50 protein-coding genes and 1 tRNA gene (1 of these 51 running past the window's edge) are annotated in these 55,523 nt (G+C 70.2%); 25 read left to right on the top strand and 26 right to left on the bottom strand.

Features of this window, described 5'->3' with window-relative positions:
* The 7 genes from tolQ to tilS form a co-directional block, all read left to right on the top strand.
* Positions 1 to 487, top strand: the 3' portion of a protein-coding gene (gene tolQ, locus ACK4YQ_RS01095; protein ID WP_409607402.1) for a protein TolQ. Its footprint begins 221 nt before the window's first position; only the last 487 of its 708 coding nucleotides appear in the window; the start codon falls outside the window, past its left edge; its stop codon occupies positions 485 to 487.
* Between the two features lie 3 nt (positions 488 to 490).
* The gene (locus tag ACK4YQ_RS01100) at positions 491 to 982 is read left to right on the top strand and encodes an ExbD/TolR family protein (protein ID WP_409607404.1); all 492 of its coding nucleotides are present in this window, start codon (positions 491 to 493) and stop codon (positions 980 to 982) included.
* 18 nt (positions 983 to 1,000) lie between these two features.
* Positions 1,001 to 1,798 (top strand): energy transducer TonB, encoded by a 798-nt coding sequence (locus ACK4YQ_RS01105; protein ID WP_409607406.1) that lies wholly within the window; start codon positions 1,001 to 1,003, stop codon positions 1,796 to 1,798.
* Entirely contained in the window at positions 1,795 to 3,123 is a 1,329-nt protein-coding gene (gene tolB, locus ACK4YQ_RS01110; RefSeq protein ID WP_409609493.1) for a Tol-Pal system beta propeller repeat protein TolB, read from the top strand. The genes ACK4YQ_RS01105 and tolB overlap by 4 nt, the downstream gene beginning before the upstream one ends.
* A 129-nt stretch (positions 3,124 to 3,252) precedes the next feature.
* The gene (pal, locus tag ACK4YQ_RS01115) at positions 3,253 to 3,807 is read left to right on the top strand and encodes a peptidoglycan-associated lipoprotein Pal (protein ID WP_409607408.1); all 555 of its coding nucleotides are present in this window, start codon (positions 3,253 to 3,255) and stop codon (positions 3,805 to 3,807) included.
* A gap of 146 nt (positions 3,808 to 3,953) precedes the next feature.
* Positions 3,954 to 4,793, top strand: coding sequence for a tol-pal system protein YbgF (ybgF, locus tag ACK4YQ_RS01120; protein WP_409607410.1), 840 nt, complete (start codon positions 3,954 to 3,956; stop codon positions 4,791 to 4,793).
* Positions 4,784 to 6,067: a tRNA lysidine(34) synthetase TilS gene (tilS, locus tag ACK4YQ_RS01125; protein WP_409607412.1), complete on the top strand. Its 1,284-nt coding sequence runs from the start codon at positions 4,784 to 4,786 to the stop codon at positions 6,065 to 6,067. The genes ybgF and tilS overlap by 10 nt, the downstream gene beginning before the upstream one ends.
* A 4-nt stretch (positions 6,068 to 6,071) precedes the next feature.
* Here the strand turns inward: tilS and ACK4YQ_RS01130 are convergent, their stop codons facing one another.
* The 8 genes from ACK4YQ_RS01130 to ACK4YQ_RS01165 all read right to left on the bottom strand — a co-directional run bounded on the left by ACK4YQ_RS01130 (position 6,072) and on the right by ACK4YQ_RS01165 (position 12,522).
* Positions 6,072 to 6,944 (bottom strand): alpha/beta fold hydrolase, encoded by an 873-nt coding sequence (locus ACK4YQ_RS01130; RefSeq protein ID WP_409607414.1) that lies wholly within the window; start codon positions 6,942 to 6,944, stop codon positions 6,072 to 6,074.
* A 57-nt stretch (positions 6,945 to 7,001) separates the two neighbouring features.
* Positions 7,002 to 7,490 (bottom strand): hypothetical protein, encoded by a 489-nt coding sequence (locus ACK4YQ_RS01135; protein ID WP_409607416.1) that lies wholly within the window; start codon positions 7,488 to 7,490, stop codon positions 7,002 to 7,004.
* Between the two features lie 164 nt (positions 7,491 to 7,654).
* On the bottom strand, positions 7,655 to 9,073 hold the full coding sequence (locus ACK4YQ_RS01140; protein ID WP_409607418.1) for an NAD(P)(+) transhydrogenase (Re/Si-specific) subunit beta: 1,419 nt from the start codon (positions 9,071 to 9,073) through the stop codon (positions 7,655 to 7,657).
* Between the two features lie 21 nt (positions 9,074 to 9,094).
* Positions 9,095 to 9,412, bottom strand: a complete 318-nt coding sequence (locus ACK4YQ_RS01145) for a proton-translocating transhydrogenase family protein (protein ID WP_409607420.1) — start codon at positions 9,410 to 9,412, stop codon at positions 9,095 to 9,097.
* Positions 9,413 to 9,429: 17 nt separating this feature from the next.
* The gene (locus ACK4YQ_RS01150) at positions 9,430 to 10,563 is read right to left on the bottom strand and encodes a Re/Si-specific NAD(P)(+) transhydrogenase subunit alpha (protein WP_409607422.1); all 1,134 of its coding nucleotides are present in this window, start codon (positions 10,561 to 10,563) and stop codon (positions 9,430 to 9,432) included.
* A 150-nt stretch (positions 10,564 to 10,713) separates the two neighbouring features.
* Positions 10,714 to 10,953, bottom strand: coding sequence for an aa3-type cytochrome c oxidase subunit IV (locus tag ACK4YQ_RS01155; protein ID WP_409607424.1), 240 nt, complete (start codon positions 10,951 to 10,953; stop codon positions 10,714 to 10,716).
* A 56-nt stretch (positions 10,954 to 11,009) separates the two neighbouring features.
* The gene (locus tag ACK4YQ_RS01160) at positions 11,010 to 12,053 is read right to left on the bottom strand and encodes an alpha/beta fold hydrolase (RefSeq protein ID WP_409607426.1); all 1,044 of its coding nucleotides are present in this window, start codon (positions 12,051 to 12,053) and stop codon (positions 11,010 to 11,012) included.
* A gap of 1 nt (position 12,054) precedes the next feature.
* A complete protein-coding gene (locus ACK4YQ_RS01165) occupies positions 12,055 to 12,522 on the bottom strand; it encodes a PaaI family thioesterase (RefSeq protein ID WP_409607428.1) in 468 nt (155 codons plus the stop codon).
* A 101-nt stretch (positions 12,523 to 12,623) separates the two neighbouring features.
* Between ACK4YQ_RS01165 and ACK4YQ_RS01170 the strand changes: the two genes are divergently transcribed.
* The 3 genes from ACK4YQ_RS01170 (at position 12,624) to ACK4YQ_RS01180 (ending at position 16,773) form a co-directional block, all read left to right on the top strand.
* Positions 12,624 to 13,046 carry a hypothetical protein gene (locus ACK4YQ_RS01170; RefSeq protein WP_409607430.1) on the top strand — a complete coding sequence of 141 codons (423 nt, stop codon included), beginning with the start codon at positions 12,624 to 12,626 and terminating at the stop codon, positions 13,044 to 13,046.
* A 63-nt stretch (positions 13,047 to 13,109) separates the two neighbouring features.
* Positions 13,110 to 15,395, top strand: coding sequence for a TonB-dependent receptor (locus ACK4YQ_RS01175; RefSeq protein ID WP_409607432.1), 2,286 nt, complete (start codon positions 13,110 to 13,112; stop codon positions 15,393 to 15,395).
* A 4-nt stretch (positions 15,396 to 15,399) separates the two neighbouring features.
* On the top strand, positions 15,400 to 16,773 hold the full coding sequence (locus ACK4YQ_RS01180; RefSeq protein ID WP_409607434.1) for a PepSY-associated TM helix domain-containing protein: 1,374 nt from the start codon (positions 15,400 to 15,402) through the stop codon (positions 16,771 to 16,773).
* A gap of 123 nt (positions 16,774 to 16,896) precedes the next feature.
* Here ACK4YQ_RS01180 and ACK4YQ_RS01185 read toward each other — a convergent pair whose 3' ends face one another.
* From ACK4YQ_RS01185 to ACK4YQ_RS01200, 4 genes are all read right to left on the bottom strand, one after another.
* On the bottom strand, positions 16,897 to 18,687 hold the full coding sequence (locus ACK4YQ_RS01185; RefSeq protein ID WP_409607436.1) for a M3 family oligoendopeptidase: 1,791 nt from the start codon (positions 18,685 to 18,687) through the stop codon (positions 16,897 to 16,899).
* A 59-nt stretch (positions 18,688 to 18,746) separates the two neighbouring features.
* A complete protein-coding gene (locus ACK4YQ_RS01190) occupies positions 18,747 to 20,882 on the bottom strand; it encodes a PQQ-dependent dehydrogenase, methanol/ethanol family (protein WP_409607438.1) in 2,136 nt (711 codons plus the stop codon).
* Between the two features lie 56 nt (positions 20,883 to 20,938).
* On the bottom strand, positions 20,939 to 21,604 hold the full coding sequence (locus ACK4YQ_RS01195; RefSeq protein WP_409607440.1) for a metal-dependent hydrolase: 666 nt from the start codon (positions 21,602 to 21,604) through the stop codon (positions 20,939 to 20,941).
* Positions 21,605 to 21,786: 182 nt separating this feature from the next.
* Positions 21,787 to 22,356, bottom strand: coding sequence for an OmpA family protein (locus ACK4YQ_RS01200; protein ID WP_409607442.1), 570 nt, complete (start codon positions 22,354 to 22,356; stop codon positions 21,787 to 21,789).
* Between the two features lie 312 nt (positions 22,357 to 22,668).
* Between ACK4YQ_RS01200 and ACK4YQ_RS01205 the strand changes: the two genes are divergently transcribed.
* Positions 22,669 to 24,177, top strand: coding sequence for a sigma-54-dependent transcriptional regulator (locus ACK4YQ_RS01205; RefSeq protein WP_409607444.1), 1,509 nt, complete (start codon positions 22,669 to 22,671; stop codon positions 24,175 to 24,177).
* 16 nt (positions 24,178 to 24,193) lie between these two features.
* Here ACK4YQ_RS01205 and queG read toward each other — a convergent pair whose 3' ends face one another.
* The 4 genes from queG to ACK4YQ_RS01225 form a co-directional block, all read right to left on the bottom strand.
* Positions 24,194 to 25,327 (bottom strand): tRNA epoxyqueuosine(34) reductase QueG, encoded by a 1,134-nt coding sequence (gene queG / locus ACK4YQ_RS01210; RefSeq protein ID WP_409607446.1) that lies wholly within the window; start codon positions 25,325 to 25,327, stop codon positions 24,194 to 24,196.
* Complete coding sequence (locus ACK4YQ_RS01215) at positions 25,308 to 25,994, bottom strand: glutathione S-transferase family protein (protein ID WP_409607448.1); 687 nt, start codon at positions 25,992 to 25,994, stop codon at positions 25,308 to 25,310. The genes queG and ACK4YQ_RS01215 overlap by 20 nt, the downstream gene beginning before the upstream one ends.
* Before the next feature lie 67 nt (positions 25,995 to 26,061).
* Positions 26,062 to 27,006, bottom strand: coding sequence for a cation diffusion facilitator family transporter (locus ACK4YQ_RS01220; protein ID WP_409607450.1), 945 nt, complete (start codon positions 27,004 to 27,006; stop codon positions 26,062 to 26,064).
* Positions 27,007 to 27,054: 48 nt separating this feature from the next.
* A complete protein-coding gene (locus tag ACK4YQ_RS01225; protein ID WP_409607452.1) occupies positions 27,055 to 28,140 on the bottom strand; it encodes a citrate synthase/methylcitrate synthase in 1,086 nt (361 codons plus the stop codon).
* Between the two features lie 87 nt (positions 28,141 to 28,227).
* Here ACK4YQ_RS01225 and ACK4YQ_RS01230 point away from each other — a divergent pair, with 87 nt between their 5' ends.
* Both ACK4YQ_RS01230 and ACK4YQ_RS01235 read left to right on the top strand, forming a co-directional pair.
* The gene (locus ACK4YQ_RS01230; RefSeq protein ID WP_409607454.1) at positions 28,228 to 29,379 is read left to right on the top strand and encodes a citrate synthase; all 1,152 of its coding nucleotides are present in this window, start codon (positions 28,228 to 28,230) and stop codon (positions 29,377 to 29,379) included.
* A 148-nt stretch (positions 29,380 to 29,527) separates the two neighbouring features.
* On the top strand, positions 29,528 to 31,021 hold the full coding sequence (locus ACK4YQ_RS01235; protein ID WP_409607456.1) for a hypothetical protein: 1,494 nt from the start codon (positions 29,528 to 29,530) through the stop codon (positions 31,019 to 31,021).
* Between the two features lie 166 nt (positions 31,022 to 31,187).
* Here ACK4YQ_RS01235 and gltB read toward each other — a convergent pair whose 3' ends face one another.
* Both gltB and ACK4YQ_RS01245 read right to left on the bottom strand, forming a co-directional pair.
* Positions 31,188 to 35,765 (bottom strand): glutamate synthase large subunit, encoded by a 4,578-nt coding sequence (gene gltB, locus ACK4YQ_RS01240; RefSeq protein ID WP_409607458.1) that lies wholly within the window; start codon positions 35,763 to 35,765, stop codon positions 31,188 to 31,190.
* A 5-nt stretch (positions 35,766 to 35,770) separates the two neighbouring features.
* Complete coding sequence (locus ACK4YQ_RS01245; protein ID WP_409607460.1) at positions 35,771 to 37,207, bottom strand: NAD(P)-dependent oxidoreductase; 1,437 nt, start codon at positions 37,205 to 37,207, stop codon at positions 35,771 to 35,773.
* A 224-nt stretch (positions 37,208 to 37,431) separates the two neighbouring features.
* Between ACK4YQ_RS01245 and ACK4YQ_RS01250 the strand changes: the two genes are divergently transcribed.
* Positions 37,432 to 38,232: an undecaprenyl-diphosphate phosphatase gene (locus ACK4YQ_RS01250; RefSeq protein ID WP_409607463.1), complete on the top strand. Its 801-nt coding sequence runs from the start codon at positions 37,432 to 37,434 to the stop codon at positions 38,230 to 38,232.
* A gap of 13 nt (positions 38,233 to 38,245) precedes the next feature.
* Here the strand turns inward: ACK4YQ_RS01250 and ACK4YQ_RS01255 are convergent, their stop codons facing one another.
* Positions 38,246 to 38,671, bottom strand: a complete 426-nt coding sequence (locus tag ACK4YQ_RS01255) for a globin domain-containing protein (protein ID WP_409607465.1) — start codon at positions 38,669 to 38,671, stop codon at positions 38,246 to 38,248.
* Positions 38,672 to 38,753: 82 nt separating this feature from the next.
* Positions 38,754 to 39,728 (bottom strand): complex I NDUFA9 subunit family protein, encoded by a 975-nt coding sequence (locus ACK4YQ_RS01260; RefSeq protein ID WP_409607467.1) that lies wholly within the window; start codon positions 39,726 to 39,728, stop codon positions 38,754 to 38,756.
* Between the two features lie 137 nt (positions 39,729 to 39,865).
* Between ACK4YQ_RS01260 and ACK4YQ_RS01265 the strand changes: the two genes are divergently transcribed.
* From ACK4YQ_RS01265 to rpoN, 6 genes are all read left to right on the top strand, one after another.
* A tRNA-Leu gene (locus tag ACK4YQ_RS01265) sits at positions 39,866 to 39,951 on the top strand.
* Positions 39,952 to 40,049: 98 nt separating this feature from the next.
* A complete protein-coding gene (locus ACK4YQ_RS01270) occupies positions 40,050 to 40,667 on the top strand; it encodes a ribonuclease D (protein WP_409607469.1) in 618 nt (205 codons plus the stop codon).
* A gap of 7 nt (positions 40,668 to 40,674) precedes the next feature.
* The gene (gene lptC / locus ACK4YQ_RS01275; RefSeq protein WP_409607471.1) at positions 40,675 to 41,298 is read left to right on the top strand and encodes an LPS export ABC transporter periplasmic protein LptC; all 624 of its coding nucleotides are present in this window, start codon (positions 40,675 to 40,677) and stop codon (positions 41,296 to 41,298) included.
* Between the two features lie 128 nt (positions 41,299 to 41,426).
* Positions 41,427 to 41,882 carry an LptA/OstA family protein gene (locus tag ACK4YQ_RS01280; protein ID WP_409607473.1) on the top strand — a complete coding sequence of 152 codons (456 nt, stop codon included), beginning with the start codon at positions 41,427 to 41,429 and terminating at the stop codon, positions 41,880 to 41,882.
* 44 nt (positions 41,883 to 41,926) lie between these two features.
* On the top strand, positions 41,927 to 42,652 hold the full coding sequence (lptB, locus tag ACK4YQ_RS01285) for an LPS export ABC transporter ATP-binding protein (protein ID WP_409609495.1): 726 nt from the start codon (positions 41,927 to 41,929) through the stop codon (positions 42,650 to 42,652).
* A 112-nt stretch (positions 42,653 to 42,764) separates the two neighbouring features.
* Positions 42,765 to 44,258, top strand: a complete 1,494-nt coding sequence (gene rpoN / locus ACK4YQ_RS01290) for an RNA polymerase factor sigma-54 (RefSeq protein WP_409607475.1) — start codon at positions 42,765 to 42,767, stop codon at positions 44,256 to 44,258.
* Here the strand turns inward: rpoN and ACK4YQ_RS01295 are convergent.
* From ACK4YQ_RS01295 to ykgO, 4 genes are read right to left on the bottom strand one after another with little or no spacing between them, the layout of a single operon-like run.
* Complete coding sequence (locus ACK4YQ_RS01295) at positions 44,255 to 44,566, bottom strand: hypothetical protein (RefSeq protein ID WP_409607477.1); 312 nt, start codon at positions 44,564 to 44,566, stop codon at positions 44,255 to 44,257. The genes rpoN and ACK4YQ_RS01295 overlap by 4 nt on opposite strands.
* On the bottom strand, positions 44,563 to 44,829 hold the full coding sequence (locus ACK4YQ_RS01300) for a DUF2312 domain-containing protein (protein WP_409607480.1): 267 nt from the start codon (positions 44,827 to 44,829) through the stop codon (positions 44,563 to 44,565). The genes ACK4YQ_RS01295 and ACK4YQ_RS01300 overlap by 4 nt, the downstream gene beginning before the upstream one ends.
* Positions 44,830 to 44,871: 42 nt before the next feature.
* Positions 44,872 to 45,507, bottom strand: a complete 636-nt coding sequence (locus ACK4YQ_RS01305) for an HAD family hydrolase (protein ID WP_409607482.1) — start codon at positions 45,505 to 45,507, stop codon at positions 44,872 to 44,874.
* An 18-nt stretch (positions 45,508 to 45,525) separates the two neighbouring features.
* The gene (ykgO, locus tag ACK4YQ_RS01310) at positions 45,526 to 45,651 is read right to left on the bottom strand and encodes a type B 50S ribosomal protein L36 (RefSeq protein ID WP_012523667.1); all 126 of its coding nucleotides are present in this window, start codon (positions 45,649 to 45,651) and stop codon (positions 45,526 to 45,528) included.
* Positions 45,652 to 45,798: 147 nt separating this feature from the next.
* On the opposite strand from ykgO, the gene ACK4YQ_RS01315 reads away from it, so the two are divergent.
* Positions 45,799 to 47,031, top strand: a complete 1,233-nt coding sequence (locus tag ACK4YQ_RS01315) for a lytic murein transglycosylase (RefSeq protein WP_409607485.1) — start codon at positions 45,799 to 45,801, stop codon at positions 47,029 to 47,031.
* Positions 47,032 to 47,050: 19 nt separating this feature from the next.
* On the opposite strand, the gene ACK4YQ_RS01320 is transcribed toward ACK4YQ_RS01315, so the two are convergent.
* Entirely contained in the window at positions 47,051 to 48,358 is a 1,308-nt protein-coding gene (locus ACK4YQ_RS01320; protein WP_409607487.1) for an MFS transporter, read from the bottom strand.
* 110 nt (positions 48,359 to 48,468) lie between these two features.
* On the opposite strand from ACK4YQ_RS01320, the gene motA reads away from it, so the two are divergent.
* The 4 genes from motA (at position 48,469) to ACK4YQ_RS01340 (ending at position 52,243) form a co-directional block, all read left to right on the top strand.
* The gene (motA, locus tag ACK4YQ_RS01325) at positions 48,469 to 49,338 is read left to right on the top strand and encodes a flagellar motor stator protein MotA (protein WP_409607489.1); all 870 of its coding nucleotides are present in this window, start codon (positions 48,469 to 48,471) and stop codon (positions 49,336 to 49,338) included.
* A gap of 210 nt (positions 49,339 to 49,548) precedes the next feature.
* Positions 49,549 to 49,824 carry a hypothetical protein gene (locus ACK4YQ_RS01330; protein ID WP_409607491.1) on the top strand — a complete coding sequence of 92 codons (276 nt, stop codon included), beginning with the start codon at positions 49,549 to 49,551 and terminating at the stop codon, positions 49,822 to 49,824.
* 128 nt (positions 49,825 to 49,952) lie between these two features.
* Entirely contained in the window at positions 49,953 to 51,791 is a 1,839-nt protein-coding gene (mnmC, locus tag ACK4YQ_RS01335) for an FAD-dependent 5-carboxymethylaminomethyl-2-thiouridine(34) oxidoreductase MnmC (protein WP_409607493.1), read from the top strand.
* Positions 51,792 to 51,829: 38 nt separating this feature from the next.
* Positions 51,830 to 52,243, top strand: coding sequence for a DUF6491 family protein (locus ACK4YQ_RS01340; RefSeq protein ID WP_409607495.1), 414 nt, complete (start codon positions 51,830 to 51,832; stop codon positions 52,241 to 52,243).
* An 80-nt stretch (positions 52,244 to 52,323) separates the two neighbouring features.
* On the opposite strand, the gene ACK4YQ_RS01345 is transcribed toward ACK4YQ_RS01340, so the two are convergent.
* The gene (locus ACK4YQ_RS01345) at positions 52,324 to 55,473 is read right to left on the bottom strand and encodes a TonB-dependent receptor domain-containing protein (protein ID WP_409607497.1); all 3,150 of its coding nucleotides are present in this window, start codon (positions 55,471 to 55,473) and stop codon (positions 52,324 to 52,326) included.
* Between the last annotated feature and the right edge of the window lie 50 nt (positions 55,474 to 55,523).

The following is a 55,523-nucleotide window of genomic DNA, read 5'->3' on the forward strand; positions in this document are numbered from 1 at the left end:
CCAGGAGGCCGGCGAGCGGCCGACCCACGCCCTGCCACGGATGCTGCAGGCCGCCCTGAAGGAATGGCGCGACGCCCGCGCCAAGGGCCTGACCAGCGAAAGCCAGACGGTGTTCCTGACCCAGCGGATCGACCGGGTGCTCGACACCATGATCGCCCGCGAGTCCGGCCGCGCCGAGGAAGGTCTCGGCACGCTTGCGATCGTCGCCACGGCCTCGCCGTTCGTCGGGCTGTTCGGCACGGTCTGGGGCATCATGCACGCCTTCCAGGCCATCGCCCTGCAGAAGAACACCAACCTGGCCATCGTGGCGCCGTCCATCGCCGAGGCGCTGTTCGCCACCGCCATCGGCCTGATTGCGGCCATTCCGGCCTACATCGCCTACAACAAGTTCTCGACCGACGCCGGCAAGTACGCCGCGCGCCTGGAGGGCTTCGCCGACGACCTGTCCACCGCCATCCAGCGGCGGCTGGCCGACCGGGCGGGCTAGGCCATGGCGCTTTCCACCCATGACGCATTCGCGGCCGGCGGCGGCGGCCGGCGGGGACGACGGCGCCGGGGCCGCCGCGGCGCCCTGAGCGAAATCAACGTCACGCCGCTGGTCGACGTGATGCTGGTGCTGCTGATCATCTTCATGATCTCGGCCCCGCTGCTGACCGCCGGCGTTCCGCTGGAGCTGCCCAAGACCGAGGCCGCCGCGATCCAAGACCAGAACGAGCCTCTCACCGTCTCGGTGCGGGCCGACGGCGCCATCTTCATCCAGGACGCCGAGGTGGCGTTCGAGGAGCTGTCGCCGCGGCTGACCGCCATGGCCGGCCAAGGCCTGACCAAGCCGATCTACGTGCGCGCGGACGGCCGCGCGTCCTACGAGACGGTCGCCCGGGTGATGGCCTCGCTCTCCACCTCCGGCTTCTCCTCGATCAACCTGATCACCGACACCGGCGGGCCTTCCTCCGGCGGCGTCCAGCGCCCGGAGGCGCCTTAGCGCGTGACGGCCCGGCCCATGAGCGCGCGGATATTCTCCCCGGCGACGGCCGCCTCGGCGCTGCTGCACATCCTGGTGCTGGTCGCCATGCTGGTTTCCTGGCCCTGGGCCAAGGAGATCCGCATCGGCGCGGCCGTGCCGGTGAACATCGTGGCCAACGCGCCGGCCACAAACCTGCGCCCCGCCGTGGAGGCGCCGGAAGCCCAGACCGCCCAGACTGAAGTGCCTGCGCTCGACGCGCCGGAGGAGACGGTGACGCCCCAGCCGGAGCCGAGCCCGGCGCCGCCGACCGCCGCCGCCCCGCCGCCGCCCGCCCCGGCCCCCAAGGCCGCGCGGCCTGCGCCGACCGCCAAGTCCAAGCCCGCCGAGAAGCCCTCGGACATGGATTTCGACGCCCTGCTCGCCAGCATCAACAAGTCCGGAAAGACCTCGGGGGCCGAACGGGCGCGGGCCGAGAAGGGCCGCTCGCGCGCCGAGACCGCGCCCCAGGGCAGGCCGGACCTGGGATCGGGCCTCTCGGCCAGCGCCCTGGCGGGTCTCGCCGACGAGCTGCAGCGCCGCTGGAACCCCAACTGCGAGGTCGAGGGCGGCCAGGACGTTCAGATCCGAACGACCTTCACCCTGGGGCCCACGGGTCAGGTGATCGGCGAGGTGCGCTCGGAGATCCGCGCCGGCGGCGCCGGCGGCGTGGCCCAGGCGGCCGCTGAGCGCGCCACCCGCGCCGTCTACGCCGCCGCCCCGTTCCGCAACCTGCCCCGGGAGCTCTACGGACAGAGGATTGCGGTGAACTTCAACGCGCGCGAAGCGTGTTCCTGAGGCAAGAGGAGATGCGACCCATGCGCCTTACGACCTTTGTGGCCGCGCTCGCCGCGGTGTTCGCCGCGGCCTCCGGCCTCGCCGTCGCGCCGCCCGCCCGGGCGGAGATCGTGGTCGACGTCAACCGCGGCGACGTCCAGCCCCTGCCGATCGCCATTCCCATGTTCCAGGGCGAACAGGGGGCCGAGATCTCGAAGGTGATCGCCAACAACCTGGAGCGGTCCGGCCTGTTCCGGCCGATCGACCCGAACGCCTTTATCGAGCGCGACCTCAGCGTCAACGTCCAGCCGCGGTTCCCCGACTGGAAGGCGATCAACGCCCAGGCCCTGGTCAACGGTCAGGTCACGGTCGAGCCCGGCGGCCGGCTGCGGGTGGACTTTCGCCTGTGGGACGTCTTTTCCGAGCAGCAGCTCCTCGGGCTGCAGTTCACCTCCACTCCCGACAACTGGCGGCGGGTGGCGCACAAGATCTCGGACGCGGTCTATGAGCGGCTGACGGGCGAGAAGGGCTATTTTGACACCCGCATCGTCTTCGTCGCCGAGAGCGGCGGGCGGGTGAACCGCGTCAAACGTCTGGCCATCATGGACCAGGACGGCGCCAACCCGTCCTACTTGACCGACGGCTCCTACATCGTCATGACGCCGCGCTTCTCCTCGACCAGCCAGGAGATCACCTACATGGCGCTGCGGCCGGAGGGCTCGTCGGTCTACCTGTTCAACCTGGAGTCCGGCCGCCGCGAGAGCCTCGGCGACTTCAAGGGCATGGTCTATGCGCCCCGCTTCTCGCCGGACGGGGGCAAGGTGGTCTTCTCGGTCGAGCGCGGCGGCAACAGCGACATCTATGTGATGGACCTGCGCGACCACCGCACCACGCGGCTGACGGCCGACCCGTCCATCGACACCTCCGCGTCCTTCTCGCCCGACGGGCGGCAGATCGCCTTCAACTCCGACCGCGGCGGCAGCCCGCAGATCTATGTGATGAACGCCGACGGTTCGAACGTGCGGCGCGTCTCCTTCGGGTCGGGCCGCTACACGACGCCGGTCTGGAGCCCGCGGGGCGACTTCATCGCCTTCACCAAGCAGACCGGCGGCCAGTTCCACATCGGGGTGATGCGCGCCGACGGCACGTCCGAACGCATCCTGACCACCAGCTACCTGGACGAGGGTCCCACCTGGGCGCCCAACGGCAGAGTTTTGATGTTCTCCCGAGAAACGCCCGGTGGAGCTCCGCGTTTGTGGAGTGTTGACGTTACCGGCCGTATTGAACGCCCGGCCCCCTACCCCGGCTCGGGCTCCGACCCAGCGTGGTCGCCGCTGCTGGATTGACAGTCTTGTGAGGTCAAACCTTCGCCGCAAAAGGGCCCGAGGAATGTTCGCGGGCTCGGGGGTCAGGTAGAATTGGAATAAATCGCCGTTCGCGGCGCATGTGTTAACTTTAAATGAGGAGAGGCCCGCGTGCCGACCACGAGCTTCAATACCAGCCGCGCCGTCCGACTGGCGCTCATCGCCGCCGCCGCGACCTCGCTCGCGGCCTGCCAGCGTCCGAAGCCGGAGCCCGTCGCGCCGACCCCGCCGCCGCCTGCGGCCACGCCGGCGCCTGAGACGCCGCCGCCGGCGCCGCCGGTCGCCCAGGGTCCCCTGCCCGGCACCGAACAGGACTTCGTCATCAACGTCGGCGACCGCGTCTACTTCGACCTCGACAGCTATTCGGTGCGCGACGACGCCGCGCCGGTGCTGGACGCCCAAGCCGCCTGGCTCAACAGGTATCCGAGCGTGATGGTCCGCATCGAAGGCAACGCCGACGAACGCGGCACCCGCGAATACAACCTCGGCCTGGGCTCGCGCCGGGCCAACGCCGTTCGCGACTACCTGGTGAACCGCGGCGTCGCCTCCTCGCGGATCTCCACCGTGTCCTACGGCAAGGAACGTCCGATCGACCCGGGCACGACCGAAGACGCCTACCAGCGCAACCGGAACGCCCACACGGCGATCGTCAGCGGCGCGCGCTGAGCCGCCTCGGACGCCACGATGCAGAGGGGGCCGCTTGCGGTCCCCTCTTTTCGTTTGAACCGCCTTCAACTTCGGGCCGATCGGGCCTAAGCCCCAATTTCGCCGCCAGCCGCAGCCTCACTTCGCCCGTGAAGATGACCACCGCCATGACGCTCCGCCGCCTTTTCGCTCCCGCCGCCGCCTTCGTCCTGATCCTGGCCGCCGCGCCGTCGATCGCGCAGACGCCGATGGACGATCCGCTCGACGCCCGCGACGCCCGCCGCCTGGACCGCATGGAAAAGGTCGTGCGCGAGCTGCGCTCGATCGTCTACCAGGGCCGCGACAGCGGAAAGCCGGTGGTGGTGCAGCCGGCCGAGACCGACTTCCAGATCCAGGAGCTGACCCGGCGCGTCAACGACCTCGAACAGACGCTCACCCGCGTGAACGGCCAGCTCGAGACCACCACCTACGAGCTCTCGCAGGCGCGCCGCGCCCTGGAGTCCTCGCAGGCCGAGGTCAAGGCCATGGGCGACCGGCTGACGGCGATGGAACGCAGCCTTGCGCCCGTCGAGACCGACGCCGGATCCAGTGACGAGAGCGCCGCCGCCGGCGTCTCCCTGCCGCCGCCGGCCGAAGCCTTCGCCGAGGCGCGCCAGGCGATGCTGAACGGCGACTACGACGGGGCCGAGCGCCAGTGGCAGGCCTTCGTCGAGAGCTACGACGACGACGCCAAGGCGCCCGAGGCCCGCTACTGGTACGGCAAGACCCTGTCCGCGCGCGGCGTGCACGCCGACGCGGCGACAGCGTATATCGGCGCGATCCGCGGCTGGCCGAAGACGAGCTGGGCGCCCGACGCCACGGTCGAGCTGGCCCGCGAGCTGATCGCGCTCAGGAAGAACGCCGAGGCTTGCCAGGCCCTGAGCGAGCTTGCAAAGCGCTATCCCTCGGCGCCGGCGGCGGTGAAATCCCGCGCCGCTTCGGCCCGCACCCAGGCCAAGTGCGCCTGAGCCCACCGCTCGACGGCCTGGCTGGCCGCGTCGCTGAGCGGCTCGACCGCCGGCTGAACCCCGAGTCCGCAGCGCCCCTGGCGATCGCCTTTTCCGGCGGCGGCGACTCCCTGGCGCTGCTGCTGGCGGCCGACGCCTGGGCGCGGGCGCACGGCCGCGACCTTCAGGTCCTGCACGTCGATCACCGGCTGCAGCCGCAGAGCCGGGACTGGGCCGCCTGGTGCGCGCAGGTGGCCGCGAGCCTTGGCCGCCCCTTCACGGTCCTGGCCTGGACGGGGGCGAAGCCCGAGCGCGGGTTGCCGGCCGCGGCCCGCGCGGCCCGTCACCGCCTACTGGCCGAAGCCGCGCGGGCCTCCGGCGCGAGGGTGATCCTTCTGGGCCACACGGCCGACGACGTCTCCGAGGCCGCCGCCATGCGCGAGGCCGGCTCGACGACGCCAGCCCCCCGCGAATGGGCGCCTTCGCCCGCCTGGCCGCAGGGGCGCGGGGTGTTCCTCCTGCGTCCGATGCTGGCCTTGGGCCGAGGCGAGATCCGCGAGGCCCTCGCCGCCGACGACCGCACCTGGGTCGAGGATCCAGCCAACGCCAACCAGGCCTACGCCCGGGCCCGGGCCCGGGCACAGGCCCGGGGGGCCGGCGCCGTCGCGCGCACGCCCCCGGAGAAGTCCGAGGCGCGAGCCGAACTCGCCAGGCTGGCGGAAGGCGTCGACGCCGCGCCCTGGGGCGGCCTTTCCATCGCCCGAGAACGCCTGCGGCAGGCCTCGCCGCCGGCCGCCCGGGCCCTCGTCGGCGCCGCCTGCCTTTGCGCCGCCGGAGAAAGCCGCCCGCCGCGGACCGATCGCCTGGAGCGGCTGCTCGATCTGCTCCGCGGGACCGAACCGCTCGTCGCGACCCTCGCCGGCGCCCGCATCGAGGCGGACGGGCGGATGGTCCGCTTCCTGCGCGAACCGGGGGAACTGAAGCGGACCGGCCTGTCGGCCCAGGCGCTCCCGCCCAACGCGCCGATCGTCTGGGACGGCCGCTTCGAACTGCGGGCCGATCAGCCGGGGCTCGTCGTACGCCCCCTCGCGGGCCACGCGGCCCGGCTTGCGCCGAGCCTTAGGCGCGCCCTCGCCGCAACGCCGGCCCACGCCCGGGGGGGCCTGCCGCTCGTCTTCGGCGATCCGCCCGGACCGGCTTGCCCGCTGCTGGAGCCGGTCGCCGGCCTCGCCGTGCAAACGCTGGCGGGCGGTCGGCTGGCGGCCGCCTGCGGCCGGATCTTGCGCGAGCCTTAGGGCCTCAGAGCCCGGCGGCCTCGAGCACGTGCACAACGCCGCGCACCACCGGATCGGCGAAGCGCTCGCCCAGCAGGCTCGCATGGTTGGCGCCGGGCACGTGCTCCACATAGCCGTGCTCCGAGGCGCGGGCGGCGGCGGTCTGGGCCGCCTTCAGCCGCGGCGCGCGCCCTTCCGGCCCGGCGGTGATCACGGCCACCGGCAGGGTCGGCGCCAGGGGCGCGGCGCGGGCGAGTTCGGAAGTCGCCGGCCACTGCTCCACCTCCTCGGCCGCGCCGCGGGCATGGGCGGCGTTGGCGTAGATCCGCCGCTTCTCCACCGCCGCCTCGCCGACGAGGCCGATGAGGTTGCCCGTCACCTGCGCCACCGGCCGCATCAGGCCGGCGCGCGCGCCCAAGCCCACCAGGCGCATGCCGCTCCAGAACAGCGAGACCGCCTGGGGTGCAAAACGCAGGTCCATGGCCTCCGGCGTGACGGCGTCGACCAGCACGAGGCCGACGACCCGCGCCGGCTGGGCGTGGGCGAACAGGCGCACCATCAGCCCGCCCATGGAGTGGCCGACGAGCACCAGGGGCCCGGTCTCGCCCGCATGGGCCAGCATGGCCTCGGCGTCGGCGACGATGGCGCGGCCGTCGCGGGGGGCGGGGCCAGGATCGGACAGGCCCAGGCCGGCGCGGTCGTAGGCCAGGCTGTGCAGGCCGAGCGCCGCGAGCCGGGCCTGCACGCTCGCCCAGTCGGCGGCGCAGCCGAAGGCGCCGTGCTCGCAAAGGACGGTCGGCCGGGCGCTCGGCGCGCCGGCGCGCACGACGCGGAGTCGCCGGCCGCCGATATCGATCAGTTCCCCGCGGACGGGATGAAAGCGCTGGGCGCCAGACATGGGCCCAGCCTCGCCAATCCGCCGCGACGGCGCAATGCCGTCGCGGCCGCTCGGCGGCTATTTCCAGACCGCCGTCACCGGCGCGTCAGGCTCGCCGAAGTCGATCTGCACCTGGGTGATCGCCTTGGCCCCTTCCGGGACCTTGAACGAAGCGCGGGTCGTCGAGGGTTTGATGTCCTGCAGGGGCCCGCCGTCGAAGGCGAGCCGCACGGCGCGCACGCCCTGGTCCGGATTGGTCAGCCATTCCGGCTTCTTGGCCGCATCCCCGCTCTCTTCGGCGATCTGGAAGAAGCGCTTGGTCTGGCTGAGGCCGGCGTACCAGCTGACGAACAGCTCGCCGCCGCTGACCCGCCAGCTAGGCGTCAGGGTGACGTTGGCCGAATAGCCGTCCTTGGACGCCACCTTCACCGTCTGCGGCGGCAACACGCCGTTGGCGTGCTCCGCCGTGGCCAGGGCGAAGGCCGCCGGCGCCTCTGGAGCCGCCGGCTCCGGTTCACTGCAACTGGAAATACCCAGCCCCGACAGGGCCAGAACTGACGCGAACACGGCTCCGCCTGCACTAAAACGCATTGACGCCTCCCCGATCGTTGTTCTGTGAACCATGGGCTCATGAACAGCAGGGGACAAGCGCGGCGGGAAAACGCTTGCCATAGAGGCGCTTGGCCGGCGGATGACCCGCCCGCGGGGGCGAATCAGGCCGCGAAGGGCGCCTAGAGCGCCTTAAGGATGCCCTCGACCATCTTCTTGGCGTCGCCGAACAGCATCATGGTGTTGTCCCGGAAGAACAGCTCGTTCTCCACGCCGGCGTAGCCCGAGCTCATGCCGCGCTTCACGAACAGCACGGTGCGGGCCTTCTCCACGTCGAGGATCGGCATGCCGAAGATCGGGCTCTGCGGATCGGTCTTGGCCGCCGGGTTGGTCACGTCGTTCGCGCCGATGACGAAGGCGACGTCGGCGGTGGAGAACTCGGAGTTGATGTCCTCCAGCTCGAACACCTCGTCGTAGGGCACGTTGGCCTCGGCCAGCAGCACGTTCATGTGTCCTGGCATGCGGCCGGCGACGGGGTGGATGGCGTACTTCACCTCCACGCCCTCTTCCTTCAGCTTGTCGGCCATTTCGCGCAGGGCGTGCTGGGCCTGGGACACGGCCATGCCGTAGCCGGGTACGATGATCACCTTGGAGGCGTTCTTCATGATGAAGGCCGCATCGTCGGCGCTGCCCTGCTTGACCGGACGGGTCTCGACCTTACCCCCCGCCGCCGCCGCGGAGTCGTCCGCGCCGAAGCCGCCGAGGATCACCGAGATGAAGGAGCGGTTCATCCCCTTGCACATGATGTAGGAGAGGATCGCGCCCGAGGAGCCGACGAGGGCGCCGGTGATGATCAGGGTGGTGTTCTCGAGCGTGAAGCCCAGCGCCGCGGCCGCCCAGCCCGAATAGCTGTTCAGCATCGACACCACGACCGGCATGTCCGCCCCGCCGATCGGGATGATCAGAGTCACCCCGATCAGGAGCGACAGGGCGAAGATGCCCCAGAACGCCCACAGGGCCGAGCCGCCGCTCGCCACGAGCACGACGATCAGGGCGACGATCGCCAGGGCGATGACGATGTTCAGGAGGTGGCGGGCCGGCAGGAGGATCGGCGCGCCGGACATGTTGCCGTTCAGCTTGGCGAAGGCGATCACCGAGCCGGTGAAGGTGATGGCCCCGATCGCGAGGCCCAGCGACAGCTCGATCAGCGAGTTCAGGTGCACATGCCCGTCGGCCCCGACGATGCCGTAGGCCGCCGGGGTGTGGATGGCGGCCACCGCCACCAGGCAGGCGGCCATGCCGACCAGGCTGTGGAAGGCGGCCACGAGCTGCGGCATGGAGGTCATGGCGACCCGGCGCGCGATCACCGCGCCGACGCCCCCGCCCACGGCGACGCCGCCGACGATCAGACCGAGCGTCAGGGCGTCCAGCGCCCCCTGACCCCAGAGGGTCAGCAGCACCGTGCCCACGGCGATGGCCATGCCGATCATGCCGTTGCGGTTGCCCGTGCGGCTGGTTTCCGGGCTCGAAAGCCCGCGCAGCGCCAGGATGAAGAGCACGCCCGAGATCAGGTAGGCGATGGCGGCGATATTGGCGTTCATGATGAGCCCCCGGACCCCGGCCTACTTCTGCTTCTTCTTGTACATGGCCAGCATCCGCTGGGTGACGAGGAACCCGCCGAAGATGTTGACGGCCGCAAAGGCTGCGGCGATCGCGCCCGCCCCCTTGGAGATCATCACGCTGCCGGTCATCGCCCCGTCCGGGCTGCGCGCGGCCACGGCCAGCAGGGCCCCGACGATGATCACCGAGGAGATCGCGTTGGTGACCGCCATCAGCGGCGTGTGCAGGGCCGGCGTGACGCTCCAGACCACGTAGTAGCCCACGAAGATCGCCAGCACGAAGATCGCAAGGCGGAAGACAGTGGGGTCGACGGCTTCCATTCTATCCTCCTGTGGGATCAGGCCTTGAGCGCGGGGTGGACGATCGCGCCGCCCTGGGTGACCAGCGCCGCCTTGAGGATCTCGTCCTCGAAGTCGGGCGCCAGGCCGCCCTCCTTGTCCAGCAACAGGCCGGCGAAGGCGAAGAGGTTGCGCGCATAGAGGGCCGAAGCGTCCGCGGCGATGCGGCCGGGCAGGTTCGGCGCGCCGAGGATCTTCACCCCGTTGGCCGTGACGGCGGTCTCGCCCAGCTTCACGCCCTCGACGTTTCCGCCCTGCTCGACGGCCAGATCGACGATCACCGAACCCGGCTTCATCGAGGCCACCTGGGCGGCGCTGACCAGCCGCGGCGCCGGCCGCCCCGGGATCAGGGCGGTGGTGATGACGATGTCCTGCTTGCCGATGTGCCCGGTGATCAGCTCGGCCTGCTTGGCCTGGTACTCGGCGCTCATCTCCTTGGCGTAACCGCCGGCGGTCTGGGCGTTCTTGAACTCCTCGTCCTCGACCGCGATGAACTTGGCGCCCAGGCTCTCGACCTGCTCCTTGGTGGCCGGACGCACGTCGGTGGCCGTGACCACCGCGCCCAGGCGGCGGGCGGTGGCGATGGCCTGCAGCCCGGCGACGCCGACGCCCATGACGAACACCTTGGCGGCGGCCACGGTGCCGGCGGCGGTCATCATCATCGGCAGGGCGCGGCCGTAGGCCTCGGCGGCCTCGATCACCGCGCGATAGCCGGCGAGGTTGGCCTGGGACGACAGCACGTCCATCACCTGGGCGCGGGTGATCCGCGGGATGAACTCCATGGCGAAGGCGCTCGCGCCCTTGACCGCCAGCGCCTCCAGGACGGCCTTGTCCTGGTAGGGGTTGAGGCTGGCCGCGACGATGGTTCCCGGCTTCAGGGCTGCGATCTCGGCCTCGGAGGGCGCGCGCACCTTGAACAGGATGTGGGCCTTGGCGAGGGCCGCGGCGGCCGAGGCGGCGATTTCGGCGCCGGCGGCGGCGTAGTCGGCGTCGGGATAGGAGGCGGAGGTCCCCGCGCCCGCCTCGATCACCACAGCAAAGCCCGCGCCGATCAGCTTCTTCACCGTCTCGGGGGTGGCGGCGACCCGCGTCTCACCCGAACGGCTTTCCTTGGTGACGGCGATGACGGCCATGCCGCAGGTCCCCCCTCATGCGCGGAGCCGCGACCTTACGGAAAGCCGCTGACTCCGTCCAGCGGCCGAACGCCGCTTTTCGAACGATTGTTTGAATCCTTGACGCGCAAAGGCGGACGCCCGCGACGTCCGCCTTCGAAGCTCAGGAAATCAGTGGGCCGCTTGCGGCTTTTCGCGCAGGACCAGCACGCCGATCACCGTCACGACCAGCGCCGCGACGAAGCCGGAGAGAAAACCCGCCGGCGTGCAGAACCACAGCACCAGAAGCGCCAGCAGGGCGACCAGCGACAGCGAGCCCCACTTGGTCATGGCCATGAACAGGTCGTAGGTGGCGTTCTGCTCCTGGATGTCCATTTCGCCGCGGACGTAGTCGGTAGCGTGGTCGGCCATGTCGCTCTCTAGGTGCTCAATGATGGGTTGGGCGATACACGAGACCGCGCGCGCGCTCAAGCCGGCCAGACTGCGAGCAATGCGCGCAGGGCCGCCACCAGCGCCAGGGGCTGGTCCACCATCACGTGGTGCGCCGAGTCCGGAATGGCGATCTCCAGGATGTCGTCCGGGAACGGCGAGGGGAACTGGCCTTCGGCGCGACGGGTGATGATCACCGAGCGGTCGCCGTAGATGTGCGCCAGCGGGACCTTCACCTCCGGGCGGCCGCCCTGGGCGATTTCGTTCATGGCCGAACGATCGAGCTTGTTCCACATGTTGGGATCGAACCGCCAGGTCCAGCCCTCGCCCGAGCCGTCCTCCAGCGGCGCGCGCTTGAGCGAGCGGCGAGCGATGAAGTCGGCCACGAACAGGTTCCCCGCCGCCTGGGGCGGCATGAAGCGGAAGCGCGCCAGCGCCGCTTCCAGCGTGGGATAGACCCGGCTCGCCCGGTCGGCGGTCGGGATGTTGCGCACCTGCTCCATGCGCTTGGCCTCGGGCGAGTTCGGCGGCGGGCCGCCGAAGCCGGTGTCCACCAGAATCGCGGCGTGCATCCGCTCCGGGTGGCTGGCCGCGGCGAAGAACACCTGCGAGCCGCCGAAGGAGTGGCCGACGTAGATCGGCTTGCGCCCGCCCTCGTAGAGTCCCGCGGCCCGGGCGCAGGCCTCGGCGTCCTCGGCGAAGTCCTGGAAGGCGTAGCTCTCGCGCCACTCAGAGGCGCCCATGCCGGCCAGCGACATGGAGGCCACCCGGTAGTCCTGCGCCAGGTAGGGCGCGATGAAGCTCCACCAGTCCGCATGAGCCGAGTTGCCGTGCGCCAGCAGCAGGCCGGGCTTGCCCACCTCGCCCCAGGTCAGCATCTCGATCTTGCTGCCCAGTGAGTCGACGAAGCTGCGTTCGGGCTCCTGGGCGATGGCGTCCTTGAACCATTGCGGCGCCGGCGGTTCGGCCCCGGCGAAGGGCGCAAGCGGCGCCTGGACCTCCGGCGGCAGTTCGCCCGGCTCGGTATGGATCGGCCGGTCGTCGTAGGTCTCGACCGCGCCGGGCTTGTTGTCGTCCGCCATGCTACTCCCCCGCTTCCCGATAGCCCGCCTTGCGGACGATCGAGCGTATCCCCTTGTAGACTCCGGTCCCGGTCATCAGCGTGCGCTCGCCGCACCAGATGCGTCCGCGCACGGTGAACAGGTCGTCCTGCTCGGCTATGATCTCGCTGGACCCTTCCACCCAGTCGCCCATCTGGGCCCCGGAGAGGAAATCGGTGGTCAGGCGCACCGTCACCCAGCCGATCTCGCGCTTGTTGGAGATCACCCGCCCCCAGGCCATGTCCGCAAAGCTCATCAGCATGCCGCCGTGGCAGTTGTTCATGCCGTTGGCGTGGTGCTCCTCCACCCGGAAGGCCATGGTCTCGTTGTCGTCGGCGTCGCGCCGCGAATAGAACGGGCCGACGGTGCGACCGAAACCGCGCTGCCAAAGGTTGATCACGAAGCCGTCGGGCACGACGGCGGCCTGGACGGGAGTGAGGTCGTCGGACATGGGCCAAGCTGACTAACGGGCGTTTGAGAAATGGCAAGCCCGGATGGGCCGGCCCGTGCGCTGATGGACAAGGCGCCGCGGCAGGTCTATGCCGCCGCCCCATGGTGAGGGGCGCAGGTCACAGGGGCGAGCTGCGGCGCACGGGCCTTGTCCTGGTGGCGCTGGCGCTGTTCATGCGCGTTCTGATCCCCGCCGGCTACATGGCCTCGGCCAGCCCGGGCGGCCCGGCGCTCGTGATCTGTACGGGCGAAGGCCCGCTCCAGGTCTCGGTCGATCCCGCCCAGGCCGCGTTCGAGGCCTCGCTCGGCCATGACGGCAAGCCGGCCGGCCCCGAGCCCAAGAGCGACCACCCCTGCGCCTTCGCCGGCGCCGCCGCGCCGCTGACCGCGCCGAGCTTGGCCGAGGCGCCCGCGCCGCTCCCCGCCTACCCGGCCCCCGCGACCGTTCACGCGGTCCACCAGCGCCCGGGGCTCGGCCTTGCCGCCCCGCCCCCGCCGACCACCGGACCGCCCCGCCTGATCTGACCCGAGCCGCCCCCCGGCCGCCCCGCGCGCCGGGCACAGAACGCTTGTCAGATCGGACATCCAATGCACCGCAACGCCTGCGCCGGCGCCTCGCCGCGCGCCCTCGCCGCCGCGGCCCTGGCCGCCGCCGCCCTGCCCCTATGCGCCCACGCCGAGACCGCCGCCGACGCCGCCAGCGTCAGCGAGCTGATCGTCATCGGCCAGGGCGACAGGCCGATCACCGTCGAGCCCCGCGGCCTGTCGGCCTCGCTCGGCCAGACCGAGTTCGAGGCGATCAACGCCGTGAACGTCGAAGACCTGATGAAGTACGCGCCGAACTTCTTCGTGCGCAAACGCTACGCCGGCGACGACAACGCCGTGGTCGCCCTGCGCGGCGCCAATACGATCCAGAGCGCGCGCACCATCGTCATGGTAGACGGCTTCGTCGTGTCGAACTTCCTCGGCAACCGGTACGACTTCCCCCCCAAGTGGAACGTGGTCGGCCCGGCCGAGGTGCGCCAGTTCGACATCGTCTACGGCCCTTACTCGGCCCGTTACGGCGGCAATTCCATGGGCGGGGTGATTTCGGTCACCACCCGCGAGCCCGAGGGCAAGGAGGTCTACGCCCAGGCCCAGACCATGATCATGCCGTGGAGCGAATACGGCGTGGACGAAACCTTCCAGGGCTACAGCGCCGAGGGCGGAATCTCCTGGAGGCAGGACAAGGGTCCCTGGCGCCTGCGCGCCGGCTTCCGCCACTTCAACAACGTCGGCCAACCGATGAGCTACAGCCTGCTCACCGCCGCCACGGGGACCGGCACCGCCGTCACCGGCGCCTATGTCGACCCGCGCCTGGCGAGCCCTGTCTTCGCCGCGGCCTCGCCGACGCATGTGATCCAGGACCAGGCCCGTCTGCGCCTGGGCTATGAGTTCGACAACGGCTGGAGCGCCGAGGCCCTGGCCTTCGCCTGGGTGACCGACCAGGACGGGACCGACGCCAGAAGCTTCCTTAGGGATGCGGCCGGAAACACCGTCTACCAGGGCAAGGTCGTCTTCAACGGCAAGACCTACAACGCGACGGGCCTGACCCAGTCGCTCACGGAGCGGACCGAACACCTGACCGGCCTGAAGCTGGCCGGGCCGCTGACCGGCTGGGACCTCTCGGCGAACCTGTCGCGCTACTGGATCGCCGACCAGGACGCACGGACCTCGAAGGACTATCTGACCGGCGCGGCCAACGGGGCGGGAACCCGCACGCTGGCCGACGAGCCCGGCTGGGTGACGCTGGACCTGCTGGCCGAACGCTCCCTCGGCCGCCACCAGCTCGCCGTCGGCCTCAACGCCAACCGCTACGAGACGGCGCAGAACACCTTCTCGACCACGGCCTGGAAGGACGCCTCGGGCGCGGTCTTCTCGTCAGCCACCTTCGGCAAGACCAGCCTGTGGGGCGTGTTCGTCGAGGACGAGATCGACCTGGGCGGGACCTTCGTCCTGACCGCCGGCGCGCGCTTCGACAGCTGGCGGGCCTTCGACGGCGGCATCGGCAAGCTCTCGGGCGGGGCGGCCGTCTACGACGCCTATCCGGAGCGCGAGGACACCTCGTTCAGCCCCAAGCTCAGCCTGCAGGGAAAAGTCGCCCGCGACTGGGACGTGCAGCTTAGCCTGGGCGTGGCCAGGCGCTTTCCGACCGTCGGCGAGCTCTTCCAGGGCCGGATCGACGACGTGACCCGCGAGATCGACCCCCAGAGCTTCGATCCCAACCTCAAGCCGGAAAAGTCCAAGGACGCGAGCCTGGTCGTGCGGCGCGGCTTCGACGGGGTGAAGGTCACCGCCAGCCTGTTCTACCAGGACATCGAGGACGCCATCTTCAGCTTCAGCGGGCTCAACCAGTACGGCTCGGTCGTCTCCTCCTACAAGAACGTCGACGAGGTCCGGCAGTACGGCGCCGAACTGATCCTGGAGGCCACGGACGTCGGGATCGAGGGCCTGGACGTCGACGCCAACGTGGCCTGGATCGACGCCACGACCGCGAAGAACAGCGCCAACACGGCGGCCGAGGGGGTCATGTTCCCGCGCATCCCGCGCTGGCGCTCCAACGGCAATGTCCGATACCGCGTGAACGACCGGCTGAAGCTGTCGACCGGCTGGCGCTACGCCACGCGGCCCAACTCCGACCTCTTCGGCCTGGTGCGCGGCGACGCTTACGGCTTCCAGACCGAGTACTTCATCATCGACGCGCGGGCGTCCTGGAACCTGACGGAGACGACGCAGGTCGGCCTGGGCGTGGACAACCTCTTCGACAACCAGGCCTACGTCTCGCACCCGCTGCCGCAGCGGACCTTCGTCCTCGACCTGAAGACCCGGTGGTGAGGCGATGACCCAGGCGATTGACGCGTCCCGCGAAGCCGGCCGGCGGCGCTGGATCGACTATCGGGCGATCTGGCGCTGGCACTTCTACGCCGGCGTCGTCTGCATCCCCTTCATGATCGTGCTGGCGCTCACCGGCTCGATCTACCTGTTCAAACCGCAGGTCGAGGCCGTCATCGACCGGCCCTACGACCGCCTTGCGCTCCAGGGTCCGCCCGCGCCCCTGGAGGCCCAGGCCGCCGCAGCCGTGGCGGCCGTCCCCGGCGGCAGGCTCAAGACGATCGAGCTGCGCGCCGATCCGACGGACGCCGCCCGCATCATCGTGCGGGACGCCGAGGGTGCGGAGACCCGGGTCTATGTGCGGCCCGACGATTTGGCGGTCATCAAGACGGTGCGCGAGGACGAACGCTTCATGGAGGTGGCCAAGACCATCCACGGCGAACTCCTGATGGGCGAGCGCGGCTCGATCCTCGTCGAGCTGGCGGCCTGCTGGGGCATATTGATGGTGGTCACCGGCCTCTATCTGTGGTGGCCGCGCGGACGCTCGGGCCTGGCGGGCGTGGTCTTCCCGCGCCTGGGCCGGGGCTCGCGGCTGATGTGGCGCGACCTGCACGCCGTGACGGGGTTCTGGATCTCCGGCCTCGTGCTCTTCCTGCTGGTCACGGGCCTGCCCTGGGCGACCGTCTGGGGCGACGCCTTCAAGGAGGTCCGGCGGCTGACCGGCACGGCGGCGGTGCGCCAGGACTGGACCAACAGCCGGGCCGACGAGCACGCCGAACACCGCGCCGCCGCCCAGGCCGAGGACCACATGGCCCGGCACGGCCACTTGGACGCGGCGGGACCGCGCCTGAGCTACGACCGCATCGCCGCGAGCGTGCGCGCCATGGACCTGCCGCCGCCGGTGCTGGTGACGCCCCCTTCGGCGCGGACGCCCAACTGGGTCGTCAGCTCCGAAACGCAGGACCGGCCGCTGAGAGTGGAGCTGGAGCTCGACCCCGCCACGGGCGCGGTGGCGCGGCGCGAGTCCTTCGCCGACCGCCACATCATCGACCGTGTGGTGGGCGTCGCCATCGCCGCCCACGAGGGCCAGCTCTTCGGCCCGCTGAACCAGGCGCTGGGCGTGCTCGCCGCGCTGGGCCTGGTGACCCTGAGCGCCACGGCGGCCATGGTCTGGTGGCGGCGGCGTCCGGAAGGCGTCCTCGGCGCGCCCGAGCGCCTGGGCGACGGCCGCGTCTCCGCCGGCTGGATCGTGCTGGTGGTCGTCCTGGGGGTGCTCCTGCCGGTGCTGGGCGCGTCGCTGATCGCGATCGGCCTCCTGGAAACCCTGCTCCTGCGCCGGTTGCCCGGGGTGCGAACGTGGCTGGGGCTCGCGCCGTCCTAGAGCACGCCAGGGCTGAGTGGACTCCGGTTAGCCCGCCCGGCGCGCTCTAGGCTCCTGGTTTAGAGCCTGTTTGATCGGTTTGGATGGTTCCATCCAAACCGAACAGGCTCTAGGCGCGAGGCCTCAAACCAGGGTCTCGAACTCGTCCACCAGCCGCTCGATCTGGTGCATGCCGGCGGCCCAGAACGCCTTTTCCCGGGGATTGAGGCCGAAGGGCTTCAGCGCCTCGACGTAGGTTCGCGTGCCGCCGGCGGCCAAGAGGTCCTCGTAGAGCGGAGCGAAGCCGGCGGGGTCCTCCCGGCGCTTCTCCATCAGCCCGCGCACCAGGAGGTCGCCGAAGGCATAGGCGTAGACGTAGAACGGCGCGTGCACGAAGTGGCTGACATAGGCCCAGTAGTGCTCGTAGCCCGGGTTCAGCTTCACGGCGGGCCCCAGGCTCTCGGCCATGACCTCGCGCCACAGTCCGCCGATCTCGTCGGGCGCCAGCTCGCCGGCCCCGCGCGCGGCGTGGAAGCGGGTCTCGAACCGGTGGAACGCGATCTGGCGGACCACCGTGTTCAGGCCGTCCTCGATCTTGCCGGCCAGGAGACCGCGGCGCTCCTCCTTGGAGGCCTGGGCGAGCAGGCGCTCAAAGACCAGCCCCTCGCCGAAGATCGAGGCGGTCTCGGCGAGCGTGAGCGGCGTGTCGGCGAGCAGGGTGCCGAGTGGCGAGCACAGCGTCTGGTGGACCGCGTGGCCAAGCTCGTGGGCCAGGGTCAGCACGTCGCGCCGCTCGCCCATGTAGTTCATGAAGACGTACGGGTGGCGCTCGGCGGTCACCGGGTGGGAATAGGCGCCCGACTGCTTGCCGGCCCGCGGCCGCGCGTCGATCCAGGGCTGGGCGAAGAAGGTGCGCGCGGTGTCGGCGAAGCGCGGCGCCAGGGCCGCGAAGCTGTCCAGCACCATGCTGCGGGCCTCGTCCCAGCCGTAGGTGCGCGGCGGGGCGGTGTCCAAGGGTGCGTTGCGGTCCCAGTAGTTCAGGACCCTCAGGCCCATCGCCTTGGCCTTCAGCGCGTAATAGCGGTGGCTGACGGCCGGATAGGCCTCGACCACGGCGGTCTCCAGGGCGGCGACCGCGTCGGCGTCCACCTCGTTGGCCAGGTGGCGGGCGGCGGCGGGATCGGGATACTTGCGCCAGCGGTCCTCGACCTGCTTTTCGAAGGCCAGGGTGTTCAGGCACAGCGCCTGCACAGTGGCCTTCTCCTCCAGCGCCTGGGCCAGACCCTGGGCGGCCTGCTTGCGGCGGGCCGGCTCCGGATCGGACAGGCGGTTCAGCGCCTCGGGCAGGGTCAGGCGTTCGCGGCCGGCCCGCACGGCGAGCTTGGCCAGGGTCTCGTCGTAGAGCCGAACCCAGTTGGACACTGCGGGGCCGCGGTCCACCAGCATCCGCTCAAGGTCCGGGCTCAGCTCGTGCGGGCGGCCCAGGCGCACCCGGCGGATCCACGGCCGCCAGCGCCCGAGGGCGGGAAAGGCGGTGAAAGCGGCCTCGATCTTCTCGTCCTCGAGTTCGTTGATCTCCAGGGTGAAGAACAGGCTCTCGGCGGCGATCTGGGCCGAGCGTGCGCGAAGGTCGGCTTCGAACTTGGCCCAGGCCGGATCGTCCCGGGCGGTGGAGGCCGAAAGCGAGGCGAAGGCGCCCACGGCCCAGAGCCCGTTCGTGGCCTCTTCATAGAGACGAACGCCCTCGTCCAGCAGGGCGCCGAGGGTCACCGGGTCGTCGCCGGCCGCGACGAAGCGGCCCTTCATGGCGGCCAGCGCGTCGTTGGCCTGCTTGGCGGCGGCCAGATCGACCTCGATGCGCGGATCGTTGCGCCCGGCGTAGAGGTCGTCCAGGCGCCATTCGGGCAGGGTGTCGGGTTTGACAGGGGCGTTCATGCCCCAAGACTTAGTCCTTTCCCGCCGCGCGCGCGAGACGCCGCGCGGCGGGATTCGGATCAGCCTCTGGCCGGGGCGGACGCCTTGGCGTTGGCCCTGGCTTGGGCCTGGCCCTTGGCCTTGCGGGCCTCGGTCAGGACGTAGGCGCGGATGTCCTCGGCGTCGGCGGGCGAAAGGAAGCGGCTGAAGCTCGCCATCCCCCGCGAGGCGCTGGCCCCGTCGATCACCACCGACTTGAAGGCCTCGGCGGTCGTCAGCATCTGCGAGCGCTTCAGGTCGGGCAGGTAGGCGCCCGAGGCGTTCGGCCCGTGACAGACCTGGCAGTTCTGGTGGTAGAGCGCAAAGCCGTGCTGGGCGTCGCCCGGGGAGCTGACGCCGGTCAGGTCGATGTCGATCTTCTCGGGCAGTTCATAGGCCGGCGCGGTCGCCTTGCCGCCGAGCTTGAACACCAGCAGGCGGCCGGGCAGGCGCGGGCGATCGGGCAGGAAGCTCGGCGAGGACAGCGCCCCGGCGCCGCCGTAGCCGACCATGATCGCCACGTACTGCTCGCCGTCCAGCTCATAGGTCATCGGCGCGGCGATGACCCCGTTCTCGGTCTTGTAGCTCCACAGCTTCTTGCCGTCGGCTGCGTCATAGGCCGCGAACTGGCCCTCGGCCGAGCCCTGGAACACCAGGCCCCCGGCGGTGGTCAGCACCCCCGCGTTCCAGAAGTAGGGATGCTCGACCTTCCAGCGCGCCTTCTTGGCCACCGGGTCCCAGGCGACGAGCTCGCCCTTCATCATCGCCTTGACGGCGGCGAGCTGGGCCTTGTCGTCGGGCAGGGCGTTGGCCAGGAAGTCGACCCCGGTGTTCCACGAGCCGTGGCGATAGCTGTACTTGCCGTCGTTGACGTAAGCGAACGGCACCTGCTGGGTTGGGATGTAGACGAGGCCCGTCTGCGGGTTGAACGCCATCGGGTGCCAGTTGTGGGCCCCGAAGGGCGCAGGGAACTGGAGCGAGGGCTTGGATTCGTAGCGCACGCCCGGCGCCTCGATCGGCCGGCCGGTCTTCATGTCGACCCCGGTCGCCCAGGTGACCTGCGAATAGGGGGTGGCCGACAGCAGTTCGCCGGTGGCGCGGTCCAGCACGTAGAAGAAGCCGTTCTTCGGCGCCTGCATCAGCACCTTGCGCGGCTTGCCCTCGATGGTCAGGTCCGCCAGCGTGATCTGCTGGGTGGCGGTGTAGTCCCAGCTCTCCCCCGGGGTGGTCTGGTAGTGCCAGACGTACTCGCCCGTGTCCGGCTTCAGCGCCAGGATCGAGGAGACGAACAGGTTGTCGCCGTTGTTGGCCGAGCGATCGATGCGGTTCCAGGGCGTGCCGTTGCCGACGCCGACATAGAGAAGGTCCAGGGCCGGATCATAGGCCATGGCGTCCCAGGGCGTGCCGCCGCCGCCGGACTTCTTCCAGCCGTCGCCGAACCAGGTCCCGGCGGCCTTCTCGGCGAGCACCTTGTCGGAGGCGGCTCCGTCCGGTTTGCCCTCCGGATTCGGCGTCATGTAGAAGCGCCAGACCAGCTTGCCGTCGTCGACGTTGTAGGCCGACAGGTAGCCGCGCACCCCGTACTCGGCGCCGCCGTTGCCGATCAGCACCTTGCCCTTCACGACCCGCGGCGCGCCGGTGATCGTATAGGGCTTGGAGGTGTCGGTGGTCTGCACGGACCAGACCTCCTTGCCCGTGGCCGCGTCCAGGGCGATCAGCCGCCCGTCCAGGGCCCCCACGAACACCTTGCCGTTCCACACGGCCACTCCGCGGTTCACCACGTCGCAGCAGGCGTCGAAGCCCTTGGAGCCGTCCACCTTGGGATCGTACGACCACTTCAGCTCGCCGGTCCGGGCGTCCAGAGCGTAGACCTTGGACCAGGCGGTGGTGGTGTAGAGCACGCCGTCGACCATCAGCGGCGTCGCTTCCTGGCCGCGGTCGGTGTCGAACTCATGGTGCCAGGCGAGGCCCAGGTCGCCGACCGTCTTGGTGTCGATCTTGGTCAGCGGGCTGAAGCGCTGTTCCGAGTAGGTGCGCCCGTAGGAGAGCCATTCGCCGTTGGTCTCGGCGGCTTGCAGACGCGCGGCGTCCACGGCGCCCGGCGCAGGCGCCGGCTTCTGGCAGCCTGCGAGGATCGCGGCGAACGCGAGCGACAGGATCAGCTTGGTGGTGTTCATATGGCCCTCCCCGGCCTGCGCTCTGCGGCGCAGCTCATGGATCAGCACTATTCGGTTTACGCAGCGGCGAGCAAGGGGCCGGAGCGTCCGCGCCGGTCCACCGCCCAGGCGGCGAACCCGAGCGCCAGGTAGACCGCCAGCGCCATTCGGCCCATCGCCACGGGGTCCTCGGCCGCCGGCAGCACCATGGCCAGGATCTGCACGGCGATCAGCAGCAGCAGGAACATCGGCGCGGCCCAGCCGCCCTGTCCGGCCCGCCCGCGGGTCCAGGCCCAGGCGGCGCCCGCAAGCGCCAGCAGGCCGATCTCCACCGCCTGCTCGGGCACGGGATAGTTCCAAAGGCCGAGCCCCGCCTTCGGCCCGCCGAACCAGAGCTCCAGGTCCGGCCGGTGGACCAGGAGGTCCGCCAGCCAGTGGGAGAACACCGTCAGACCCACGAACACCGCCGCCCGCCAGGGCAGCTTCAGCGCCCAGCGCGCGGCCAGGGCCGCGGCCAGCGACCACAGGATCGAGGCCGGCAGGCTGTGCGTGTAGGGCATGTGCTCGAGCACAAGGGCGCTGCCGGGCAGCGAAGGGTCGAAGCTGACCTTCTCGACGCCCGTCATGATCAGGGCGCTCCAGCCGATGTCCACGAGCTGGCAGCCGATGACGTAGGTCCAGAGCGGCGCGCGCGGTTCGGCCGCCTTGGCGGCGAGCGCGGCGGCGTAGTGGCCGGCGAACATGGACGAGCCCTCCCCTTCAGACGCCCCATTCTCGTTCGTCGGCAGGCTAGGACGAAACCGGGCTTTCGCGAAGCGCGGCCATGCGAAAACGCATGACCCGGCCGACCAAGAAAAAGGCCCCGCGGCCGGAGCCGGGGGCCTTTGGCGTCGGAAGGGCGGCGTCCGCCCGACCGAGTTCTGCTTTACGACAGCACCACCAGCACGACGCGGCGGTTGGCCGAACGGCCTTCGCGGGTGTCGTTGGGGGCCACCGGAACGTCCTCGCCGTAGGAGATCGTCCCCATCCGGTTGAGCGCCACGCCCTGACGGTTGAGGTACTTGCGCACCGCTTCGGCGCGCTCTTCGCCGAGCTTCTGGTTGTAGTCGGCGTCGCCGGTGGCGTCGGTGTGGCCTTGGATCTCCACATAGACGTTGCGGTTGTCGCTCTTCAGCTTCTCGGCCAGGGCGTCGAGCCGGGCCTGGGCCTCGGGCGACAGCTCCCACTTGTCGAGCGCGAACTTCACCGAGTCGTCCGACAGGACGACGGAATAGAGGAACTTGCCTTCAGCCAGTTTGCCGGCGGCGGTCGCCCGATCCAGGGCTTCCTTGGCCGTTCCCTCGACCTGTTCGAGGCGTGCGCCTTGGGCGGTAACCTGCGTCTCGACGCGGCCAACTTCCTCGTTGACGTACTTCTTGGTGGCGCACCCGCCGAGGCTCAGCGCCCCCAGCACGAGCGTCCCAGCAATCAAAACGCCCTTGTTACGGCCTCTCATGCGAGACCTCCTTCCCAGTTTCAGCCAGTGCGGGACGCCACATTAAAGATGGTTAATGTGTCTTACCCGCGCAGGCTCGATGAAGCGTCAAAAAGGCCATTTCGGGGCGGCGCGCGCCGCCTTGGCCGTAGAGCGCTCCATCGTGGCGCGATTGCATCATCCTGGAGTTGAGCCTGCGCAAGGCCCCCCGCGGGGCGTTAACCTGCGACTCAGTTCTGCGAAACCCCGCCTTTACCCCGCCCCTGTATCAATCCGGGCCACAAAGAGCCTCGCCCCATGAGGCGAGCGGCCGGTTCAGGTGGGTGTATTCGAATGAGCAAGACGGTCCTTGTCGTCGACGACGATCCGACGCAGCGCAGGCTGATCCAGGCGGTCCTGGAACGCGACGGCTTCGCCGTGGCGCAGGCGGAGAACGGCGATGCGGCCCTGCAGCACCTGATGGGCGGGAAGGCCGCGGACGTGGTGCTGCTGGACCTCGTCATGCCCGGGCTGAACGGCCATGACACCTTGCAGGAGATGCGCGCCCGCGGCTTCAACCAGCCGGTGATCGTGCTCACCGCCACCGGCGGCATCGACACGGTGGTCCAGGCCATGAAGGCCGGCGCCTGCGATTTCTTCGTCAAGCCGGCGGCGCCGGAGCGGATCATCGTGTCGATCCGCAACGCCCTGTCCATGGGGGCGCTGAAGGGCGAGGTCGATCGCCTGAAGAAGCGCGCCAGCGGCCGAACCACCTTCGACGACCTGATCGGCGACAGCCCGGCCATGCAGATGGTCAAGCGCCTGGGCGAGCGGGCCGCGCGCTCCTCGATCCCCATCCTGATCACCGGCGAGAGCGGGGTCGGCAAGGAGGTCATCGCCCGCGCGGTGCACGGCTCCTCCGACCGGGCCGGCAAGCCGTTCGTGGCGGTCAACTGCGGCGCCCTGCCCGAGAACCTGGTGGAATCCATCCTGTTCGGCCACGAGAAGGGCAGCTTCACGGGCGCCACCGACAAGCACCTGGGCAAGTTCCAGGAAGCGAACGGCGGCACCCTGTTCCTCGACGAGGTCGGCGAACTGCCGCTGGACATGCAGGTCAAGCTCCTGCGCGCCCTGCAGGAGAGCGAGATCGACCCGATCGGCTCGAAGCGCTCGATCAAGGTGGACGTGCGCATCGTCTCGGCGACGAACCGCGACATGTCCCAGCAGGTCAAGGAGGGCCGGTTCCGCGAGGACCTGTTCTACCGGCTGAACGTCTTCCCGATCGAAGCGCCCGCCCTGCGCGAGCGCCGTGGCGACATCCCCGCCCTGGTCGACACCTTCATCCGCCGCTTCAACGTCGAGGAAGGCAAGTCGGTGGTCGGCGCCACGCCCGAGACCCTGGAGTGCCTGACCGCCTACGACTGGCCCGGCAACGTGCGCCAGCTGGAGAACGCGGTCTATCGCGCCATCGTCCTGGCCGATCAGCCCTACCTGCAGCCCTACGACTTCCCCGCCATCTCCGGCGTCGCCCCGCCGCCGCCCGAGGCCGCGCCGGCGCGCGCCGCGCCCGCCCCGGCCGCCGTGCCGGCGGCGCCGCTCACCGCCGAGGACCTGGCGGGCGCCATGCCCAAGGAGGCCCCGGTGCGCGTGCTCGACGAGCGCGGCCACCTGCGCACCCTGGAGGAGATCGAGCGCGACCTGATCCAGCTCGCCATCGAGATCTACGCCGGACACATGAGCGAAGTGGCCCGCCGCCTCGGCATCGGCCGCTCCACCCTCTATCGCAAGGTCCGCGAACAGGGCCTGGAGGACATCGTCAAGGGCGGCGGCGAAGGCGAGGATTCCTCCGCCGCGGTCGCCTGACCGGCGCCCCGGCGCGCTAGGTCCATTCGGCCCGCACCTCGGGGTCGGCTTCCTGCGCCAGCCGCGCTTGTCGCACGGCGGCGTAGGCGGCCGGATCGAGCAGCCGCCCCGCGGCCCAGGCCGCCGCCCCTCGCACCAGCGCGGAGGCATCATCCAGCCTGGGCTCCACCGCCCGCATCAGCTCCGGATCGCCGGTGTTGCCAAGCGCGTAGAGCACGTTGCGCACGAAACGGTCGCGGCCGATCCGCTTGACCGGGTTCCTGGCGAAGAGCGCGCGAAAGCCCGCATCGTCCAAGGCGGCCAGGTCCTCCAGGGTCGGCGCCTCCAGCGCCTCGCGCGCGGCCAGCCTGGCCTCGGCGCCCGCCTTGGCGAACTTGTTCCAGGGACAGACGGCCAGGCAGTCGTCGCAGCCGTAGATGCGGTTGCCCAGCGCCGGGCGGAACTCCCGCGGGATCGGCCCCTTCAGCTCGATGGTCAGGTACGAGATGCAACGCCGTGCATCGAGCTGGAAGGGCGCGGGAAAGGCGTTGGTCGGACAGGCGTCCAGGCAGGCGCGGCACGAGCCGCAGCTTTCGACGCCGGTCTCGTCCGGCGCCAGCTCGAGCACCGTCAGGATCGAGCCCAGGAACAGCCAGGACCCGAAATCGCGGCTGACGAGATTGGTGTGCTTGCCCTGCCAGCCCATCCCCGCCCGCTCGGCCAGCGGCTTTTCCATCAGGGGGGCGGTGTCGACGAACACCTTCAGTTCGCCGCCGAAGCGGCCCTGCAGCCAGCGCGCCAGGGCCTTCAGCCGCGACTTGATCAGGTCATGGTAGTCGTCGCCCTGGGCGTAGACCGAGATCGCGCCGCGGTCGCGACGCTCGAGCCGCGCCAGCGGATCGTCCTTGGGCCGGTAGTTCACGCCGAGCACGACGGCCGAGCGCGCCTCGGCCCACATCGCCGTGGGATGGCCACGGCGCTCGAGGGTGTCGGCCATCCAGCCCATCTGGCCGTGGCGGCCGGCCTCGACGAACTCGACCAGCCGCCCCGAGGCCGGCCAGGGCTCGCGGACGTCGGCGAAGGCGCAGATGTCGAACCCCAGGCGGCGGGCCTCCTGACGGATCAGGTCTTCTCGGGTCGCGGCTGTCGGCTCAGAAGTCGAGGTCGTCATAGTGGGCCGCCGGCGCCAGGCCCGGCCAGCGGTCGGCCAGGAGGGGCCGGAAGCAGGGCCTGGACTTCAGCTTGACGTACCACGTTTTGACTCCCGGGAAGTCCCGCCACGGGACGTCGCCGAAATAGTCGATCACCGACAGATGGGCCGCTCCGGCGAAGTCGGCGAGGCTGAGCCGGCGGCCCGCCAGCCATTCGCGCTCGGCGAGCAGGCCCTCCATATAGACCATGTGAGCGCGCAGCGCCTCGCGCCCGGCGCGCAGATTGGCGAGGTCCGGGGCGCCCAGGCCCAGGAGCCGCTTCTCCATCTTTTCGTGCAGCAGGTAGCCGCCGACCTCATAGTCGAACTTGCGGTCGAACCATTGCAGCAGCCGCCGGGCTTCGGCCCGCTCCTGCGGCTCGCGGCCCAGGAGCGCAGGCTCCGGGTGGGCCTCCTCCAAGTGGTCCAGCACCGCGCGGCTTTCGCACACGATCAGCCGCCGACCGTCCTCTTCCTCCACCAGCACCGGCGTCAGGCCGGAGGGGTTGAGCGCCACGAAGTCCTTCGGCCGCTCCCAGTAGCGGATCGAGAGTTCGGCGAACGGCAGGCGCTTTTCCCCCAGCGCCAGGCGGACCTGGCGCGAGGCGGGATCGAGGGGGAAGTGGATGAGGGTGCGTTCTACACTCATAGGGGGATCGCAGGAGATCGAACTCTCTTAGAGCGCTCAATCCCTTAAGGCCCGTTTAAGGAGCCGTTTACGACGTCTGCGGGGTCTCGGCGAAGGCGCCGCCGTGGGGCTCGGCCCGCCCGCGCGGATCGGCGTGGATCAGGATGTCGGCGGCGGGGAACTCGGCCAGCACCCGCTTTTCGGCCCTGACGATCGCGGCGTGGGCGGCCTCCAGGGTGAGGTCCGGGTCGAGGTCCACGTGCATCTGGATGTGCACATAGGGTCCGGAGGCGCGCGTGCGGAGCTGATGAACGCCGGTCATCGCCCGGTCCTCGGTGATCAGGGAGACGATCCGCGCCCGATCCTCCTCCGGCAGCTCGCGGTCCATGAGCTGGTTGGACGCCTCGCGGAACACGCCGACCGCGCCCCACAGCAGCAGCGCGGCGACCACGATCGCGGCGACCGCGTCCAGGTTGTTCACCCCCAGGACGGCCGAGGCGGCGATCCCCAGCAGGGCGACCAGATTCGAGGCCAGGTCCGTGGCGTAGTGCGCCCGGTCGCCGGAGACGGCGACGGAAGCGGTCTGGCGCAGCACCCGGCTCTGGGCGGAGATGAGGAGCGCCGTCAGGACGGTCGAGACGATCATCACCGCCACCGCCCATCCCTCCGCCTCCAGCGGATGGGGCTGGAAGAGGTGGCGGATCGCCTCCTGGCCGATCAGCGCCGCCGAGGCGAACACCAGGCCGCCCTGCATCAGGCTGGCGAAGGCCTCGGCCTTGCCGTGGCCGAACCGATGCTCCGCATCGGGCGGCGCCGCCGCGTAGCGGACGGCGAAGAAGGTGACGAGGGAGGCGATCAGGTCGAGCCCGGAGTCGGCGGCCGAGGCGAGCAGCGCCACCGAACCGCTCACCAGCCAGGCTGCGACCTTGATCGAAACCAGCACCGCCGCCGTGCCCACCGACATCAGAGTGACGCGGCGGGTGAGCGCGGCGGCCTGCGACGGCGTCAGGCCCTTCTGGGGAACCGGGGTCATCGCCGCTGTTTACAGCCCTCCCGCCTCGCCCCGAAGCGCAATCGACTCTCAGGCCGCGCGCAGGGGCTCTGGGCCGACATAGCGCGACTGCGGCCGGATCAGGCGTCCGCCGGCGAGTTGCTCACGGGCGTGGGCGATCCAGCCGGCCACGCGGCCCATGGCGAACACGCAGGTGAAGGCCGCCGGCGGGAAGTCCAGGGCTTCCAGCAGGAGCGCCGTATAGAACTCCACGTTGGTGTCGAGCGCCCGGTCCGGCTTGCGTTCCTTCAGGATCGCCAGGGCCGCGGCCTCCACCGCCTCGGCGAACGCCAGCCGCCCGGGGGCGGCGCCTGCGCCTTCGGTCAGGCGGCGGACCGCGCCCTTGAGCGCCCCGGCGCGGGGATCGCGCACCCGGTAGACCCGGTGGCCGAAGCCCATCAGCCGGTCGCCGCGGGCGAGGGCCGCCTCGATCCAGGCCCTGGCGTTCTGCGGCGTTCCGATCCCGTCCAGCATGTCGATCACCGGCCCTGGCGCGCCGCCGTGCAGCGGGCCCTTCAGGGCGCTGATCCCGGCCAGCACCGCAGAGGTGAGGCCGGCCCGGGTCGAGGCCGCGACCCGCGCGGCGAAGGTCGAGGCGTTGAGCCCATGGTCGCAGACCGTGACGAGATAGGTGTCCAGCGCCGCGGCCTGGGCCGCGTCCGCCGGCCGGCCGCGAAGCATGCGCAGGATGTCGGCCGAGTGGCCGAGGGCGGCGTCCGGCGCCACCGGGGGCAGTCCGTCGCGGGCGCGGACCACCGCGGCGGCGAACACCGCCGGGGCCGCCACCAGGCGCAGGGCCGTGGCCAGGTCGTCCCCGTCGGCGAGGCGGGCGGTCAGTGCGCGAACCGCCTCGATCGGCTCGCGGGTCAGCAGGCGCGCGTCCAGAGCCTCGACTTCGGCGAACACCTCCGCCCGCGCCTCGCCGAGCGGCCGCGCCAGATCGTAGGGCAGGTCGTCGAAGAAGCCCTCGAACAGCAGGCGCACCGCCTCCTCGAAGCGGGTGCGGCCGGCGAGGTCGTCGAGCGAACGGCCCCGGATGATCAGCCGGCCGGCCAGGCCGTCCACTTCAGACAGCACGGTTTCGGCGGCGACGACGTTTTCGAGACCATCGGACATGGCTGAGCCTCCAAACTGCTTGCAATGGCGCATGTCTGCCGCCAAGCTCTCTGCGTCAATCTTGATCAACTGAATCAATGTAAACCCATGGCGGACTGGATCTCGGCGGAGGCGGCGCGGGCGCGGCTCGGCGTCAGGCCCCAGACGCTCTACGCCTATGTCAGCCGCGGCCGGCTGCGCGTGCGGCCCGATCCGCAGGACCCGCGGCGCAGCCTCTACCGGGCCGCCGACGTCGCCGCCCTCAACGAGCGCAAGGCGCGCGGGCGCAAGGCCGCAGACGTCGCCGCCTCGGCCATCGCCTGGGGCGAGCCGGTGCTGGATTCGGCGATCACCACGGTCGCCGGCGGGCGGCTCTACTACCGGGGCCGCGACGCGGTGGACCTGTCCGGGACCGAGACGCTGGAGGCCGTGGCCCGCCTGCTGCGCGGCGGCGACGGCGCGGCGCTGAAGCGCACCGACCGCCCCGCGCCGCCAGACATGGCCGACATGCGCGCTCGGGCCTTCGCCGCCCTAGCGGTGCGGGCCGGCGCCGATCCCCCCGCGCGCGGCCGCCATCCCCTGGCCCTGGCGGTGGAGGCCGCGACCCTGCTCGACGTGCTGGCCGACGCCGTGGCCGGCGAGATCGGCGGCGGGGCCATCCACGACCGGCTGGCCTCGGCCTGGGGGTGTCATGCGGCGGGGCGGGCGTCGGACCTGATCCGCCGGGCGCTGGTGCTGCTGGCCGACCACGAGCTCAACGCCTCGACCTTCGCCGCCCGGGTGGCGGCCTCCACCGGCGCCTCGCTGGCGGCCTCGGCCCTCGCGGGCCTGGCGGCGCTGTCGGGCCCGCGCCACGGCGGCGCGCCGGCGGCGGTGCGCGGCCTGCTCGCCGAGGCGGCGGGCGTGGGCGCCCCGGCGGCCGTCGCCGCCCGGCTCGCGGAAGACCGCGTGATCCCCGGCTTCGGCCACCCGCTCTATCCGGAAGGCGATCCCCGCGCCGAGGCCCTGATCGACCGCCTGTCGCTGCCGGCGCCGGTCCAGGCCCTGCGCACGGCGGTGCTGGACCAGACGGGCCTGGCCGCCAACGTCGACTTCGCCCTGGTGGCCCTCAGCGAGACGCTCGGCCTGCCGCCCGACGCCCCCTTCGCCCTCTTCGCCGTCGCCCGCTGCGCCGGCTGGATCGCCCACGCCATGGAGCAAGGCCAGACCGACCAGCTCATCCGCCCGAGAGCGAGGTACGTGGGGCCGGCGCCGGGGTGATCTCGCTCGCCTCCGGCATTGCCCCGGCCGTGACGCGCGAGCGCAGGAGCGTTCGAAGTTCGTCCCCATCGGAGAAGAGTTGCGCGGGAGGTGGTCAGACTCAGGGCGATCTGGTTACGGTCCGATCGGCAGGTTCGGAGGAGGACGAATGAAGTCGGTACGTGAACAGATTGACCTCCTTTCAAGCCTGCGCTTGCCTGACCGGTACGAGCCTCTCTACGGACTTGTCGGAGAGGAATTGGCTACGATTTTGGTCCCTCCTTCACCTGAGGCGAAGGACGTGATCGAAGGGATAGTGGATTTTGTCCGCGCCGGAACCCAGGGGGCACTTCTTCCACTCGCCGGAAGCTCTGGCGCTGGCAAGACGACCTTCGCCTCATCGATCAATCATTGGGAGGGCAAGGAGTTTACTTCGACTCTCACGTATAGTGGTCGCATCGAATTCGACGACCTTGCGGCCGCAGTCACCCGGTTTCGCGCAGACTTGCCCACAAACGACAAGCGGGTGATTCCCATCAACATTGACCATAGGGAGTCCGCGCCGCCGACAGATGGAGAACTCGCAGCTTTGAAGCGGTTCCTGCGCACCTCACCAGGTGGCGCACCTGCCCTGATCTTCTGGCCCGAAACTGACACGGATATTGCTCGATCCCTAGGCGAGCGATACAAGTCTATCGCAGGGGCCCAACCGACTGCGGTGTTAAGTGTCGAAGGACCGCCCCGTTCGGAATGGATACAGATTGCGGGTCAGACTCTCCAGCTAAGCAACAATATCACAGATCTGGAGTACATCGGGGTCAGCCCTGCTGACTATGATCCCCAAGAGTTTCCCTCGCTTGGCGAGTTTCTTCGGAAGATCAAGAACGATTTCAATGCAAACCTGGCGACGCTTAGGCGTTCGATCACCAAGCCAGTTGCACTAGTTATCGCCTTTGCTAGCGAGAGTGACAGTCCTGGCGTGTTGGCGTCGCTGACAAACAGCAGCCGATATGGCTTGCTGGACGCGACGGGCCTCTTGGCGGCAACACCAGACTCGGTGATCGGAAAGTGGTGGTCCACAAGGCGCGGGCTGCTTACGCGGGTCATCGTGCAGCTGAACGTGCATGCGCTCTCCCTTTCACCGGCCGCGACCATCTCTGCGATTCGCAACTGCGGGCCAGCCGCTGACGAGTTCCTTGATAGCATTGGAATTCGACGCCACGGGGCGGGACGAGCGGTCCGCGACCTCGGACGGACAGACCTCGGACGCCTCCTCTTGGGTAAGCCGCTGGCGCGCTTCGAAGCTCGGGGCACCCCGGCTAAGGATGCGGGAGCTGCTTTCCAGCTCCTTGCTGAGAGGGGATTCAACTTGGGGAAGGACAAAAAGCTAAATCAGATAATGGCCGACGCCTGGAGGGCATTCTTAGCGACAAATATCTCAGGAGATGGTGTCGTTCAACCTGATGTGCGCCACGAGAAGAGTCTCGAATTCTGCCAACTTATACCTGACAACTCAATTCTATACGCGGATTTTGCTATCTGTATCGAATATACTTGGCGAAAGGGTGATTTTCTCTCGCAGGGAAACAGATCGACGGTCGCCCAGTACATCCTTGAGAAACTGAAAAACTATGCCCGGGAGTTGGGCTGGACGCCGGCCTAGCGGGTGTAATAGGTCCTACGGCGGCACCAGCAAGCGGACACTCCCAAGAATAGCGGAGAGCCCTGGCTAACCGCCGTCGCTACGGACGGCCGGTTCGCCCGCAGCGCAGTCACCCGCACCAGCGCGAGGACGGCGTCGCGACTTCACCCACACCCGACCGCCCCCCCTAAGCCCGATGATGCACGGCCTCCTCCTCGGCCAGGGGCTGATCGAGGCGGTGGAGCATCTCCTTGGGGACCACCTGCCAGAACCGGCCGACGAACCGGCCCCAGTCGCGCAGCAGGCTCCGGGCGAGGGCCGATCCCGTCTCGCGGGCGTGTTCCTCCACCAGCGCCCGCAGCACGCCGTCCCAATGCTGGGTGGCGATCCGCTGGATCACCACGCTGTCGGGGTTGAGCATGGTCGGCAGGCGGTCGTTCAGGTCGAGCACGAAGGCCATGCCCCCGGTCATGCCGGCCGCGAAGTTGAAGCCCACCGGCCCCAGGATCACGGCCGCCCCGCCGGTCATGTACTCCAGCCCGTTGGCGCCGCAGCCCTCGACCACGGCGGTCGCGCCGGAGTTGCGCACGCCGAAGCGCTCGCCGGCCAGGCCCGCGGCGAACAGGCGTCCGGCCGTGGCCCCGTAGAGCACGGTGTTGCCGATGATCGCGTTGGTCTCCGGCGCCGCCAGGTGCGGCGAGGGGCGGATGACGATGGTCGCCCCCGACAGGCCCTTGCCGACATAGTCGTTGGCCTCGCCGGTCAGCTCGATGCGCAGGCCCTGGACGGCGAAGGCGCCCAGGCTCTGGCCCGCCGAGCCCTTGAGCTGGACGGTCAGGTGGCCGGGGGCCAGGCCCTCCATGCCGAAGCGCCGCACGATGTGCGAGGAGGTGCGCGCGCCGATCGCCCGGGCGGTGTTCTGCACCGTGTAGGTGAGCTGCATCTTCTCGCCCCGCTCGAGCAGGGGGGCGGCGTCGCGCACGATCTGGGCGTCCAGGGTGTCGGGCACCTCGTTGCGGCCCTGCACCGTGCAGTACGGCTTGTTCGGCCCAGGGTCGGCCTTCACCAGCAGCGGGTTGAGGTCGAGGTCGTCCAGGTGCTCGCCCCCGCGGGAGACCTGCATCAATAGGTCGGTGCGCCCGACGATCTCCTGCAGCGAGCGCACGCCAAGGCTCGCCAGGATCTCGCGCACCTCCTCGGCGATGAAGGTGAAGAGGTTGACCACCTTCTCCGGGCTGCCGGTGAACTTCGCGCGCAGCGCCTCGTCCTGGGTGCAGACCCCCACCGGGCAGGTGTTGGAATGGCACTGGCGCACCATGATGCAGCCCATGGCGATCAGGCTGGCCGTGCCGATGCCGAACTCCTCGGCGCCCAGCATGGCGGCGATCACCACGTCGCGGCCGGTGCGCACGCCGCCGTCGGCCCGCAGCCGCACCGAGTGGCGCAGGTTGTTCAGCGTCAGCACCTGGTTGGCTTCGGAAAGGCCCATTTCCCAGGGCCCGCCCGCGTACTTGATCGAGGTCTGCGAGGAGGCGCCCGTGCCGCCGACGTTGCCGGAGATCAGGATCACGTCGGCCTTGGCCTTGGCCACCCCCGCCGCGATCGCGCCGATGCCGGTCATGGCCACCAGCTTCACGCAGACCCGCGCGTCGGGGTTGATCTGCTTCAGGTCATAGATGAGCTGGGCCAGGTCCTCGATCGAATAGATGTCGTGGTGCGGCGGCGGGCTGATCAGCATCACGCCGGGGGTGGCGTGGCGCAGGCGCGCGATCAGCTCGGTGACCTTGAAGCCGGGCAATTGGCCGCCCTCGCCGGGCTTGGCGCCCTGGCTGACCTTGATCTCGATCTCGCGGCACTGGTTCAGGTACTCGGCGGTCACGCCGAACCGGCCCGAGGCGATCTGCTTGACCGCCGAGTTGGGGTTGTCGCCGTTGGGCAGGGGCTTGTAGCGGGCGCGGTCCTCGCCGCCCTCGCCGGAGACGCTCTTGGCCCCGATCCGGTTCATGGCGATGTTCAGCACCCCGTGCGCCTCGGGCGACAGGGCGCCCAGGCTCATGCCCGGCGTGACGAAGCGCTTCCTGATCTCGTTGACGCTCTCGACCTCGTCGAGATCCAGCGCCCGCTCGGCGGGACGCCAGTCCAGAAGGTCGCGGAGCTGGATCGTCGGCAGGGCCCGCATGCCCTCGGAGAAGCGCTTGTAGATCGCATAGTCGCCGGTGTCGCAGGCCCGCTGCAGGGTGTGCACCATGCGCGCCTCGAAGGCGTGGCTCTCGCCCGAGCGGCGGGCCTTGTAGAAGCCGCCGACCGGCAGCATCACCGCGCCCGCGGTCCAGGCCCTGCGGTGCAGCTCCACCATCTTGGCCTCGATGCCGGCCAGGCCGATGCCGGAGATCCGCGAAGGCATGCCGGGGAAGAACTCGGCCACCAGCGAGCGCGACAGGCCGACGGCCTCGAAGTTGAGCCCGCCGCGATAGGACGAGATCACCGAGATGCCCATCTTGGCGATGATCTTCAGAAGACCGCCCTCGACCGCGTGCTTGTAGTTCAGGCACAGCTCGCGAAGGCCGAGGTCGCCCGTCAGGCCCCGGTCGAGCCGGTCATGGAAGCTCTCCTGCGCCAGGTACGGGTTCACCGCGGTCGCGCCCACCCCGACCAGCACGGCGAAATAGTGGGTGTCCAGGCACTCCGCCGCGCGCACGATCAGCGAAACGTAGGAGCGCAGCCCCTTGGCGACGAGCCAGGAATGCACCCCGCCCACGGCCAGGATCATCGGCAGGCCCACGCGATCGGGGCCGGAGCCCTCGTCGCTGAGGACGATGGTGGCGCAGCCGCGCAGGGCCGCGTCCTCGGCCTCGGCGCGGATGCGGTCGAGATTGGCCCGAAGGGCGTCGCCGGGCCGCGATTCGGCCGCCGGGATCGGCATGGTGCAGTCGATCACGGCGATGTTCCTCTCGCCGATCACGCCGCAGATGCGGTGGTACATGCCGTTGGTCAGCACGGGGCTGTCCATGACGAAGACGTCGGTCTGGGCCTCGTCCTGGGCCAGGATGTTGCCGAGGTTCTTGAACCGGGTCTTCAGGCTCATCACCGCCGTCTCGCGCAGGGAGTCGATCGGCGGGTTGGTCACCTGGCTGAAGTTCTGGCGGAAATAGTGCGACAGCGGCCGGTACTGGTCCGACAGCACCGCGAGCGGCGTGTCGTCGCCCATGGAGCCGACGGCTTCCTTGCCGTCCTCCACCATGGGCGCGAGGATCAGCTCCAGGTCCTCCAGGCTGAGGCCGGCAGCCACCTGACGGCGCACCAGCTCCTCGCGGCCGTAGGCGCGCGGCTCGGGGCCCCAGACGATCTCGCCCTCCAGGTCCACCATGTTGCCGAGCCAGCGGTCGTAGGGGTGCTGGGCCGCCAGCCGGTCGATGATCTCGTCCTCGCCGTAGAGCCGCCCCTCGACCAGGTCGACCGCCAGCATTCGCCCGGGGGAGATGTGGGCCTTGCGCACGATCCGGGCCTCCTCGACCCGGCACATGCCCGCCTCGGACCCGATGATCAGCAGGCCGTCGTCGGTGTAGGCGACGCGCAGGGGCCGCAGGCCGTTGCGGTCCTTGCCCGCCAGCACCCAGCGCCCGTCGGTGGCGCAGATGGCCGCCGGCCCGTCCCAGGGCTCCATCACCGCATTGCAGTAGGCGTAGAGCGCCTTGTGCTCGGGCTTGAGCTGCTCGTCGGAGCGCGCGTTCCACGCCTCGGGGATCAGGAGGGTCTTGGCCATCGGCGCGTCGCGGCCGGCGCGCACCAGCACCTCGAAGGTGTTGTCCAGGGCCGACGAATCCGAGCCCCCCGGCTGGATGACCGGCTTCACGTCCTCGCCCAGCTCGCCGAACGCGTCGGCGGCCATGCGGATCTCGTGGCTCTTCATCCAGTTGACGTTGCCCTTCAGCGTATTGATCTCGCCGTTGTGGGCCAGCATCCGGAACGGCTGGGCCAGCCGCCATTCGGGGAAGGTGTTGGTCGAATAGCGCTGGTGGAAGATCGCCACCGCCGCGGCGAACCGCTCGTCGCGCAGGTCCGGATAGAAGGCGTCGATGTGCTGGGCCAGGAACATGCCCTTGTAGATCAGCGAACGCGCCGACAGCGAGCAGAGGTAGAAGTGGGCGATGCCGGCCGCCGCCACGCGCTTTTCGATGCGCTTGCGGCACAGGAACAGGGCGCGCTCCAGCGCTTCGCCCTCCAGGCCGGGGGGCGGAGAGAGCATGATCTGCTCGATCTCGGGGCGGGTGGCGTTGGCCTTGTCGCCGATCACGCTGGTGTCCACCGGCACCTGGCGCCAGCCGTAAAGATAGAAGCCGAAACGCAGGGCCTCGGCCTCGACGATGGTGCGCGCGGCCTCCTGGGCCGCCAGGTCGTTGCGCGGCAGGAACACCTGGCCCACGGCGATCGGGCCCGGGCGCAGCTTGTGGCCGATGCGGACGACCTGGTCGGCGAAGAAGTCCTGCGGCACCGACACCAGCACGCCGGCCCCGTCGCCGGTCTTGCCGTCGGCGTCCACGGCGCCGCGGTGCCAGACGGCCTTCAGCGCGCGGATCGCCAGCTCCACCACCTCGCGGCGCGGCTGGCCGTCGATGGCGCACACCAGGCCCACGCCGCAGGCGTCGCGCTCGCAGGCCGGGTCGTAGGCGTGGGCCTCGATCAGGCGCTGGCGGTTTTCCAGGTAGCGGGCCGCCCCGTCCCATTCGGACGCTGCGGGCGGTGCGGGGATCGTTTGATCGCTCATGGGTCTTACTCCGCCGCGGCCAGCGCGGGCTGGGTCAGGTAGGCGCCGATGGCGTCGGCGGCGTCGCGTCCGTCGCGGATGGCCCACACCACCAGCGAGGCGCCGCGGACGATGTCGCCGGCGGCGAACACGCCGGGGATCGAGGTCATCTGGGTGCGGAAGTCGGCCTTCACCGTCCCCCAGCGGGTGACGGTCAGGTCCGGCGCCGACAGGGCCGCCGGCAAGTCCTCCGGATCGAACCCGAGGGCCTTGACGACCAGGTCCGCCGGCAGGTCGAAATCGGCGCCCTCCACCTCCTCCGGCGACTGGCGGCCCGAGCGGTCGGGCGGGCCGAGGCGCATCCGTGCGGCGCGCACCCCGGTCGCGGCGTCGGCCTGGCCGGTGACGGCGCGGGGGGCGGCGAGCCATTCGAACACGACCCCCTCCTCCTCCGCATGGGCCACTTCGCGCACCGAGCCGGGCATGTTCGCCCGGTCGCGCCGATAGAGGCAGGTGACGGAGCGCGCGCCCTGGCGCACCGCGGTGCGCACGCAGTCCATGGCCGTGTCGCCGCCGCCGACCACCACCACGTCGCGGCCCGCAGCGTTCAGGGTCCCCGCCTCGAAGGCCGGGACGCGGTCGCCCAGGCCCACGCGGTTGGAGGCGATCAGATAGTCGAGGGCGGCGACCACCCCGGCCGAGCCGGCGCCGGGGGCGGCCAGGTCCCGCGCCGCATAGACGCCGGTCGCCAGCAGGACCGCATCGTGCCGCGCGCGCAGGTCGGCCAGGCTGGCGTCGCGACCGACCTCAAAGTTCAGGCGGAACTCGACCCCGCCGTACGCGAGCCGCCGGGTGCGACGCTCGACCACGTCCTTCTCCAGCTTGAAGCTGGGGATGCCGTAGATCAGCAGGCCGCCGGGCCGGTCGTGGCGGTCGTAGACCACCACGTCGAAGCCCGCTTCCCGCAACCGCTCGGCCGCCGCCAGCCCGGCGGGGCCCGCGCCCACCACGCCCACGGACTTGCCCTGCGGCGGGCCCGGGCGCAGCGGCGCCACCCAGCCCATGTCCCAGGCCCTGTCGGTCAGATAGCGCTCGACCGCGCCGATGGTGACGGTGCCGTGGCCGGACTGCTCGATGGTGCACGAGCCTTCGCACAACCGGTCCTGCGGGCAGATGCGGCCGCAGATCTCGGGCATGGAATTGGTGGCCTGCGACAGCTCGTAGGCCTCCTGCAGCCGGCCCTCGGCGGTCATCCGCAGCCAGTCGGGGATGTTGTTGTGCAGGGGGCAATGGGTCTGACAGAACGGAATCCCGCATTGCGAGCAGCGCGCCGCCTGCTCGGCCGCCTTGGCGTCGATGAAGTCCGCGTAGATCTCGTGGAAGTCCCTGGCGCGCGCCTCGGCGGCGCGCTTGGCTGGCGTCGCCCGCGGGGTCGTCGTGAACTTCAGCATGCGTTCGGCCATCGCGCACCCTCCCGCCCTCCATGGGCGACAGGCCGCATCTACTCCGCCGGCAGATCGCCGAAAAGTAGATTGTCCTGAATCAGGACTATGATTCCGCAGCACGCGTTGAAGATGGCGCCGACCCTCCCGTCAGCGCCGCATTTTGGTCCATAAACTGGATGAACTGCATTTTTACCGTGAATCCCGCCATTGCTCGGCCTGGAAACCGCCTTTAGGGAAGCGCCATGCCCGACTGGATCTACGCCGTCATCCTGGGGGTGGTCGAAGGCCTGACGGAGTTCATCCCGGTCTCTTCCACGGGCCATCTCCTGCTCACCAAGACGGCCCTGGGCCTGCCGAACGGCTTCTGGGACACCTTCAGCGTGCTCATCCAGCTCGGCGCGATCCTCGGGGTGGTGGCGCTCTACTTTCAGCGCCTGTGGGGCGTGCTGATCGGCCTGCCGACAAATCCGGCCGCCCGCCGCTTCGCCCTGTCGGTGCTGATCGCCTTCGTCCCGGCGGTGGTGCTCGGCTTCGCCCTGCACGACCTGATCAAGGAGGTGCTGTTCGAGAGCCCGCGCCTGATCTGCTGGTCGCTGATCGTCGGCGGCGTAGTGCTGCTGGCGATCGACCGCTGGCCGCCGCCGGCCCGTCATCACGACGCGATGAAGACGCCCCTGCTCACCGCCTTCGGCGTGGGCCTTGTCCAGTGCCTGTCGATGGTGCCGGGGGTGTCCCGCTCGGGCGCCACCATCGTCGGCGGCGTGATGATGGGCATGGACAAGCGCGCGGCGACCGAGTTCTCGTTCTTCCTCGCCATCCCGACGATGGTCGGCGCCTTCACCTACGACCTCTACAAGAACGTCGACGCCATCGACACCAGCCAGGCCGGGATCATCGCCCTGGGCTTCGTGGTCTCGTTCGTCTCCGGCATCGTGGTGATCCGCTACATGCTGGATTTCGTCCAGCGGCGGGGCCTGGCCCCCTTCGGCTGGTGGCGGATCATCGTCGGCGTCGTCGGCCTGGCGCTGCTGGGGCTGAGCTGAGCTGAGCGGACGCTCAGGCCACCGCCTTCGGCCGCGCCGCCTGGACCACGAAGCGGTCGATGTCGGCGAGCATGCCCGCCCAGGCCGCCTCGGTCCCGGCGCTCCAGTCCGCTCCGAGCAGCTCCCTGAGCGTGTCCCGCACCACGGCGAAGAAGGTGGCGAACACCTCCCGCGGGACGTCGAAACCCTCGTGGTTGACCAGTTCGGTGCCGATCAGGTGGTCGGCGTAGCGCCGCTCGCCGACGAAATCGAGGATGGCGGCGAACACCCGCGCCAGCATCTCGCCCTTGATCGCGCCGCTCTCGTCCCTCCAGAACAGCGCCTCCATCTGGGGATTGGCGGCGAACAGGCGCTTGTAGACGTGGGCCGTCGGATCGACGCCAAGCTCGCCCACACGCTCCAGGCTGGCCTCCACGGCCTGGCTGTAGCTGTAGCTCATCGCGCTCCTCCCGTCTGGTTGGCGTCCAGTCTGGGATGGCGGTCCGATCCGCGCAAGCGCGGCCCACCCATCCGGGCGAGCGTCAGTGCGCCGCGGGGGCGCCTTCGCTCACCAGGTCGGCGTACTGGCCGCCCTTTCGGTAGCGCTGCATGTAGGTCGGCAGGATCGCCTCCAGGGCCGTCGGCTCGATGCCAAGGTCGGCCAGGCCCGGCAGCGAGCCGCCGACCACGTTGTCCGACTTCAGCAGCACCACCTGGTCGGCGCTGATCGGCGGCGGGACGAGGCCGGCCGCCAGGTCGAACAGGCCGCCGAGCATGCCGGCGACCCCAAAGGGCACGGGAACCAGGGCGCGCCGACGCTCGGTCTCGGCCAGGACCAGCTCCATCAGCTCGCGGAAGCTGTACTGGGCCGGCCCGCCGAGTTCGAAGGTCTTGCCCGCGCAATCCGGATCGACCGCCGCGCGCGCGACCGCCTTGGCCACGTCGCCCACATAGACCGGCTGGAACCGGGTGCGTCCGCCGCCCACCAGCGGCAGGGCCGGCGCCATCGAGGCCATTTCGCCGAACTTGTTGAAGAAGTCGTCCTCGGGCCCGAAGATGACCGAGGGGCGGAAGATCGTCGCCTGCGGGAACGCCGCGCGCACGGCCGCCTCGCCCTCGCCCTTGGTCCGCGCGTACTTCGAGGCCGACGCCGGATCGGCGCCGAGGGCCGACATGTGCGCCAGCCGCTTCACCCCGCCCGCAGCCGCCGCTTCGGCCACGGTCTTGGCGCCCATCACGTTCAGGGACTGGAACTTCTGGCGGCCGTGCTCATAGAGCGTGCTCACCAGGTTCACCGCCGCGTCGGCGCCCGCCAGCGCCCTCTGGACCGAGGCGGGATTGCGCACGTTGGCCTGGACGATCTCGATCTGGCCGACGTCCCCGTGCAGGCGCTGGTCCCCCGCCAGGTGCGGGTGGCGGACGGCCACGCGGATGCGCGCGCCGCTGCGGGCGAGCGCCCGGACCACCTGGCTTCCGACGAAGCCCGAACCTCCGAAGACGGTGACGAGATCTGGCATGGCGACCATTTGCGACAAGGGATGGACGAACGCCCGGATAGACGATGAGCCGCCGCGCGGCAATGCGCGCAAACCTCGCCGTTGACGCCGGGGCTGCTTTTCCCTATCTAGCGCGCCTCCCGATCCGATGGACCGGGGCCCAGGTGGCGGAATTGGTAGACGCGCTGGTTTCAGGTACCAGTGGTTAATAGCCGTGGAGGTTCGAGTCCTCTCCTGGGCACCATCCCTCGACAGCGAGGGTGGCCTTTCTTTCGTTTCCCCCGCGGGATGACTAAGTAGGGCTCGCACCGCGCGGGCCGGATTCTGCGGAGACGACGAACCTTGGCGACATTCCTGCACGACGGCGACCTTCCCGCGGGCGCGCTCTCCGGCGCGACGGCCGTTGCCGTGGATTCGGAGACCATGGGCCTCAGGCTCGGCCGCGACCCGCTGTGCGTCGTGCAGCTCTCGGCCGGCGACGGAAACGCCCATGTGGTGCAACTCCGCCGTCCCGCCTACGACGCGCCGAACCTGAAGCGGCTGCTCACCGACCCGGCGGTGACCAAGATCTTCCATTTCGGCCGCTTCGACATCGCCATGTTCCACCTGCACCTGGGGGTGGTCACCGCGCCGGTCTACTGCACCAAGATCGCCTCCAAGCTCGCCCGCACCTACACCGACCGCCACGGGCTGAAGGACCTGGTGCGCGAACTGCTTTCCATCGACCTCTCCAAGGCCCAGCAGAGCTCGGACTGGGGCGCGGACAAGCTGTCCGACGACCAGCTCGCCTATGCGGCGAGCGACGTCCTGCACCTGCACGCCCTGCGCGCGCGGCTGGACCAGATGCTGGCTCGCGAGGGCCGCGACCACCTGGCCCGCGCCTGCTTCGACTTCCTGCCGCACCGCGCCGTCCTGGACGTCGCCGGCTGGGAGGAGGTCGACATCTTCGCCCACACGTGAGGCGCCCATGACCCTGGCGCACGCCGATCCCGGAGTGATCAGGGCGCACCACACGACCGCGGTGCGCTGGCGCCGGCGCGCGCGCCTGATCCACATCCTGCGGATCGCCCTGCCGGCGGCCATCGCCCTGATCCTGGCGGCGATGGCCGCCACGGTGGCCTGGCGTACGATCGCCGGCGGCCAGGCCCGCACCGGCGACGCCGACGCCCCGATCCGCCTGGTCAACGCCCGCTTCGTGGGCCGCGACAACGACGGCCGCGCCTTCGTCATCACCGCGGCCACGGCGGTGCGTGACGACGAGGACTACCAGCGCGTCCTGCTCGACCGCCCGACCCTGATGCTCGACGAGGACGGCGCGCGGCCGACCCGCGTCACCGCCAAGTCCGGCGTGTACCACGAAGGCACGCGCAAGCTGCAGCTTCAGGGCGGCGTGCGGCTGGTGAGCGATCAGCAGACCTTCGACACGGCGACCTCGCTGTTCAACACCGCCACCGGCGAGCTGAGCGGTTCAGGCCCGATTCAGGGCGTCGGGTCTCTTGGAGAAATCGACGCGAAGTCCTATGCCGTCTACGACAAGGGCGAGCGCATAGTTTTCAAGGGCGGCGTGCACGCCCGCATTCCAACAGATTAGGCGTCGGCTGCGGCATGAGCTTCATTGTGAAATCAAGGCGATGGGTTGCGGCGGCGGCGGCCTCCGCGGCTTTGGCGGCCCCGCCCGCGGGTGCGCAGATCGCCCAAAACTCCAAGGCTCCGGTCGATATGACCGCCGACGAGCTGGAAGTGGTCAACACCCAGTGCCTGGCCATCTGGCGCGGCGCGGCCGAAGCGCTGCAGGACAACGCCCGCCTGCGCGCCGACGTGATCCGGATCTACAACAAGGCCCAGCCCTCGGCCCGTCCCGGCGCGGCGGGCGGCGGCTGCGGCGCCCTGGACCGGATCGAGGCGGCGGGCTCGGTCTACTACGTCACGCCAAGCCAGCGCGTGCGCGGGGACGCTGCCGTCTACCAGGCCGCCGCGGACACTATCACCTTCACCGGCGACGTGGTCGCCACCCAGGGCAGGAACGTGCTGCGCGGCGAGCGGCTGGTGATCCAGGTGTCCACCGGCGCGGCGACCATGGAAACCAGCGTCAAGGGCCGCAACAAGCCCGGCCGCGTGCGCGGCGTGTTCTATCCCAACGAAGAGCGCCAGGCCCAGCCTGCCGCGCCCCGCTAGGCGGCGCGGCCGTGCGGCAGGAACGCTTCCAGGACCTTGAGACCCTGGCCGGGGAAGGCCTGGTGGTCGACAACATCGGCAAGTCGTTCCGCGGCCGGCCGGTGGTGAAGGGCGTGAGCCTGCGGCTCGCCCGCGGCGAGGTCGCCGGCCTGCTGGGTCCGAACGGCGCCGGCAAGACCACCTGCTTCTACATGATCACCGGCCTGATTCCGGCCGACTACGGCGCCATCTATTTGGACGGCGAGAACATCACCGCCCAGCCCATGTACCAGCGCGCGCGCATGGGCGTGGGCTACCTGCCCCAGGAAACCTCCATCTTTCGCGGCATGACCGTGGAGGAGAACGTCATGGCCGTGGTCGAGCTGCGCGAGCCGGACGCCCGCCGCGCTCGCGAGACGGTCACCCAGTTGCTGGGCGAGCTGCACATCGAGCACCTGCGCAACGCCCCGGCGATCTCCCTGTCCGGGGGCGAGCGGCGGCGGGTGGAAATCGCCCGCGCCCTGGCCAGCGAGCCGTCCTTCATGCTGCTGGACGAGCCGTTCGCCGGGATCGACCCCCTGGCGATCGCCGACATCCGCGAGGTGATCGCCTATCTGCGCAAGCGCGGCATCGGCATCCTGATCACCGACCACAACGTGCGCGAGACCTTGGACATCATCGACCGCGCCTCGATCATCCATGCCGGCGAGTTGCTGTTCGAGGGCACGCCCGACCAGATCGTCGATGATCCCGAGGTGCGCCGCGTCTATCTCGGCGACCGCTTCAGCTGATTCCCCTCAAGGGCGAGCTTCATGCCGCCGGCGCCCGTTTTCCGCGAGCCGGTTAACCAATCAGTTGGGATGACGCCCTTAGCCTGAGCAAGAACCAGGCCAGGAGGGTGTTTTGGCGCTCAGCGCGCGTCTCGAGTTCCGGCAGGGCCAGGGCCTTGTCATCACGCCGCAGCTCCAGCAGGCCATCAAGCTCCTGCAGCTGTCGAACCTCGAGCTCGAGGCCTTCGTGGAGGCCGAGCTGGAGCGCAATCCCCTGCTGCAACGCGACGAACGCGACGCCGAGCCCGAGGCGGAAGCGCCCAAGGACGCCGCGGTCGAGTATTCCGCCGACGAGATTCCCGCCGGTGCGGCGGGCGCCGAGATGGACATGAGCCACGACGAGGTCTCGCCGGGCGAGCGCGCCACGGGCGACGCGCCGGAGGCCCAGGACGCCGGCGGCGCCGTCGACTGGTCCAAGGCCGGCCGCGGCGGAAGCTTCGAATCCGACGGCGACGACTACGAAGGCGCCGACACCCGGGCCAAGACCCTGTCCGAACACCTCAACGACCAGCTCGCGACCGCCGGCCTCACCGGTGCGGCCCTGGCCGCCGCCACCGTCCTGATCGACGCCATCGACGAGGGCGGCTACCTGCGCGCCGACCTTGTCGAGACCGCCGAGCGCCTCGGCTGCGGCCTGGAGGTCGTGGAACGGGCGCTCCAGGCCATCCAGGGCTTCGAGCCGACCGGCGTGGGGGCGCGCAGCGTCGCCGAGTGCCTTGCGCTGCAGCTCAAGGAGCGCAACCGCTACGATCCGGCGATGGCCGCTCTGCTCGACAATCTGGAGCTCTTGGCCCGCCGCGACCTTTCCGGCCTCAAGCGCGCCTGCGGGGTCGACGACGAGGACCTGCGCGAGATGATCGCCGAGGTGCGTGCGCTGACGCCGCGTCCCGGCGCGGCCTTCGGCGGCGACCCGGTCCAGCCGGTGGCGCCGGACGTCTATGTCCGCGAAGGCCAGGGCGGTCTGTGGAACGTGGAGCTCAACTCCGAAACCCTGCCGCGGCTGCTGGTCGACCAGCGCTACCACGCCCGGGTCTCGGCCGCCGCCCGCAACGACCAGGAGAAGGTGTTCGTCTCCGACTGCCTGGCCTCGGCGAGCTGGCTGGTGAAGAGCCTGGACCAGCGCGCCAAGACCATCCTGAAGGTGGCCAGCGAGATCGTGCGCCAGCAGGACGGCTTCCTGGCCTACGGCGTCGAGCACCTGCGCCCGCTGAACCTGAAAACCGTGGCCGACGCCATCGGCATGCACGAGTCCACCGTCAGCCGGGTCACCTCGAACAAGTACATCGCCACCCCCCGCGGCCTGTTCGAGATGAAGTTCTTCTTCACCTCGGCCATCGCCTCCTCGGCCGGCGGGGAGGCGCACTCCGCCGAGAGCGTGCGCCACAAGATCAAGCAGTTGATCGACGGCGAACGCACCGAGGCCGACGTGCATTCCGACGACCGCATCGTCGAGATCCTGAAGGAGGCCGGCGTCGACATCGCCCGGCGCACGGTGGCCAAGTACCGGGAGGCCATGCGCATCCCGTCCTCGGTGGAGCGCCGGCGCATGCTGAAGGAAGCCGTCTAGCCCTCGTCCTTCGGCCCGCGGCGCATCGGCCGGCGCGCCATAGGCGGCTTGTCGCCCTTGGCCTTGGCGGCGATCTCCTTGAGCTTGACGTGCTGCATGGCCGAAAGGGCCTCGCCGGCCGCCCCCTTCTCCGGGTCGCCGAAGGCGCGGCCATAGGTCTTCACCCGTTCCTCGACGCTGCCGAGGAATTCCCCCTCCCACTCCGAAAGCTTCACGCCGGCGCGTTCGGCCTGGCGGCGGGCGCGCTTCAGGGCGTTCAGCGCGGCCCGCTTGGCCTGCGCCTTCCGGTCAGGAGGGGCGCGCTTCAAATCTCTCCCAGCGCGGAGAGATAGAGGTCGAGGATCGCGTCCTCCTCCTGGCGCTTGGCCCGGTCCTGCTTGCGCAGGCGCACCACCTTGCGCAGGATCTTCACGTCGAAGCCGTTGCCCTTGGCTTCTGCGAAGACTTCCTTGATCTGCTCGGCGATCTCGGACTTCTCCTGCTCGAGCCGCTCGATGCGCTCGATGATGCTCTTGAGCTGGCCCTGGGCCGTCGTATTGAGCACGTCGGCGTGGGCGAGATCGTCGGCCATGGGAGAGCCTCTCCGGAATCGGGTCTTGGAAGGTCGGCGAACCTAGCCGCCTTGCCCGGCCCTGTCATCCGTCGCCGCCAGCAGTCCGCGCGCTTCCAGCGCGGGGCGCAGCGCCGCCGGATCAGTGAAGTGGTGGGTGTCGAAGCCGAGGGCCCGGGCGGCCTCGATGTTGCCGGCGCCGTCGTCGACGAACAGCATCTCGGCGGGCGAAAGGCCGAAACGCTCGCAGGCCAGGCGAAAGATCGCCGGATCCGGCTTGATGACCCCCTCGTCGCCCGAGACGACGATCCCCCGCAACCGCCCGAAGGCCGGGCTCATCGCCCGCGTGCCGGCGATGGTGTGCTGGGAGATGTTGGACAGGCCGAACTGCGGCACGCCCGCCGCGTGAAGGTCCTCGATGGCCTGCTCGGTCTCGGCGATCGGGCCGGAGAACATCTCCCACCAGCGGTCGCCCCAGGCGCGGATCGCGGCCTCATGCTCGGGGAAACGTGCGATCAGCCCGATGCGGTTGTCCTCGAAGGACACGCCCCGATCGTGCGCGAGGTGCCAGTCCATCGTACAGACGCAGGACAGGAACCGGTCGCATTCGGCCGGGTCGGGAAAGATCTTGGAATAGAGCGTGCGCGGATTCCAGCGCACGATGACGTTGCCGATGTCCCAGAGAACCGCCTTGGGCATCCCCGGGGGCCTGCGACCTCAGCCCTGCTTGGCCTTGAAGCGCGGATCGGTCTTGTTGATCACGTAAACCCGGCCCTTGCGGCGCACGAGCTTGCAGTCGCGATGGCGAGTCTTGAGCGACTTGAGCGAGCTTCTGACCTTCATGACCGTAATCTTCTTGGGCGCGCGAGCGCCGCCGGGTTGCGTTCGGAGGGCGGGCATATACGGGCCGAACGGCGGGAAGTCAACGCCGGGCAGCCGTCTCGGGCTTGTGATTGAGCCTGTGCGCCGACGCCCGCTAGATTCCGCCGAATGCATCGCAGAGCTTTCGTTTCTCTCCTCCTGGCCGCCCTGCCCGGCGCCTCCGCCGCCCAGACCGCCGCCCCGCTCCTGGGGGCGAGCCCGTCGGGCAGTCCCGCCTTCGACGCCTGGCTCCAGAGCTTCTACGGCCGCGCCGCCGCCGCCGGCGTGCCCGCCGTGGTCCTCGACCGCGAGCTTTCCGGCCTGACGCCGGACGAGCGGGTCTCGATCGCCGACGGCCGCCAGCCGGAGTTCTCCAAGCCGGTGGGCGACTACATCAAGGGCGTCGTCACCCCCGACCGCATCGCCATCGGGCAGCGCAAGCGCCAGGAACTCGCCTTCCTGGGCGGGCTCGAGCAGCGCTACGGCGTGCCGCGCGACATCCTGATCGCCATCTGGGCCATGGAATCGGGGTTCGGCGCGATCCAGGGCAAGTACGACGTGGTCCGTTCAATGGCGACCCTCGCCGCGGACGGCCGCCGCCGCGGCTTCGCCGAGGACCAGCTGATCGCGGCGCTCAAGATCATCGCCTCGGGCGAGTTCCCGCGCGAGCGGCTGATCGGCTCCTGGGCGGGGGCCATGGGCCAGACCCAGTTCATTCCCACGACCTTCCTGTCGACCGCAGTGGACGGCGACGGCGACGGGCGGCGCGACATCTGGGGCTCCACGGCCGACGCCCTGGCGTCGGCCGCCAACCTCCTGGACCACGGCGGCTGGACGCCCGGGGGGGCCTGGGCGCGGGAGGTGGTCGCCCCCCCGGGCTTCGACTATTCCCAGACCGAGGGCCCGCGGATGACGCCGGCCGCCTGGGCCTCGGCCGGGCTGCGGCCGGCGGACGCCCAGCCCTGGGCGCCCTCGGACCAGGCGGCCGAGGCCATGCTGATCGCGCCGGCCGGGGCGGCGGGTCCGCTGTTCCTGGCCTTCCCCAACCATTTCGCCATTCGCCGCTACAACAACTCCACCGCCTACGCCCTCGGCGTGGGTCTGCTGGCCGACGGCTTCGCCGGACGCGGCCCCCTGACGGCCGCATGGCCGACCGAGACGCCCCTGGCCCTCGCCGACCGCATGGACGCCCAGAAAGCGCTTGCGCGGCTGGGCTTCGATCCCGGCGAGCCGGACGGGGTGGTCGGCGTCAACACCCGCACGGCGCTTCGCGCCTGGCAGAAGGCCCGCGGCCTCACCGCCGACGGCTACCTGTCGATGGAGATGGTGCGGCGCCTGCGGTCAGAGGCCGCGCCGCTCTAGGTGCGGCTGCCGGGCGCGCTCAGGGCGCGCCGCCGCTCTCATCCCGTTTTTCGAGGGTGGCCATGGCCGTGTCCGCGCGCGTGGCCGGCTTGGGATCGGCGTTGCGCAGTTGCGGGTTGCGGAAGGCGTAGACCAGCAGCGCCAGCATCATCGCCATGTTCAGGACGAACGGCGCGGGGTGAACCTTCTCGTAGAGCCATACGAAGAAGGGCGCGAGCACGACGTTCACCCCATTCACCGCCGCAATCGCGCCGGCCACGCGGGCCTGCTCGTCGAGGTTCACGGCCAGGGACGAGCCGGCGGTGAAGCCCGGCCGAGCGAAGCCGAATCCGAGGCTGGATATGGCGTATCCGGCGACCACGGCCCAGTAGTTGGGCGCCAGGGCCACGATCAGGTTGCCCAGGGCCGCGACCCCCACGCCCCAGCGCAGCAGTTCGCGCGGGGTCATCTCGAACATGCGGATGATGCCCCACTGCGCCAGGAGCCCGGCCATGGCGCCGAACATCATGGCGATGGCGATGAAGCCCTGGGCCTGGGTCGGCGACATCTGAAGCTGGTCGATGATCAGGAAGCCCAGGGTCTGGCCCTGGGCCGTCTGGCAGACCGCCACGATGAAGCCGTAGATCAGAAACGGCGTGATGCGCGGGTCGCGCCACATCGGCGAGGGCTTGGGTCCGGCGGGGTCCGCCGCCTGCGGGGCCGGCCGGTGCTCGCTTTCGGGCAGGTAGCGGATGACGATGAAGAGCATCACCGCCGCGATCAGGGCGAAGCTGAACAACGGTCCCGCCAGCCCGACGAAGGGCAGCACGAACAGCGGCGCCAGGAACGGGCCGATGACGGTGCCGAGGCCGAAGGCGCCGGCCAGGCTCGACATCGACTGGGTACGGCGGTCCGGCGGGGTGTACTCGGCCACGTAGGCCTGGGTGGCCGGGTTGGAAGCCGCGCCGAAGAAGCCGAACAGCGCCCGGGCGAACAGGAACAGCCCGAAGATGATCGGCCAGGGCGCCAGGTGCCGCAGGCCCGCGCTGACCACGAAGCCGCAGCAGATCATCGAGATCATGAAGCCGGACAGGCCGACGATCATCATCGGCTTGCGCCCGAAGCGGTCGGAAGCCCGCGCCCACATCGGCGAGGAAAAGGCCCAGAGCAGCGCCGAAAGCGAGAAGATCGCCGCCACCCACGGGTCCGGAATGCCGGTGGAGCGGCCGATCGCCGGCAGGACCGAGATCAGGCCGGTGTTGCCGAGCGCCGTGGCCAGCGACACGCAGAAAATGATGGCGAAGGACCTGCGGGGCAGGCCCAGCGGTTCGGGAGCGGCGCCGGACATGCTGAGGCTGTTAAGCCGCCCCGCGCCGCCGTGCAATCAGCCAGCGTGCTCACCGGCCATTAAGCATTAACTCCCATGCTGGCGGCCGATTTCCGTGGGGCGTCCTCTGCATGTTTCAGATCATCGGCATCGTGCTGCTCTTCGTCCTGGTCTTCGGGAGCTACCTGATTTCCGGGGGCAAGATGGACGTGATCCTGCACGCCGCGCCCCACGAACTGATGGCGATCGGCGGCGCCGGCCTGGCGGCCTTCCTGATCAGCAACTCGATGACGGTCATCAAGGCCACGGGCGCCGGCTTCGGCAAGATCTTCGGCGGCCCCAAGTGGAAGGCCAGCGACTACCGGGATCTGCTCAGCCTTCTGTTCCTGCTGACCAAGACGATGAAGTCCAAGGGCGTCATCGCCCTGGAAAGCCACATCGAGAACCCCGGCGACAGCACTATCTTCTCGCGCTTCCCCAAGATCATGAAGGACCACTTCGCGGTCGACTTCATCTGCGACACCCTGCGGATGATGACCATGAACCTGGAGGATCCCCACCAGGTCGAAGACGCGATGGAAAAGCAGCTCGAGAAGCACCACCACGAGGCCCTGGCCCCGGCCCACGCCCTCACCGCCCTGGCGGACGGCCTGCCGGCGCTCGGCATCGTCGCCGCCGTGCTCGGCGTCATCAAGACCATGGGCTCGATCACCGAGCCGCCCGAGATTCTGGGCGGCATGATCGGCGGCGCCCTGGTCGGCACCTTCATGGGCGTGTTCCTGGCCTATGGGCTGGTCGGCCCCATGGCCACGCGCCTGAAGGACGTGATCGAGGAGGAAAGCTCCTTCTACAAGATCATCCAGTCGGTGCTGGTGGCCCACCTGCACGGCAACGCCGCCCAGATCTCGGTGGAGATCGGCCGCGGCAATGTGCCCTCCGCCGCCCAGCCCTCCTTCGTGGAGCTCGAAGAGGCGCTCTCGGCGATCCCGAACGAGGCCTGAGGCCCTGGAAACACCCCCGTTCGTCGCGCGCCGGGCGAATTGTGAACGATCTGATCACGAGGGCGTGAATAAAGGCCTTGCCAGTGGCCGCAAGCACGGCATATTCCTGACTCGCGCTTGAGGTGGTCCCCGACCCGCCGACCTGGTCACAGGGCGTCGGGTGGGCGAATTCGCCGGGCGCTTAAACCTCCGATCTAGGGGACCAGGGACATGACCTCCGAAGTTCTTCGCAAGCTGCTCGTCGCCGGCGCCGCCGTCGCCGCCCTCTCCGTCGCCGCCTGCAGCAAGCCGGCCGAAACCACCGAAGCTGCTCCGGAAGCTCCGGCTGCCGAAGCTCCGGCCGCCGACGCCGCCGCTGCTGACGCCGCCGCCGCGACCGACGCCGCGATGGCTCCGGCCGCCGAAGGCGAAGCCGCTCCGGCCGCCGACGCCGCCGCTGCTCCGGCCGCCGACGCCGCTGCTGCTCCGGCTAAAGCCGCGCACTAAGCGACAAGACGCTTTCAGCGTCTTGAGAGGGCCGCCCATCGGGCGGCCCTCTTTCGTTTTGGGCCCGCCCTCGTTCGGCCCGTCTCGCGACGCTGGCCAGCATCGCCTCGGCGGGCGACATCTGGTTCATGAGCGATTCGCCCCCCTCGGACGCCTCGCCGCTCGTCTGGACAGAGGACGGCCGGCCCCGTTCGCGCCTCTATGACGACATCTATTTCTCGGCCGAAGACGGCCTGGCCGAGACGCGCGCCGTGTTCCTGGACGGCTGCGGCCTTCCCGACGCCTGGGCCGGCCGGAGCCGATTCGTGGTCGGCGAGCTCGGCTTCGGCGCCGGCCTCAACATTCTGGCCCTCCTGGACCTGTGGCGCGCCAGCCGGCCGGCCGACGCCCGCCTGCACGTCTTCTCCGTCGAAGCCCATCCCATCACCGCCGACGAAGCCGCCCGCGCCCTCTCCGCCTGGCCCGAGTTGGCCGACCTCGCCGCCCTGCTGACGGCCCGCTGGCCCGGGCGGGCCCGCGGCTTCCACCGCATCGACCTGCCCGAGGTGGGGGCCATCGTGGACGTGGCCGTCATGGAGGTCGGCGAAGCCCTGGCCGCCTGGAGCGGATCGGCCGACGCCTGGTTCCTCGACGGCTTCTCCCCTGCCCTCAATCCGGCGATGTGGCGCCAGGAGGTGCTGGACCTCGTGGCCGCCCGTTCCGCCCCCGGCGCCAGCGCCGCGACCTTCACCGTGGCCGGGGCCGTGCGACGGGGCCTGGCCGACGCCGGATTCGCGGTGGAGAAGAAGCCTGGCTTCGGTCGCAAGCGCGAACGGCTGGAGGCGCGCCTGCCGGGCCGCCCTCCCGCCGAGGCGCCGCGGCCCCGACTGGCGGTGATCGGGGCGGGGGTGGCCGGCTGCGCCACCGCGCGGGCCGCCCGCGCCCTCGGGGCGGCGGTGGACCTGTTCGAAGCCGAACGAATCGGCGCCGGCGCCTCAGGAAACCCGGCGGCCCTGGTGACGCCGCGGCTCGACGCCGGACTTGGCCCCACCGCGGCCCTGTTCGCCCAGGCCCTCGCCCGGGCCGGCCGTCTCTACGCCGAGATCCCGGACGCGATCATCGCCCGCGGCGTCGTACAGGCGGCGGTCGGCGAGCGGGACGCCGAGCGGTTCGCCAGGGTCGCCGCGAGCGGCCTCTTCGAGGCGGAGGCGCTGGTTCCGCTCCCGGCGCAGGCGGTGTCCGCCAGACTGGCCGAACCCGCCGCAGCGCCGGGCCTGGCCATGGAGGCGGCCCTGGTGATCGAACCGGCCCTCGCCCTGGCGGCCTGGGCGGCGGGCGAGCCGCGCCACGCCCGGGTCGCGGCCCTGGAGAGGGCGGCGACGGGCGCCTGGCGCCTGCTCGGCGCGGCCGGCGAACTGATCGCAGTCGCCGATGCAGTGATCGTCGCCGCCGGGCTGGACACCGCCCGCCTGGTGCCCGGCCTGCCCCTGCGGCCGGTCCGCGGGCAGGTGAGCTGGTCCGATACGGACTCGCCGCCGGCGGCGTCGGCCTGGGGCGGCTACGCCGCGCCCACCCGCCACGGCCTCGTCTTCGGCGCCACGCACGATCGCGACGATGAAACGACCGAGGAGCGCCAGGGCGATCACGCACGCAATCTTCAGACCCTGACGGACGGACGGCCCGCCCTGGCCCGCGCCGTCGGCGGCCGCCCCCTGCACGGCCGCGCGTCGGTCCGGGCCGCCACACCCGACCATCTGCCGCTCGCCGGCGCCGCGCCCGAGGGCGCGGCCGGGCTCTTCGTTCTGAGCGGTCTGGGCGGCCGCGGCTTCGCCACCGCCCCGCTCCTGGCCGAGCACGTCGCCGCCCTGGCGGTCGGGGCGCCGTCCCCCTTGCCGGCGCCCGTGGCCGCGGCGGTGGATCCCGCGCGGTTTCGCTCGCCGCGCCGCGCGGAAGGGCCGTTCCTAGGGCGTCCGGACGCGCGTATATAATGGCCTGCAACGGGGGGCCTGAGCCCGAGGCGCCGACCATGATCCATCCCATCCTTCGCGCTGCGCCCTTTGCGGCGGCGATCATGCTGACGGCCTGCGCCGCACCCGGCGCGAAAGGCGCCGGGGACCAGACGGCGTCCGCCGCCGGCCAGGGGCGCGAGTGCTTCACCGCCCGCGACGTCACCAGCTTCAACGCCGTGGACGACCGCACGGTGAACCTGCGTGTCGGCGTGCGCGAGATGTATCAGCTGGAGCTCTTCAGCACTTGTCCCGATGTCGACTGGGCCACCGGCATCGCCATCCAGGCCCGCGGCGGCTCTTGGATCTGCTCAGGCATGGACGCCGTCGTCATCGCGCCCGGGCCGTTCGGACCGCAGCGGTGCCTGGTCCGGAGCGTGCGCAAGCTCACCGCGGCCGAGGTCAAGGCCATGTCTGAGAAGGACAAGCCGTAAGAAAAGGGCGCCGCCGGAAGCCGGCGACGCCCATGTCCCCTCCGGCCGGGGAGCCCCGGCCGGCGGTGTCGAAAACGCCCCTAGAAGCGCTTCTTCAGGCCGATCTGGAAGACGCGGCCCAGCGGATTTCCGCTGCCCGGGTCGTAGTTGTACTGGGTGCCGATCGCGAACGGCGGGTCCTCGTCAAAGATGTTCTGGACCGTGAAGGTCGCCGTGGTGTCCCACGGCAGGTCCGCCCGGATGGTCAGGTCGTGCTGCCAGTATTCCGGGATCTTCGTCGTCGAGCCGACGTTGCGGGCGATGTTGATCGAGTTGGTCTCGACCTGGGTGGTCGAAGACACGTGGCGCACCTGCCAGCGCGCGTTGTAGCGGCCCATGGCCCAGTTCACGTAGGCGTTGGCCCGCAGGCGATTGTAGCCGGTGAACAGCGAGGCGCGGTAGGTGCCGGCCCGCTCCTGGGTGCCCGTGGCGCTCGAGGAGAAGCCCTCGATGTCGTAGGGATCCTCGTCGTACTTCAGCAGGTAAGTGCCGTCCACGCCCGTGGAGAGCTCGCCGCCGAACACTTCGCCCACCTCCAGGCTGGCCTGGAAGTCGATGCCCGAGGTCTTCACGGTCCCGCCGTTGATGTACTGGGTGCGGTAGGACAGGATGTTCGCCCGGCTGCAGGAGCCGGCGAAGGTGAACCGCGCCTGGACCGCAGCATAGGCGGGATTGCCGCAGTTGCCCGTCGCCGAGCCGCCCGGGAACATGACGTTCAGCAGGTCGGCCGTGGTTTCCGAAGTCATCGGATCTTCGAAGTCGAAGCTCCAGTAGTCGACCGTCCCGCGGAAGCCGCCGAAGTCCACGGCCGCGCCGATGTTGTAGGTCAGCGCGGTTTCCGGCTCGAGGTCCGGATTGCCGTAGAGGTCGTTCGCCCGATAGGTCCCGTTGGCGTTCGTAAGCTGGCGGGTGAAGTTCGTGGTGGTCAGGGTTGCGGCCGGGGCGCGGTAGGTGGTGCCCACGGAACCGCGTAGGGCCAGCCAGTCCAGCGCCTGCCAACGGACGGAGGCCTTAGGATTGAAGGTCTCGCCCTGGCTTTCGTAGTACTCGTAGCGGCCGGCGACGGTCAGCTCCAGGTCGTCGGTGATCGGGAACAGCACCTCGGCGAAGGCCGAGCTGATCTTCCGGTTTACGTCATACGGACGCAGGTTCGCGTTGAACAGGAACGGACCGTTGGCGGTGGTGGCGCAGTAGGGCGAGCCGTCGCCGAACGGCGGCGAGTCCACGCAGGGCGTGGCGTTCGCGTCGTAGAGCTGGTCCGGGTCCTGGATGGTGCGGTCGTAACGGAACTGGCCGCCCGCCGCCCAGGCCACGTTGCCGCCGCCCAGTTCCCAGGGCGCTTCGCCGTTCAGGACGAGGTCGGCGACGAACAGCTCCGATGAGATCTCGTTGCGCTGCTTCTCGTCCATCCAGGCGACGACGTCCGGACGGGCGTCCGCCGCCTCGTTGAAGCCGGGGATGGTGCTGGAGCCGATGTAGTAGGGATTGGCCCCGACGCCGGCGAGGCTTTCGGCGAAGGCGTTGGTGAAGGGGTTGAAGTAGTAGCAGCCGATCGCAGCGTTGCCGGCGTTGGCGGTGAAATTGGCCGTCTCCGCTGCGGTGCACTGGTCGGCGGCGCCTTCACGGCTGCCGAAGCCGCGCAGGGCGAGCTGCAGCCGGTTCACCGACAGGTCTTCCAGGTTATAGTTGTAGTCTTGCTTCTGGTACGTCATCGAGACGTCCCAGCCGATGCCGTTCTCGAACTCGCCCTTGAAGCCGCCGGCGACGCGGAACGTGTCGATCTTGTAGGAATAGTGGGCGTGCCGGTCCTCGGTGTAGGGGCTGCCGGCGAAGCCGATCGGACGCCAGGCGGTCTGGCTGGAGGCCACGCCGTAGAGCGCCGCATTGGCGACCTGGCTGCGCGCCAGGGCCAGGCCGGTGGCGCAGGACGCCGCGTCGACCCCGTAGGGGAAGACCGGACCGGCGCAGCTGGCGCCGTTGATCTGGCCGATCAGGGCCACCAGGCCGGGGTTGGTCGCCGGAATGTAGAAGCGCGACTGCTCGCCGGTGCCCGTCGCCGGGATCGGCGACACGCCGCCGCCGGCCGAGGCGCCGGAGGCGAGAACCGGCGCCGGGAACTGGTTCGGCCCGGTGATCGCCCAGCTCTGCAGCGGCGTCTCGTGCATGGCGTAGAGCACTTCGATCTTGGCCGAGATGGTGTCGGTGACGTCGAAGTTGAACTTGCCGTAGGCCTGGTAGTGGTCCTCGTTCTCGACCAGGTTGTCGAAGGTCGTGTACTGGAAGTTGCACGACGTCGGGCTGACGATCGCCGTGGTCAGGGCGTAGGGCGCGCCGCCGTTGGCCGCGCAGCCGATGTCGGGCAGGGCGCCGGTGAAGCTGGCCGAGGTGAAGCCCGTGAGCGGGGAGCCCACCGGAGCGGTGGTCGCGGTCTGGTACTGCCCGGGATTGCCGGTGCCGGCCCAGCCGCCGAGCGGATTCTCGAGATAGCCGCTGGGGCCGGTGCGCAGCGCCCATTCCCGTTCCGAGATGGGCAGTTCCGAGCGATGGCGGTAGCCCAGGGTGATGATGCCGTCCGAGCGGTCGGCCTGGTAGCCCCAGGCGAGGCTGATGTCGTAGTCGCCGTCCGAGCCGTCGATCGCCTGGTAGTTGGCGTTCATCTCGAAGCCGTCGAGGCCGGTGCGGGTGATGAAGTTGACCACGCCGCCGATGGCGTCGGAGCCATAGGTCGCGGCCGCGCCGTCCTTCAGCACTTCCACCCGGCCGATCGCGGCCGAGGGCAGGAGGTTGATGTCGACCGAGTTCAGCCCCTGGGGCGAGACCGGCAGGCGCCGGCCGTTGAAGAGCACCAGGGTCCGCGTTCCGGTGACAGACGAGTTCAGGCTGCGCAGGTTGATCGTCGCCGCGCCGCTGCCCGAGCCGAAGCGGTTGTTTTCCCCGATCACCGCCCCGGACGAGGGGATGGTCTTGATGAACTGGACCATCGTGGGCGAGCCGCGGTCCTCCAGTTCCTTTGCGCCGATCACATCGACCGGCAGGGCCGCGTCTTCGGGCGTTCCGGCGATGAATGAGCCGGTGACCACGACCTCTTCGACAATGCTTTCGCCCTCCTGGGCCGCGGCCTGGCCAGCCCCGAAAGTCGCAAGGGCGACGGCCAGGATCGATCCGCCGCAGAAATATCTGCTCTTCGACATCTATGTTTCCTTTCCCCCTCAGGAGCCCACGCCCGACTGGAACGCTGCGG

It is taken from the genome of Phenylobacterium sp. (genome assembly GCF_046291545.1).
Lineage (GTDB): Bacteria > Pseudomonadota > Alphaproteobacteria > Caulobacterales > Caulobacteraceae > Phenylobacterium.

Bases quoted from the DNA above. Each gene is read 5' to 3' on its own strand.
- ACK4YQ_RS01300 (WP_409607480.1), bottom strand. From the start codon at position 44,829: ATGGCCGACGATCTCGCCCACGCCGACGTGCTCAATACGACGGCCCAG.
- ACK4YQ_RS01100 (WP_409607404.1), top strand. From the start codon at position 491: ATGGCGCTTTCCACCCATGACGCATTCGCGGCCGGCGGCGGCGGCCGG.
- ACK4YQ_RS01190 (WP_409607438.1), bottom strand. From the start codon at position 20,882: ATGAACACCACCAAGCTGATCCTGTCGCTCGCGTTCGCCGCGATCCTC.
- ACK4YQ_RS01225 (WP_409607452.1), bottom strand. From the start codon at position 28,140: ATGTCCGATGGTCTCGAAAACGTCGTCGCCGCCGAAACCGTGCTGTCT.
- ACK4YQ_RS01170 (WP_409607430.1), top strand. From the start codon at position 12,624: ATGGTGAGGGGCGCAGGTCACAGGGGCGAGCTGCGGCGCACGGGCCTT.
- lptC (WP_409607471.1), top strand. From the start codon at position 40,675: ATGACCCTGGCGCACGCCGATCCCGGAGTGATCAGGGCGCACCACACG.
- ACK4YQ_RS01305 (WP_409607482.1), bottom strand. From the start codon at position 45,507: ATGCCCAAGGCGGTTCTCTGGGACATCGGCAACGTCATCGTGCGCTGG.
- ACK4YQ_RS01215 (WP_409607448.1), bottom strand. From the start codon at position 25,994: ATGAGTGTAGAACGCACCCTCATCCACTTCCCCCTCGATCCCGCCTCG.
- ACK4YQ_RS01260 (WP_409607467.1), bottom strand. From the start codon at position 39,728: ATGCCAGATCTCGTCACCGTCTTCGGAGGTTCGGGCTTCGTCGGAAGC.
- ACK4YQ_RS01320 (WP_409607487.1), bottom strand. From the start codon at position 48,358: ATGTCCGGCGCCGCTCCCGAACCGCTGGGCCTGCCCCGCAGGTCCTTC.
- ACK4YQ_RS01230 (WP_409607454.1), top strand. From the start codon at position 28,228: ATGGCGGACTGGATCTCGGCGGAGGCGGCGCGGGCGCGGCTCGGCGTC.
- ACK4YQ_RS01180 (WP_409607434.1), top strand. From the start codon at position 15,400: ATGACCCAGGCGATTGACGCGTCCCGCGAAGCCGGCCGGCGGCGCTGG.
- ACK4YQ_RS01255 (WP_409607465.1), bottom strand. From the start codon at position 38,671: ATGAGCTACAGCTACAGCCAGGCCGTGGAGGCCAGCCTGGAGCGTGTG.
- ACK4YQ_RS01200 (WP_409607442.1), bottom strand. From the start codon at position 22,356: ATGAGAGGCCGTAACAAGGGCGTTTTGATTGCTGGGACGCTCGTGCTG.
- ACK4YQ_RS01105 (WP_409607406.1), top strand. From the start codon at position 1,001: ATGAGCGCGCGGATATTCTCCCCGGCGACGGCCGCCTCGGCGCTGCTG.
- ACK4YQ_RS01345 (WP_409607497.1), bottom strand. From the start codon at position 55,473: ATGTCGAAGAGCAGATATTTCTGCGGCGGATCGATCCTGGCCGTCGCC.
- ACK4YQ_RS01280 (WP_409607473.1), top strand. From the start codon at position 41,427: ATGACCGCCGACGAGCTGGAAGTGGTCAACACCCAGTGCCTGGCCATC.
- ACK4YQ_RS01340 (WP_409607495.1), top strand. From the start codon at position 51,830: ATGATCCATCCCATCCTTCGCGCTGCGCCCTTTGCGGCGGCGATCATG.
- mnmC (WP_409607493.1), top strand. From the start codon at position 49,953: ATGAGCGATTCGCCCCCCTCGGACGCCTCGCCGCTCGTCTGGACAGAG.
- ACK4YQ_RS01315 (WP_409607485.1), top strand. From the start codon at position 45,799: ATGCATCGCAGAGCTTTCGTTTCTCTCCTCCTGGCCGCCCTGCCCGGC.
- ACK4YQ_RS01145 (WP_409607420.1), bottom strand. From the start codon at position 9,412: ATGGAAGCCGTCGACCCCACTGTCTTCCGCCTTGCGATCTTCGTGCTG.
- ACK4YQ_RS01155 (WP_409607424.1), bottom strand. From the start codon at position 10,953: ATGGCCGACCACGCTACCGACTACGTCCGCGGCGAAATGGACATCCAG.
- ACK4YQ_RS01175 (WP_409607432.1), top strand. From the start codon at position 13,110: ATGCACCGCAACGCCTGCGCCGGCGCCTCGCCGCGCGCCCTCGCCGCC.
- motA (WP_409607489.1), top strand. From the start codon at position 48,469: ATGTTTCAGATCATCGGCATCGTGCTGCTCTTCGTCCTGGTCTTCGGG.
- queG (WP_409607446.1), bottom strand. From the start codon at position 25,327: ATGACGACCTCGACTTCTGAGCCGACAGCCGCGACCCGAGAAGACCTG.
- ACK4YQ_RS01150 (WP_409607422.1), bottom strand. From the start codon at position 10,563: ATGGCCGTCATCGCCGTCACCAAGGAAAGCCGTTCGGGTGAGACGCGG.
- ACK4YQ_RS01205 (WP_409607444.1), top strand. From the start codon at position 22,669: ATGAGCAAGACGGTCCTTGTCGTCGACGACGATCCGACGCAGCGCAGG.
- ACK4YQ_RS01195 (WP_409607440.1), bottom strand. From the start codon at position 21,604: ATGTTCGCCGGCCACTACGCCGCCGCGCTCGCCGCCAAGGCGGCCGAA.
- ACK4YQ_RS01130 (WP_409607414.1), bottom strand. From the start codon at position 6,944: ATGTCTGGCGCCCAGCGCTTTCATCCCGTCCGCGGGGAACTGATCGAT.
- ACK4YQ_RS01220 (WP_409607450.1), bottom strand. From the start codon at position 27,006: ATGACCCCGGTTCCCCAGAAGGGCCTGACGCCGTCGCAGGCCGCCGCG.
- ACK4YQ_RS01245 (WP_409607460.1), bottom strand. From the start codon at position 37,207: ATGGCCGAACGCATGCTGAAGTTCACGACGACCCCGCGGGCGACGCCA.
- ykgO (WP_012523667.1), bottom strand. From the start codon at position 45,651: ATGAAGGTCAGAAGCTCGCTCAAGTCGCTCAAGACTCGCCATCGCGAC.
- ACK4YQ_RS01330 (WP_409607491.1), top strand. From the start codon at position 49,549: ATGACCTCCGAAGTTCTTCGCAAGCTGCTCGTCGCCGGCGCCGCCGTC.
- ACK4YQ_RS01185 (WP_409607436.1), bottom strand. From the start codon at position 18,687: ATGAACGCCCCTGTCAAACCCGACACCCTGCCCGAATGGCGCCTGGAC.
- ACK4YQ_RS01165 (WP_409607428.1), bottom strand. From the start codon at position 12,522: ATGTCCGACGACCTCACTCCCGTCCAGGCCGCCGTCGTGCCCGACGGC.
- ybgF (WP_409607410.1), top strand. From the start codon at position 3,954: ATGACGCTCCGCCGCCTTTTCGCTCCCGCCGCCGCCTTCGTCCTGATC.
- ACK4YQ_RS01235 (WP_409607456.1), top strand. From the start codon at position 29,528: ATGAAGTCGGTACGTGAACAGATTGACCTCCTTTCAAGCCTGCGCTTG.
- ACK4YQ_RS01250 (WP_409607463.1), top strand. From the start codon at position 37,432: ATGCCCGACTGGATCTACGCCGTCATCCTGGGGGTGGTCGAAGGCCTG.
- gltB (WP_409607458.1), bottom strand. From the start codon at position 35,765: ATGAGCGATCAAACGATCCCCGCACCGCCCGCAGCGTCCGAATGGGAC.
- ACK4YQ_RS01140 (WP_409607418.1), bottom strand. From the start codon at position 9,073: ATGAACGCCAATATCGCCGCCATCGCCTACCTGATCTCGGGCGTGCTC.
- ACK4YQ_RS01160 (WP_409607426.1), bottom strand. From the start codon at position 12,053: ATGGCGGACGACAACAAGCCCGGCGCGGTCGAGACCTACGACGACCGG.